Source organism: Gordonia sp. DT30 (assembly GCF_049844915.1).
Lineage (GTDB): Bacteria > Actinomycetota > Actinomycetes > Mycobacteriales > Mycobacteriaceae > Gordonia.
Map to the genome: position 1 here is coordinate 1 of NZ_JBNCLY010000003.1, position 57,671 is coordinate 57,671.

General features: G+C 66.4%; 49 protein-coding genes and 2 tRNA genes (1 of these 51 running past the window's edge). 25 read left to right on the forward strand and 26 right to left on the reverse strand.

Annotation, left to right across the window (positions count from 1 at the left end; genetic code table 11):
* Nucleotides 1-196: 196 nt before the first annotated feature.
* The 9 genes from ACLQ3C_RS03705 (at nucleotide 197) to ACLQ3C_RS03745 (ending at nucleotide 12,432) form a co-directional block, all read left to right on the forward strand.
* Nucleotides 197-712 carry a hypothetical protein gene (locus ACLQ3C_RS03705; protein ID WP_425703558.1) on the forward strand — a complete coding sequence of 172 codons (516 nt, stop codon included), beginning with the start codon at nucleotides 197-199 and terminating at the stop codon, nucleotides 710-712.
* Between the two features lie 305 nt (nucleotides 713-1,017).
* Nucleotides 1,018-1,386 carry a hypothetical protein gene (locus tag ACLQ3C_RS03710; protein WP_425703560.1) on the forward strand — a complete coding sequence of 123 codons (369 nt, stop codon included), beginning with the start codon at nucleotides 1,018-1,020 and terminating at the stop codon, nucleotides 1,384-1,386.
* Between the two features lie 695 nt (nucleotides 1,387-2,081).
* Complete coding sequence (locus tag ACLQ3C_RS03715; RefSeq protein ID WP_425703562.1) at nucleotides 2,082-2,507, forward strand: hypothetical protein; 426 nt, start codon at nucleotides 2,082-2,084, stop codon at nucleotides 2,505-2,507.
* Between the two features lie 153 nt (nucleotides 2,508-2,660).
* Nucleotides 2,661-3,386 (forward strand): hypothetical protein, encoded by a 726-nt coding sequence (locus ACLQ3C_RS03720; RefSeq protein ID WP_425703564.1) that lies wholly within the window; start codon nucleotides 2,661-2,663, stop codon nucleotides 3,384-3,386.
* Nucleotides 3,387-3,537: 151 nt separating this feature from the next.
* Nucleotides 3,538-4,455, forward strand: coding sequence for a YfaP family protein (locus ACLQ3C_RS03725; RefSeq protein WP_425703566.1), 918 nt, complete (start codon nucleotides 3,538-3,540; stop codon nucleotides 4,453-4,455).
* Between the two features lie 173 nt (nucleotides 4,456-4,628).
* Complete coding sequence (locus ACLQ3C_RS03730) at nucleotides 4,629-7,286, forward strand: protein kinase domain-containing protein (RefSeq protein WP_425703568.1); 2,658 nt, start codon at nucleotides 4,629-4,631, stop codon at nucleotides 7,284-7,286.
* 34 nt (nucleotides 7,287-7,320) lie between these two features.
* A complete protein-coding gene (locus tag ACLQ3C_RS03735; RefSeq protein WP_425703569.1) occupies nucleotides 7,321-9,375 on the forward strand; it encodes a protein kinase domain-containing protein in 2,055 nt (684 codons plus the stop codon).
* 226 nt (nucleotides 9,376-9,601) lie between these two features.
* Nucleotides 9,602-9,730 (forward strand): hypothetical protein, encoded by a 129-nt coding sequence (locus tag ACLQ3C_RS03740; RefSeq protein ID WP_425703570.1) that lies wholly within the window; start codon nucleotides 9,602-9,604, stop codon nucleotides 9,728-9,730.
* A gap of 98 nt (nucleotides 9,731-9,828) precedes the next feature.
* Nucleotides 9,829-12,432 carry an acyltransferase family protein gene (locus ACLQ3C_RS03745; protein WP_425703571.1) on the forward strand — a complete coding sequence of 868 codons (2,604 nt, stop codon included), beginning with the start codon at nucleotides 9,829-9,831 and terminating at the stop codon, nucleotides 12,430-12,432.
* Between the two features lie 47 nt (nucleotides 12,433-12,479).
* On the opposite strand, the gene ACLQ3C_RS03750 is transcribed toward ACLQ3C_RS03745, so the two are convergent.
* From ACLQ3C_RS03750 to ACLQ3C_RS03765, 4 genes are all read right to left on the reverse strand, one after another.
* Nucleotides 12,480-13,382: an SGNH/GDSL hydrolase family protein gene (locus ACLQ3C_RS03750; RefSeq protein ID WP_425703572.1), complete on the reverse strand. Its 903-nt coding sequence runs from the start codon at nucleotides 13,380-13,382 to the stop codon at nucleotides 12,480-12,482.
* Nucleotides 13,383-13,511: 129 nt separating this feature from the next.
* Entirely contained in the window at nucleotides 13,512-13,994 is a 483-nt protein-coding gene (locus ACLQ3C_RS03755; RefSeq protein WP_425703573.1) for a redoxin domain-containing protein, read from the reverse strand.
* Entirely contained in the window at nucleotides 13,991-14,428 is a 438-nt protein-coding gene (locus tag ACLQ3C_RS03760; RefSeq protein WP_425703574.1) for a DUF3052 domain-containing protein, read from the reverse strand. The genes ACLQ3C_RS03755 and ACLQ3C_RS03760 overlap by 4 nt, the downstream gene beginning before the upstream one ends.
* A 183-nt stretch (nucleotides 14,429-14,611) precedes the next feature.
* The gene (locus ACLQ3C_RS03765; RefSeq protein ID WP_425703576.1) at nucleotides 14,612-15,265 is read right to left on the reverse strand and encodes a hypothetical protein; all 654 of its coding nucleotides are present in this window, start codon (nucleotides 15,263-15,265) and stop codon (nucleotides 14,612-14,614) included.
* A gap of 184 nt (nucleotides 15,266-15,449) precedes the next feature.
* On the opposite strand from ACLQ3C_RS03765, the gene aceE reads away from it, so the two are divergent.
* The 6 genes from aceE (at nucleotide 15,450) to ACLQ3C_RS03795 (ending at nucleotide 24,007) form a co-directional block, all read left to right on the forward strand.
* Nucleotides 15,450-18,299 carry a pyruvate dehydrogenase (acetyl-transferring), homodimeric type gene (aceE, locus tag ACLQ3C_RS03770; RefSeq protein WP_425703971.1) on the forward strand — a complete coding sequence of 950 codons (2,850 nt, stop codon included), beginning with the start codon at nucleotides 15,450-15,452 and terminating at the stop codon, nucleotides 18,297-18,299.
* Between the two features lie 146 nt (nucleotides 18,300-18,445).
* Nucleotides 18,446-19,720 carry a PucR family transcriptional regulator gene (locus ACLQ3C_RS03775; RefSeq protein WP_425703578.1) on the forward strand — a complete coding sequence of 425 codons (1,275 nt, stop codon included), beginning with the start codon at nucleotides 18,446-18,448 and terminating at the stop codon, nucleotides 19,718-19,720.
* Between the two features lie 195 nt (nucleotides 19,721-19,915).
* Nucleotides 19,916-20,824: an ACP S-malonyltransferase gene (locus tag ACLQ3C_RS03780; protein ID WP_425703580.1), complete on the forward strand. Its 909-nt coding sequence runs from the start codon at nucleotides 19,916-19,918 to the stop codon at nucleotides 20,822-20,824.
* 132 nt (nucleotides 20,825-20,956) lie between these two features.
* Entirely contained in the window at nucleotides 20,957-21,262 is a 306-nt protein-coding gene (acpM, locus tag ACLQ3C_RS03785; protein WP_425703582.1) for a meromycolate extension acyl carrier protein AcpM, read from the forward strand.
* On the forward strand, nucleotides 21,259-22,530 hold the full coding sequence (locus tag ACLQ3C_RS03790) for a KasA/KasB family beta-ketoacyl-ACP synthase (protein WP_425703584.1): 1,272 nt from the start codon (nucleotides 21,259-21,261) through the stop codon (nucleotides 22,528-22,530). Before acpM ends, ACLQ3C_RS03790 begins: the two co-directional genes overlap by 4 nt.
* A gap of 25 nt (nucleotides 22,531-22,555) precedes the next feature.
* A complete protein-coding gene (locus ACLQ3C_RS03795) occupies nucleotides 22,556-24,007 on the forward strand; it encodes an acyl-CoA carboxylase subunit beta (protein WP_425703586.1) in 1,452 nt (483 codons plus the stop codon).
* 226 nt (nucleotides 24,008-24,233) lie between these two features.
* Here ACLQ3C_RS03795 and ACLQ3C_RS03800 read toward each other — a convergent pair whose 3' ends face one another.
* The 5 genes from ACLQ3C_RS03800 to ACLQ3C_RS03820 all read right to left on the reverse strand — a co-directional run bounded on the left by ACLQ3C_RS03800 (nucleotide 24,234) and on the right by ACLQ3C_RS03820 (nucleotide 29,571).
* A complete protein-coding gene (locus ACLQ3C_RS03800; RefSeq protein ID WP_425703588.1) occupies nucleotides 24,234-24,752 on the reverse strand; it encodes a DUF3145 domain-containing protein in 519 nt (172 codons plus the stop codon).
* 156 nt (nucleotides 24,753-24,908) lie between these two features.
* Nucleotides 24,909-25,724, reverse strand: a complete 816-nt coding sequence (locus ACLQ3C_RS03805) for a serine hydrolase domain-containing protein (RefSeq protein ID WP_425703590.1) — start codon at nucleotides 25,722-25,724, stop codon at nucleotides 24,909-24,911.
* A gap of 57 nt (nucleotides 25,725-25,781) precedes the next feature.
* Nucleotides 25,782-26,912, reverse strand: a complete 1,131-nt coding sequence (locus tag ACLQ3C_RS03810; RefSeq protein ID WP_425703592.1) for an NDMA-dependent alcohol dehydrogenase — start codon at nucleotides 26,910-26,912, stop codon at nucleotides 25,782-25,784.
* A gap of 193 nt (nucleotides 26,913-27,105) precedes the next feature.
* Nucleotides 27,106-28,710, reverse strand: a complete 1,605-nt coding sequence (gene fadD5, locus ACLQ3C_RS03815) for a fatty-acid--CoA ligase FadD5 (protein WP_425703594.1) — start codon at nucleotides 28,708-28,710, stop codon at nucleotides 27,106-27,108.
* Nucleotides 28,711-28,725: 15 nt separating this feature from the next.
* Nucleotides 28,726-29,571, reverse strand: coding sequence for an enoyl-CoA hydratase-related protein (locus tag ACLQ3C_RS03820; RefSeq protein WP_425703596.1), 846 nt, complete (start codon nucleotides 29,569-29,571; stop codon nucleotides 28,726-28,728).
* 189 nt (nucleotides 29,572-29,760) lie between these two features.
* On the opposite strand from ACLQ3C_RS03820, the gene ACLQ3C_RS03825 reads away from it, so the two are divergent.
* Nucleotides 29,761-30,939 (forward strand): TetR/AcrR family transcriptional regulator, encoded by a 1,179-nt coding sequence (locus ACLQ3C_RS03825; protein ID WP_425703598.1) that lies wholly within the window; start codon nucleotides 29,761-29,763, stop codon nucleotides 30,937-30,939.
* On the opposite strand, the gene ACLQ3C_RS03830 is transcribed toward ACLQ3C_RS03825, so the two are convergent.
* The gene (locus ACLQ3C_RS03830) at nucleotides 30,929-31,822 is read right to left on the reverse strand and encodes a hypothetical protein (protein ID WP_425703600.1); all 894 of its coding nucleotides are present in this window, start codon (nucleotides 31,820-31,822) and stop codon (nucleotides 30,929-30,931) included. The two genes, ACLQ3C_RS03825 and ACLQ3C_RS03830, sit on opposite strands and share 11 nt — an antisense overlap.
* A 114-nt stretch (nucleotides 31,823-31,936) precedes the next feature.
* Between ACLQ3C_RS03830 and ACLQ3C_RS03835 the strand changes: the two genes are divergently transcribed.
* Entirely contained in the window at nucleotides 31,937-33,076 is a 1,140-nt protein-coding gene (locus tag ACLQ3C_RS03835) for an acyl-CoA dehydrogenase family protein (protein ID WP_425703972.1), read from the forward strand.
* The gene (locus ACLQ3C_RS03840) at nucleotides 33,033-33,785 is read left to right on the forward strand and encodes a GntR family transcriptional regulator (RefSeq protein ID WP_425703602.1); all 753 of its coding nucleotides are present in this window, start codon (nucleotides 33,033-33,035) and stop codon (nucleotides 33,783-33,785) included. Before ACLQ3C_RS03835 ends, ACLQ3C_RS03840 begins: the two co-directional genes overlap by 44 nt.
* A 21-nt stretch (nucleotides 33,786-33,806) precedes the next feature.
* Here the strand turns inward: ACLQ3C_RS03840 and ACLQ3C_RS03845 are convergent, their stop codons facing one another.
* Nucleotides 33,807-34,232 (reverse strand): pyridoxamine 5'-phosphate oxidase family protein, encoded by a 426-nt coding sequence (locus ACLQ3C_RS03845; RefSeq protein WP_425703604.1) that lies wholly within the window; start codon nucleotides 34,230-34,232, stop codon nucleotides 33,807-33,809.
* A 532-nt stretch (nucleotides 34,233-34,764) separates the two neighbouring features.
* Nucleotides 34,765-34,935, reverse strand: coding sequence for a hypothetical protein (locus ACLQ3C_RS03850; protein ID WP_425703606.1), 171 nt, complete (start codon nucleotides 34,933-34,935; stop codon nucleotides 34,765-34,767).
* 140 nt (nucleotides 34,936-35,075) lie between these two features.
* On the opposite strand from ACLQ3C_RS03850, the gene ACLQ3C_RS03855 reads away from it, so the two are divergent.
* Nucleotides 35,076-35,405, forward strand: a complete 330-nt coding sequence (locus ACLQ3C_RS03855; RefSeq protein WP_425703607.1) for a hypothetical protein — start codon at nucleotides 35,076-35,078, stop codon at nucleotides 35,403-35,405.
* Between the two features lie 803 nt (nucleotides 35,406-36,208).
* On the opposite strand, the gene ACLQ3C_RS03860 is transcribed toward ACLQ3C_RS03855, so the two are convergent.
* A tRNA-Asn gene (locus ACLQ3C_RS03860) sits at nucleotides 36,209-36,281 on the reverse strand.
* A 183-nt stretch (nucleotides 36,282-36,464) separates the two neighbouring features.
* Between ACLQ3C_RS03860 and ACLQ3C_RS03865 the strand changes: the two genes are divergently transcribed.
* Nucleotides 36,465-36,538 (forward strand) — tRNA-Ile (locus tag ACLQ3C_RS03865).
* A 221-nt stretch (nucleotides 36,539-36,759) separates the two neighbouring features.
* On the opposite strand, the gene ACLQ3C_RS03870 is transcribed toward ACLQ3C_RS03865, so the two are convergent.
* From ACLQ3C_RS03870 to ACLQ3C_RS03885, 4 genes are all read right to left on the reverse strand, one after another.
* Nucleotides 36,760-37,881 carry a linear amide C-N hydrolase gene (locus ACLQ3C_RS03870; RefSeq protein ID WP_425703608.1) on the reverse strand — a complete coding sequence of 374 codons (1,122 nt, stop codon included), beginning with the start codon at nucleotides 37,879-37,881 and terminating at the stop codon, nucleotides 36,760-36,762.
* 256 nt (nucleotides 37,882-38,137) lie between these two features.
* Nucleotides 38,138-39,562, reverse strand: a complete 1,425-nt coding sequence (locus ACLQ3C_RS03875) for a wax ester/triacylglycerol synthase domain-containing protein (protein ID WP_425703610.1) — start codon at nucleotides 39,560-39,562, stop codon at nucleotides 38,138-38,140.
* Nucleotides 39,559-41,046, reverse strand: a complete 1,488-nt coding sequence (locus ACLQ3C_RS03880; RefSeq protein WP_425703612.1) for an HAD-IB family hydrolase — start codon at nucleotides 41,044-41,046, stop codon at nucleotides 39,559-39,561. Before ACLQ3C_RS03880 ends, ACLQ3C_RS03875 begins: the two co-directional genes overlap by 4 nt.
* Nucleotides 41,043-43,334: a glycerol-3-phosphate 1-O-acyltransferase gene (locus ACLQ3C_RS03885; RefSeq protein ID WP_425703614.1), complete on the reverse strand. Its 2,292-nt coding sequence runs from the start codon at nucleotides 43,332-43,334 to the stop codon at nucleotides 41,043-41,045. Before ACLQ3C_RS03885 ends, ACLQ3C_RS03880 begins: the two co-directional genes overlap by 4 nt.
* Nucleotides 43,335-43,814: 480 nt before the next feature.
* On the opposite strand from ACLQ3C_RS03885, the gene ACLQ3C_RS03890 reads away from it, so the two are divergent.
* Together ACLQ3C_RS03890 and ACLQ3C_RS03895 are read left to right on the forward strand one after the other, a co-directional pair.
* Nucleotides 43,815-44,198: a TA system antitoxin ParD family protein gene (locus ACLQ3C_RS03890; protein ID WP_425703616.1), complete on the forward strand. Its 384-nt coding sequence runs from the start codon at nucleotides 43,815-43,817 to the stop codon at nucleotides 44,196-44,198.
* On the forward strand, nucleotides 44,195-44,779 hold the full coding sequence (locus ACLQ3C_RS03895; RefSeq protein ID WP_425703618.1) for an AAA family ATPase: 585 nt from the start codon (nucleotides 44,195-44,197) through the stop codon (nucleotides 44,777-44,779). The genes ACLQ3C_RS03890 and ACLQ3C_RS03895 overlap by 4 nt, the downstream gene beginning before the upstream one ends.
* Before the next feature lie 305 nt (nucleotides 44,780-45,084).
* On the opposite strand, the gene dnaG is transcribed toward ACLQ3C_RS03895, so the two are convergent.
* Nucleotides 45,085-46,998, reverse strand: coding sequence for a DNA primase (gene dnaG / locus ACLQ3C_RS03900; RefSeq protein WP_425703620.1), 1,914 nt, complete (start codon nucleotides 46,996-46,998; stop codon nucleotides 45,085-45,087).
* Nucleotides 46,999-47,126: 128 nt separating this feature from the next.
* Between dnaG and ACLQ3C_RS03905 the strand changes: the two genes are divergently transcribed.
* Nucleotides 47,127-49,391 (forward strand): glycoside hydrolase family 3 C-terminal domain-containing protein, encoded by a 2,265-nt coding sequence (locus ACLQ3C_RS03905; protein ID WP_425703622.1) that lies wholly within the window; start codon nucleotides 47,127-47,129, stop codon nucleotides 49,389-49,391.
* Nucleotides 49,392-49,439: 48 nt separating this feature from the next.
* Here the strand turns inward: ACLQ3C_RS03905 and ACLQ3C_RS03910 are convergent, their stop codons facing one another.
* The 3 genes from ACLQ3C_RS03910 to ACLQ3C_RS03920 all read right to left on the reverse strand — a co-directional run bounded on the left by ACLQ3C_RS03910 (nucleotide 49,440) and on the right by ACLQ3C_RS03920 (nucleotide 52,738).
* Nucleotides 49,440-50,747, reverse strand: coding sequence for a deoxyguanosinetriphosphate triphosphohydrolase (locus ACLQ3C_RS03910; RefSeq protein WP_425703624.1), 1,308 nt, complete (start codon nucleotides 50,745-50,747; stop codon nucleotides 49,440-49,442).
* The gene (locus tag ACLQ3C_RS03915; RefSeq protein WP_425703973.1) at nucleotides 50,740-51,219 is read right to left on the reverse strand and encodes a cold-shock protein; all 480 of its coding nucleotides are present in this window, start codon (nucleotides 51,217-51,219) and stop codon (nucleotides 50,740-50,742) included. Before ACLQ3C_RS03915 ends, ACLQ3C_RS03910 begins: the two co-directional genes overlap by 8 nt.
* Nucleotides 51,220-51,337: 118 nt before the next feature.
* Nucleotides 51,338-52,738: a glycine--tRNA ligase gene (locus tag ACLQ3C_RS03920; RefSeq protein ID WP_425703626.1), complete on the reverse strand. Its 1,401-nt coding sequence runs from the start codon at nucleotides 52,736-52,738 to the stop codon at nucleotides 51,338-51,340.
* Between the two features lie 187 nt (nucleotides 52,739-52,925).
* Here ACLQ3C_RS03920 and ACLQ3C_RS03925 point away from each other — a divergent pair, with 187 nt between their 5' ends.
* Nucleotides 52,926-53,318 carry an ArsR/SmtB family transcription factor gene (locus ACLQ3C_RS03925; protein ID WP_425703628.1) on the forward strand — a complete coding sequence of 131 codons (393 nt, stop codon included), beginning with the start codon at nucleotides 52,926-52,928 and terminating at the stop codon, nucleotides 53,316-53,318.
* Nucleotides 53,315-53,737 carry a Fur family transcriptional regulator gene (locus ACLQ3C_RS03930; protein ID WP_425703630.1) on the forward strand — a complete coding sequence of 141 codons (423 nt, stop codon included), beginning with the start codon at nucleotides 53,315-53,317 and terminating at the stop codon, nucleotides 53,735-53,737. Before ACLQ3C_RS03925 ends, ACLQ3C_RS03930 begins: the two co-directional genes overlap by 4 nt.
* Nucleotides 53,738-53,762: 25 nt before the next feature.
* On the opposite strand, the gene ACLQ3C_RS03935 is transcribed toward ACLQ3C_RS03930, so the two are convergent.
* The 5 genes in view from ACLQ3C_RS03935 to era are tightly spaced (at most 53 nt apart) and all read right to left on the reverse strand, a layout consistent with a single transcriptional unit that may run on beyond the window.
* Nucleotides 53,763-54,173 (reverse strand): hypothetical protein, encoded by a 411-nt coding sequence (locus ACLQ3C_RS03935; RefSeq protein WP_425703632.1) that lies wholly within the window; start codon nucleotides 54,171-54,173, stop codon nucleotides 53,763-53,765.
* Nucleotides 54,170-54,991: an isoprenyl transferase gene (locus ACLQ3C_RS03940; protein ID WP_425703634.1), complete on the reverse strand. Its 822-nt coding sequence runs from the start codon at nucleotides 54,989-54,991 to the stop codon at nucleotides 54,170-54,172. The genes ACLQ3C_RS03935 and ACLQ3C_RS03940 overlap by 4 nt, the downstream gene beginning before the upstream one ends.
* Entirely contained in the window at nucleotides 54,972-55,763 is a 792-nt protein-coding gene (gene recO, locus ACLQ3C_RS03945) for a DNA repair protein RecO (protein ID WP_425703635.1), read from the reverse strand. The genes ACLQ3C_RS03940 and recO overlap by 20 nt, the downstream gene beginning before the upstream one ends.
* Nucleotides 55,764-55,816: 53 nt before the next feature.
* Nucleotides 55,817-57,316 carry a YhgE/Pip domain-containing protein gene (locus ACLQ3C_RS03950; RefSeq protein ID WP_425703637.1) on the reverse strand — a complete coding sequence of 500 codons (1,500 nt, stop codon included), beginning with the start codon at nucleotides 57,314-57,316 and terminating at the stop codon, nucleotides 55,817-55,819.
* Nucleotides 57,317-57,336: 20 nt separating this feature from the next.
* On the reverse strand, nucleotides 57,337-57,671 hold the final stretch of the coding sequence (gene era, locus ACLQ3C_RS03955; RefSeq protein ID WP_425703639.1) for a GTPase Era. Its footprint extends 577 nt past the window's final position; 335 of the gene's 912 nt are visible here — the last part of the coding sequence; its start codon lies off the right edge, out of view; its stop codon occupies nucleotides 57,337-57,339.

A 57,671-nucleotide genomic window follows, 5' to 3' on the forward strand; every position in this document is an offset into this window, starting at 1 on the left:
CCGGCTGGTCCTGGAATCCGAACCCCGGCGCATGACACACCAAACACGCCGAGCGCGAACACTTCTCACAGCATCAACACTCACGATACTGATACTCGCGCTCGCCGCATGCACAACACCCAACACCACGCCAACTCCCCCAGCATCGCCTTCGGTCTACGCACCACCGTGGTTTGTGCACTTTACTATGAACTGGATGCCAACTCCGGCAATCGATCTCACGAGTTCCGACGCTACCTTCATCCGCGCTGTTCGCGACTCAATCTACATCGCGCAGGTATCTTCGGCAGGCACTGCAGCCGCCTACCCTGGTTTCACTCACGCTACGGCACTACACCATTCGCCTCCCCCTCTGGACTCCGACGACCCGAAATCACCGTTGCCCACGAGCAGGGAGACGCACGCCATCGTCGCGTTCGAAGTTGACGGAAGCATCGCGACAGCCACAATCTGCGACACCGGCCCCGGCTGGAGCGGCGAAGTCCTCACCTACCGGCGCACCGGAACACCGCCGCCGACCAACCAGCACGGCCCACACTGGTATCCCATCCACAACGTCTTCGGCGACTGGCAAATCCTCAACGACACTCAACCCGATTTCAACCAACCGCCCAGCCTCGCCGTACGCCAATGCGCCGCCGCCCACATCCCCGAACCAGTCAGCCCACCCAACAGCCCCGGCTGGTCCTGGGAACCGAACCCCGGCACATGACACATCAAACCCGCTCAGCGCGAACTTTTCTCACGGCATCAGCGCTCACGATGCTGATACTCGCGCTCGCCGCGTGCACAACACCCAACACCACGCCAACTCCGTCGGCATCTCCTTCGACCTATGCGCCTCCGTGGTTTCTGCACATCACTATGTATTGGGTTCCCACCCCCGCACTGGATCTCATGAGCCCCGACGCCACTTTCATCCGAGCCGTATCTGAATCCAACGGGATAGCATGGCTTAGCGCAGCTCACGCCGCAGTGGCATTTCCCGGCTACGTTCACGCTACCGAACTACACCCCATGGAATTCCAACCGACCGAGGATCCGAAGTTCGCCCGCCCGATAGCTCGAAGCTCCCGGTTCGTCGGCTCCTTCCACAGTGACGGGATTACGGCAACAGCCACGATTTGTGAAACTGGTCCCGGCTGGACCGGCGAAGTCCTCACCTACCGGCGCACCGGGGCCCCGCCACCGGCCAACCAGCACGGCCAACACTGGTACCCCATCCACAACGTCTTCGGCGACTGGCAAGTCCTCAACGACATCGAATCCGATTTCAACCAACCGCCCAGTCTCGCCGTACGCCAATGCGCATCCGCGCACATCCCCGAACAAACCAACGCACCCAACAGTCCCGGCTGGTCCTGGAATCCGAATCCCGGCACATGAAACATCAAACCCGCTCAGCGCGAACTTTTCTCAGGGCATCAGCGCTCACGATGCTGATACTCGCGCTCGCCGCATGCACAACAGCCAACACCACGCCAACTCCCTCAGCATCGCCTTCGGCATACGCACCACCGTGGTTCCTTCACCTCACCACCGAATGGATCCCCACGACCGCAATTGATCTCACGAGCCCTGACGCAACGTTTATCCGGGCCGTGTACGAGTCAGAGTCGATCGCTCAGCTCAGCGCTACGCACGCCGCGGCCGGCTATCCCGGATATGTTCAGGCCACCGAATTGCACCCTCCGGCATTCGGGCTGGGTGAAGACCCCACCCACCCGTACCCACCTGGCCGGACTTCGGTATTCATTATCGCGTTCCATACTGAAGGGGCCGTTGCCAGCGCTACAATTTGCCAACCCGGCCCCGACGTCAGCGGCGAAGTGCTCACCTATCGGCGCACCGGGACCTCGCCGCCGGCCAACCAGCACGGCCCACACTGGTACCCCATCCATGACGTCTTCGGCGACTGGAAGGTCCTCAACGAAACCCGTCCCGACTTCAACCAACCACCTGGCACCGCAGCACGCCAATGCGCTGCCGCTCACATCCCCAAGCCAACGAACCCACCCAACAGCCCCGGCTGGTCCTGGAATCCGAACCCCGGCGCGTGAGTTCCGGCGAAAGGTACACCTATGCCCGATATCTCGGCTTTTCCAGCTCACATCCAAGCCGTTCTGCGGGGTGATGGCAGCGACACCAACCATCAGCCGCCGTCCAGCTCCGGGCCAAGAGCGCCCTCGGCACCGATACCGCCGGGGATGGGTGGCGACCGAGAGTACCGACCGTCGATATCACACCGCACGTCGATCCCGCGAAACGATTCGGAAGATACCGTCACCGAGGGATACGAACGCTGGGTCCGTGACAAGCAAGCGCGAAGAGAAGAGTACGAACGTCGCGTCTCCGATTCGCTCGATGAATGGTGGCAGAGCCACACGACATTTGTGCTTGTCCCCGATCGCATCGCACAGGCCATCCGCCGCGAGGTCGAGGAGTCATTCCTGAAAGAACTCAAAGACTGGGCCCGACAGCACCCAGAAGTTCCGCGAGAACCATGACCGCGACATTTGACTCGGTGCCGCCGAATCGTAGCGGTCCGCGGCCGCTCCCGACGAGCCGACGCCCGACTTCGCGAGTTCTGCTGCCGCACGAAGTCGACCTTCCGCCGGATGCGGATGCTCACGGTGCTTCGCATTGGAAAGACTGCCGACATGAACGAATCGGAAGCGGTCGTCGGTGCACACGAGGATCGTCCGAGTCGAGAATGTGGCGGGATATCGATGGCCAGGTGCCGGGCACGTCGTCGACGAGGTGACCTACCGGACCTCCGGCTTCGTGGCACCTGTTCCGGCGCCTGCACAGCCGCACGCGCATCCCGAACCGGACACGTCGCCGCCGCAATGCGGCACCATGGGCTGATAACGATCCTCCAGCCCGACATCGTCGACGCCACGCTCGCCCGCTACGCGGACGCTCTGGGCGACAGCGCACCGGTGTACCGCAACCATGTGCTGCGCGGCCTGAACTATCAGGCGCTCCTTCTGGGCCATGAGCCACCGGCCGAGTCCGTACTGGCGTGGGTTGTCCATGATCTCGGTGTCTGGACCGCCGAGACCTTCGACTATCTGGATCCGTCCGCGCGCCTCGCCGACGATCTCACCGCCGACTTCGCCGCGACCGACCTGGACGCGGTGCACCGGATGGTGCTCGAACACCACAAGGTGCGCAGCCATCCCGACCGCCTCACCGACACCTTTCGGCGCGCCGATCTCGTCGATGTCAGCAAGGGTCTGATCCGCCATGGGATCACCCGCGACGATGTCCGCGGGATCGTCGAGACGTTTCCCTATCTCGGCTTCCACCGCTGGCTCGCCAAGGGCCTGTCCGGGTATGCCGCAAAGCATCCCGCGGCCCCCGCGCCGATGCTGCGGTGGTAGCCGGGCGCGCCGCGACATCGCGTAACAGCCAGGGATGACCCGGTCGAGGCGTCCGCCGATCGACTGACCCCGACGTGCGAATTTCCGACACGGACGCACTACATCGGTTGATCTCTCGCGGATCATCTCTCAGGTCGCTTTAATCAACTGCATGCCTTCCGCAGACAGACGTACGCACCGGACGCGGACCGCGCGCGTCATCATCGCCGTTCTGACCGTGATCGTCGGGCTGTCCACGGCGTGTTCGGTCAGCGGCACACCGGTCGCCGCAGGGCCCGCCATCGACGGCTTCGTCACGGGTGTCACCGCCATCAACAATCCTGGTGGCTCGTCATCGGCCGTGTCGGGGACCCTCGCGGCCGGGCAGTCTGCGGGCCCGACGCTACATCTGCCCGACAATGTCACCGCGGTCAACGGCGGCAGCGTCCTGCAGAGCACCCAGTCATCTGCGCCGATCACCACGATGCGAATCGCGTTGGAAGGCAAGCATAATGGTCATCCGACCGGCGCCCCGGCCCCTGGATACACCGAGTTGAAGTTCGGATCGGCGACGTCGAACGCCTCGGTGGTGATGACCCTCGCGCAGCAGCTGCCGTCGGAGGACTTTGCCTTCTACTTTGCCGGTGTCGATGCCTCCGGCGTCCAGGGACCGATGATCCGGCAAGAAGTGAAGGCACTCAAGGTGGGGACGGGCGCGGTCCAGGTCACCGCGTCATGGGATGTCGACAGCGATCTCGACTTGATCCTCGTCGAGCCGTCCGGCGACAAGATCTACTTCAACAACAAGACATCATCGGCCGGCGGCGAGCTCGACCTCGACTCCAACGCCGACTGCGACATCGATGGCAAGCGAAACGAGAACATCACCTATCCACGGGCTGAGCCCGGCACCTACACCGCCTACGTGAATCTCTACTCGTCCTGTGGGACACCGGCCACAAACTACGTCGTCACGGTGAGCGTCGGCGGCCAGCAGCCCCAGACATTCACCGGCACGTTCACTGGTGCAGGTGTCCACACCGCCGATACCAGCCAGATTCGTCAGGTCACCGCCTTCCAGGTGACGTAGAGCCGCGCCTGTCGGCGGCCACGTCGACCCCTCGTCCGCGCCCGCCGACACCCCCGGCGCACCCGGCCGCGACACCCCTGCCTGCATCAGATGAACGACGGGATCGCAGGTCGACGATTCCAGTTGGGTATCGTCATCCCGGAATCGCGAATGGAACATCGAGGGGGAACTGCTTGAACGCGACCAATGCGGGGGTGATCGCCGGCCGTCACCTGATCGGTCCCATTCGTTCAGACGCACTCGGCCAGATGTTCATCGCCGACCCGTCGGTATCCACCCACTCTGCGTCGAGCCCCGCTGTTTCCGGCCGACGCGAGCTGATGCGGGTGCTGTCCGTCGATCCGAGCTCGCCGGAGTTCCAGAGCCGCTTCGCCGCCGGGGTTCGCACGCTGCAAGGACTTGTCCATCCGGGACTGACCGGATTGATGGACTCCGGCATCGAGTCCGGCCGCCCGTGGTTCACCAGCCGGTATGTCCACGGCCGCGTGCTGACCGGCCAACGCCGTTCGGACGCCGACGCGATGGCGATCATCGGCCAGATCGCCGACGCCCTCGACCACGCGCACCGACGTGGCGTCGTCCACGGCGATCTCGGCCCCGCGGAAGTCCTGCTCGCCACCGACGTCGAACCGAACGCTCCGGGAACAACGGTCGTCCTGGACGTGGGCACGATCGCCCTCACCGGGCGCCCGACGCTGAACCCACTCTCGGGCACCGCCGAATACACCGCCCCCGAGATCATCGCCGGTCAACCCGCCCGCCCCGCCTCCGATCAGTACGCACTCGCCTGCCTGCTATTCCAACTCCTCACCAGCACAACACCGTTCGCGGATGCCGTACCGCAACAGACGATCACGGGGCATCTCCACCGGCCGGCGCCGCCGATCAGTGCGTACCGGCCGGACCTCGCCGCGCTCGACGTCGCCTTCGGGCACGCCCTCGACAAGGACCCGGCACGCCGCTACCCCGACTGCCGGGCGTTCGTGGGGACGGTGGCGACCCTGCGTGCCCGCGCGACCGCCGCGCAGTCACGGCCGGTCGCCCCCGCGCCGGCATCATCGCTGCGCGGACGCGCGGCCGCACCGGTGGAGCCGCCTACCCAGGCCCCAGAACCGGCGCCTGTCCGGCAAGCCCCCGTCCAGCAGGCCCCTGTACAGCAGTTGGGAATCCCCGGCGAGACGCCGCCGCCGACATCGTCACATCCGGTCCCACCGCCAGTGGATGCTCCGCAATCCGAAGCCGCGCAAGCCGAACCCGCGCGATCCGCGTCCGGGCAACCCGTTTCCGGGCAACCACAGCCCACCCACCCAGAGGCGCCTCGTCCGGACGCGGCCGCTTCACCGGCCCCGCCGACGCTGGTTCCGTCCGATATCGGTTCCTCTGATACCGGTTCGCCTGATATCGGTTCCCCCGCCCTCGATTCCCCTCAGACACTGTTGCCGGAGGCCTTCTCCGGCGCCTCCACCAGCGTGTATGCACCTCAAGGCAACTCCGCGTCGACACACCCGCACACCGGCACCCAGCCACTTTTCGCGCCCGGCGAGAGCACCTCGACGCCCGAACCGCCGCCCCGGCACACCGGTCCGTCGGGCACCGACGGACCACCGCCGACGGCCCCAGACGGATCTTCGCGGTCCCGCGGCCCCTGGCGCCGTCGCGGGATCTACGCCGGCCTCTCCCTGGTCGCAGCGGTGGTGATCGCGGCCATCGCGGTCGCGGCCACCTGGTTCGTCGTCGACCGCGACTCCACCCTGGCGCAGGTCACCACCTCGACGATGTCCACCGGCCACGGCACCACCTGCGCCATTCGCCAGTCGGCGGCGTACTGCTGGGGTTCGAACGCCGACGGCGCGCTCGGCAACGGCACGACGACGGACTCCAACACGCCGGTCAAGATCAACGGACTGAACAAGGTGACGAGCATCGCCGTCGGGTGGACGTCGGCGTGCGCGATCGCCGACGGTTCGTTGTACTGCTGGGGCAACAACGCCCAGGGACAGCTCGGCGACGGCACCACCCAGAATCGCCCTGCGCCCACCAAGGTCGCGAATCTGCACAACGTGACGTCGGTGGCCATCGGCGCAGACGTCAAACTCTCCGGCGAGGCCGTCGAGTCGGACTCCACCTCGTGCGCGGTGGCCGACGGCGGCGCGTACTGCTGGGGCGCGAACACGCGCGGACAGCTCGGCGACGGCACCACCGACAGCCGCCCGGTCCCGACCAAGGTGAAACACCTCGACGACGTGGTCTCCCTGACCACCGACTCGGCGCAGACCTGTGCGCTCACCGGCGCCGGCGATGTCTACTGCTGGGGTGCGAACAATCGCGGACAGCTCGCGGACGGCACGACCGTCGACCAGAAGACCCCGGTGCGCGTCGGCGGCCTGTCGAAGGTGACCGACCTCGCCACCGCCGTGAACAGTACGTGCGCGGTCAGTGACGGCAGCCTCTATTGCTGGGGCAACAACACCTACGGGCAGACCGGTGGTGCCGACCGCCGGACGACGCGAGCGCCTACTCAGGTGACCGGGCTGAGCAACGTCAGCCGCGTCTCGATGGGCTCGCAGACGACCTGCGCGGTGGCCGACGGCGCCGTCAACTGCTGGGGAAACAACTCGGCGAACGTGGCCGGACCCGATCCGCGCGGGTATTTCAGCACGCCCACCAAGATCGCCGGGATCACCGGAACGGCCTCCGCGGTCGCCACCGACGCGGCGGTGGCCTGCGCCCAGACCGGCAGCAAGATCTATTGCTGGGGCACCAACCGTGACGGTGAACTCGGCATCGGGTCCGACGCCTTTGTGCAGACACCGACGGAGGTCACGTTTTGACGGCCGGTACCAGGCGAACCGATAGGGGGCACTAGTGGCACAGCTCGAACAGGGCAGTACGTTCGCCGGATACCAGGTTCTGGCCAAACTCGGTGCCGGCGGCATGGGGCAGGTCTACCTGGTCGAACATCCGCACCTGCTGCGTCGTGAGGCGCTCAAGGTCATCTCGGTCACCGCGGCCGACAACGCCGAGTTCCAGCAGCGTTTCACCAACGAGGCGCGCACCGTCGCCTCACTGAACCATGCCGGCATCGTCGCGATCCATCACTACGGCGTCGAAGGCGACTCGCCGTGGTTCACCATGACCTACCTCGACGGCAGCGATCTCACCGCCGGCGGCCTCACCGATGCCGAGGTCGGACAGATCGCCCTTCGCACGGGCGAAGCACTCGACTACGCGCACCGGCATCAGGTGATCCACCGCGACATCAAGCCCGCGAACATCATTGTCACGCGGGAGGCCGACGGATCGATCGACCAGGTCGTCCTGCTCGATTTCGGTATCGCCAAACTGGCCGACTCGACGTCGATGACCGCCACCCACGCGTTCATCGGCACGCTCGCCTACGCCGCGCCCGAGGTCATCGACGGTCAACCTGCCGGTCCGATGAGCGACCAGTACGCGCTGGCGTGCAGCATGTACGAACTGCTCACTGGCGTAGCACCTTTCGATGCTCCCACGCCGTCGGCGATGATGGCCGCACTGTTGTCGAAGCCGGCACCGCCGATCAGTTCACGTCGCCCGGACCTGGCAGCCCTCGATCCGGTTTTCGAGCGAGCCCTCGCCAAGGACCCGACGCAGCGCTTCGGTGACTGCCAATCCTTCGCCCGGGCACTTGCCGCCGTACTGACCACCTCGACCGGCGGGCCCCAATCGGCGATCGTCCCGCTGGCTACGACCGCTCCCCTCGGTGGCGGGCAGCCGCCGGTCGACGCCGACGCCCGCACCGTCGAATCGCGGCGGCGCAGATCGCGTCTGGGCGCCATCCTGGTGTCGGCTGTCGCGGCGATCGTCGTCGCCGTCGTCGCGGTCGCCGCGACGTGGTGGACGGTCGGGCGATCGGAACCGGTCCCGGCCGCGGCCACCGCCCCCACGTTCACCGACGTGAGTGTGGCCGTCTCTGCCGCCTGCACGGTACGCAACCGGCTGGCCTACTGCTGGGGCGAGAACGACAACGGGCAACTCGGCGACGGAACCACCACCAATCGGACCGCCCCGGTGAAGGTCGCCGGCCTCACCGATGTGACCGCGGTTTCGACCGGCGGCAGCGGGACCTGCGCAGTGGCCGCGGGTAAGGCCTACTGCTGGGGAACGCTCGACAAGATCACGACACCCAAGGAGATTCCCGGTCTGAGTAATGTCACCGACATCGCCACCAACTCCTACACCACGTGCGCGATCGCGGACAGTTTTCTCTACTGCTGGGGTTCGAACAGTGAAGGCCAGCTCGGCGACGGGACCAACTCTGCACGCACCGCGCCGACCAAGATCGAGTCGCTGTCGTCGGTGACCGACGTGTCGGTCGCCGACGAAGCGACATGCGCCATCGCCGACAGCACCGCCTACTGCTGGGGAAAGAACGCGAGCGGCCAACTCGGTGACGGGACCACCACCGGCCGCCTGACCCCGGTCGAGGTGAAGAACATCAACTATGTGTCGCCGATCAGCACCGGAGGATTGTGGGGCGACGGCTCCACGTGTGCGCGGCGCGCCGACGACTCTGCCTACTGCTGGGGCGACAACGGCTCCGGCCAGATCGGTGACGGAACGACCACCAACCGGCTATTGCCGAAGAAGATCCTGACCGATGTCGACACCATCGCCACCAATGGCGGGGCGACGTGCGCCATCACGACCGCCCGCACCCTGAAGTGCTGGGGCGACAATCGCAAGGACTATCTCGACCAACCAACACCGACCGACGTTCGGGGCGTCGACGACGTCACCGCGGTGAGTGTGTGGAGCGGTAACACCTGCGCCATTGCACACGATCAGCTCTATTGTTGGGGATCCAACTTCGACGGCCAGGTGGGGGATGGCACCACCGACACCAGACCGGCTCCGACCCAGGTGAACTTCCCGACCTGAGTCGACGGTCGCGGTTCATCGCGGTGGTTGCGATCGCAATGAATTCTTTTGCGGCGCATGCCATCTTCGCGAATCGGTCATCGTTCGTCCGACCAGAGGACACGACGGTCGGTCGTTCTGGAAACGTCGGCGCGCACCGCTACACTGAGCGCCTGGTGCCCCCTTCGGCACAACCGACATCGCTGCCATGTCACCTCCGCACCCGACTGAAACGCTCACCTGCTGTATGCCACGCATCTTCCCCAGCCCGCCGGCCCGGCTCCCCGAACTCGACGGCCCCGCGCTCGAGGGCATCTGCATGCTCACCGTCGATCTCGTCGTGCGCAGTTCGACAGTCCGGCAGGTGCACGCGTGATGGCACGAATGCGAACCTGGCGCACCCGTCGACACCCGTCGGTCTCGACCCACAACCGGCCGAGCACGATGCCCGCGGCGCGTTCGCATCCGCCGGCAGTGAACTCATCCCCGATGGCCGGACTGGCGCCGATCGGAGTCGTGCACCGCCCCGGCACCGAGCCGGTGTACGCGTTGCCGATGCCGCCGCGTACCGCACCGTCCGAGTCCGACACGGTCGAGATCACAGCCGCCCCCGACGACGACACCGTCGAGATCGAGCGGCCCAGCACCGACAGCGCTCCCGACGACGCCGACACCGAAGAGCCGAACGCCGTCGTCGATGCCGACAGCACCGACACCGACACCGACACCGACACCGACACCGACGAAATCGACACCTCCGACACGGACACCGTCGAGCTCGCGGCCGATCCGGACCACGCAGACCCGGGCGACGCCGACCCGGACCACGCAGACCCGGGCGACGCCGACCCGGACAGCGCCGACCCGGACCAGGCCGACTCCGAGACCGGGCCGGCGACCGAGGCCTCCGCGACCCCGAATCTCCGGCACCGCCGGACCGCCTCGATCGCCGCCACCAACACCGACACAGCTGCGGAGCCCGCCAGATCCGACGCCGACTCCGGCGGTGGCCAGCAGCCGAGGAAGGCGGCAGCCCGTCCGCCTGGCCCGTTGTCGCCGGCCCGGACGATCATGCCGGTCTGGACGATCGCTCGGCCCGCCGCGCGCCCGACCACCCGGGTCCTCCGTCCCGTGGTGGCGGCCACCCAAGCTGCGATGATCGGCACCGCACCGTCGGTGCAGCCCGCGAAGACCGCGCCCGGCCGCATCCGCCGCAGCCTCGCCCTCGACGGCGTACGCGGGATCGCCGTGCTGGCCGTGGTCGTCTATCACTTCTTCGGCAACGCGGTCCGCGGCGGGTATCTCGGTGTCGACATCTTCTTCGTGCTCTCGGGCTTCCTGATCACCTCGCTGCTGGTCCGCGAGTACGGGGCAAAGAACCACATCTCACTGTCCCGGTTCTGGGTTCGCCGGGCGCGTCGCATCCTGCCGGCCGCGTTGACGGTGCTGATCGTCACCACCGCCGTCGCCGGCCTGATCGGCGGCGACACCGCGGTGCAACTGGTCAATCAGTTCCTCGGTTCGGCCTTCTTCGTCAACAACTGGGTTCAGATCGCCCAGTCGCACAGCTACTTCGCCGACACGTCGCCGCAGATCACCATGCACTACTGGTCACTCGCGATCGAGGAGCAGTTCTATGTCGTGTGGCCGCTGCTGTTCCTCGGCGCGCTGTGGGTGGCGCGGCGACTGTCGTCGGGGGCGCGTACCCAGATGCGGATCATCGCGACGGTCGCGGCGCTGCTGGCCGCGGGGTCGGTGGCCGCAATGGTCGCACTCTATGATCCCGCCCGCGACCCCAGCCGGGTGTATTTCGGTTCCGACACCCACAGTTTCGGCCTGCTCGTCGGCGTCACGCTGGCACTGGTCCTCACCGCACCGGCGCCCGATGCCCCCGACTCCTGGCCGCGACGCGTGTCACCGCGCACCGCAGAGATCCTCGGCAAGACAGTCGCGCCGCTCACCTTCACGGGTCTGATCGCACTGATCTTCTTCCTTCCCGACACCTCGGCGTTGACCTATCAGGGCGGCCTGCTCGTCGCGTGTCTGCTCACCGCGTGCGTGGTTCACACCGCGGTTGCCGAGACCGGCCCGGTCGCGGCTCTGCTCCGGGTGCAGACCTTGCGCTATCTGGGCGAGCGCTCCTTCAGCCTCTACCTCTGGCATTGGCCGATCGTCCTGTTCCTGCGGGCCTGGCTGCAGGGCGGCCACGATGCCGCGCGCTCGTCGTCGTGGCCGGATTGGACGGTCGGCTTGTTTGCCGCCGTGCTCACCCTCGGTGTGTCCGAGCTGTCCTACCGTTACATCGAGACGCCGTTCCGCCGCAAGGGCTTCCGCGGCGTGCTGCGCTCGCTGGGGACGACCGAACGCCTCGGTGTCCCGGCCGCGGTCCTGGTGGGTTGCCTGGTCGTCGCCTTGTTCGCCGGTTCCGCGTTGGGCCGAAGCCCCGAGAAGACCGCGCTCGAACAGCAGCTCGACCACCTCGCCGACCTTCAGCGGCAGGCCAACGCGCACCCGCCGGCCGCCACACCACCGCCTCGGCCGGCGCCCGCCGACGTCCCGGCCCTGCCACTGGGCCGCGACATCACCGGCGTCGGTGATTCGGTGATGCTCGCCTCCTCCCCCGCACTTCAGGCGCGGTTCCCGGGTATCTACATCGACGCACAGGTGTCACGGCACTACACCGGCGGCGAGGGCGTGATCGAGAACTTGCGATCCGCCGGCACGCTGCGCAAATTCGTGGTGTTGGGCTTCGGCACCAACGGGCAGGCCTTCGACGGTCAACTCGACCGCATCCTCTCCGAGATCGGACCGGGCCACAAGATCGTGCTGCTCGTGCCGTACGGACCGGTCGACGGCATCCCGCAGGCCGCGCAGCAGGTGTTGCAGTACGCGCCGAGGCACCCGGACGTGTTCCTGGCGCCGTGGTGTCAGGCGGCCGCTGCCCATCCGGAGAATCTGGGCCCCGACGGAGTACACCCGATGGGCCCCGGCACCTGGATGTACGCCGACGCGGTGACCACAGGTCTGCGGCAGGCTGTCACCGGCAAACGGGACAACACCATCACCTGCCCGAACTGAGCGACCGGAGGACGTGCCGGTACCGCTGAAGCCCGGTCACGCGACGTTCAGCCGACGACCCACCGTGTCGCCGGGGTCGCGCCCGCACCGGGCGGGAAGGCGGCGGCGAGAGCATCGGCAAAGCGGCGATTGCGGTCGGCGGTACCCGCTGCGGTGTAGTGGATACCGTCGGTGAACTCGCCCGGCTGCGCCGCGGCAGCCCAGTCGACGACCGCCAGGTTGGGGTAGCGGACGGTTGCGTTGCGCAGTGCCGTGTTGAACGCGGCCATCGCCGCGGAGCCGAAGGCCCGATTGCTCGGATTGGACGAGGCCACTGTCGGCCACAACACCGGCTGCCCGCCGAGCTGCTTCATGATCCGGTCGATGCGCTCGTCGGCGCCGACGGAACTGCCGGTCGCGATGGCGCCGGCGTCGTTGACGCCCATGGCGATGACCCAGCAACCGTGTTTGCCTGCCGCGAGTTGCGCGCCGACAGCGTGCTCGGCGTCGAGGGACGGGCCATCGACGATCGCGCGGCTGGCGAGCGCGTCGAGGGTGAAGTTCGCGGCACCGACTCGGCGGTACTGGGCACTGGCGGTATCGGTGGGCGCGGGCACCGCGGCGGCGTCGTCGGCGCGCACCGAGGTGGAGTCACCCACTTGGATGACCGAGGTGCATCGCGACGATCCCGGGTTGGTGCCCGTCTGCGGAAGCGTCAGATTGCCTATCTGGTCGAGTACGTCGGGCAGGCCGAGATCTGCCGACGAGTTCGGCACGCCGGACTGGGGTAACGCCGTGACGATGCCGTTGAGACTGTCGATCGCCGACGGCAGGTCGGTGGGCGGCGCAGCAGCGCAATGACCGGCACCGGCGAAGGCCAGCGCACCGCCGGCCACCATGCCGACCCCGATACGCCGGATACGGCCACGAGTGCATATGCGGGTGAGCTGAGACAGCGAAAAGTTGACCACAATGATCACACTGAACTACACCAGTCACTTCTGTCGCAACTGGTGGCGTGCAACAACTTGATCAAGGTCGATGCATCAACGCCGCGAGACACTGCCCGGTTCCCTGCTTGACCGAGTCTCGCCCCAAGGTCAGACCGCCGCGAGGGCTCGGTCCCAGAGTTCCGCCGACCGCGCCTCGCCTGGGCCGACGACGTCGGCGAAGGCGATGTGTCCGTCGGTGTCGACGAGGAAGGTGCCGCGATCGGCATAGCCGCGGCTCTCGCTGAACACGCCATACGAGCGCGCGGTCGCGCCGTGCGGCCAGAAGTCCGAGAGGATCGGGAACAAGAAGCCCTGGGCCGACGACCAGACCTTGTGCGTCGGCGGCGGACCGACCGACACGGCGATGGTCTGGACGTCGTCATTGACGAAGCGCGGCAGCTGGTCGCGGATATAGCCGAGCTCACCCTGACATGTGCCGGTGAACGCGAGCGGGAAGAAGACGATGAGCACTTTGCGATCTTCGGAGAGCAAGCGCGACAACGAGACCCGTTGATTGTTTTGGTCCCGCAGCTCGAAATCCGGTGCGCCGGCGCCGATTCGGGGTCCGACCGCGACGTCGGGTGCGCTCATGGCCGTTTGCCGGTGCGCAATTTCGGTTGCACCAGACGCGCACCCGACCAGTCACCGAGACTCACCACATTGGTCTGGGTCAGCCCCGCCGTGGGCGCGGCCTCGGCGATCTCACTCGGATCGACATAACCCGGACTACCCGTCTTGGGCGAGAGGACCCAGATGTATCCATCGTCGGCGAGCGGTCCGATCGCATCCATCAACCGGTCCACGAGGTCGCCATCGTCGTCACGCCACCAGAGCACCGCGACATCGACGACGTCATCGGCGTCTTCGTCGAGCATCTCGGCGTCGATGACGTCCTCGATGTCGGCACGCAGGTCATCGTCGGTGTCCTCGTCCCAACCCAGTTCCTGGACCACCATGCCGGGTCCGAAACCGAGCTTCTGTGCACTGCTGCCATCGGAGCCATTGCTCCCTGAGGCGGCTACCACCGCGCGAGACCTCCCAAGTCGAATACTGTTCGCCGTGTCGGCTGTCGAAAACCAGCCGGTCTTCGGACCGGCTATTGGGACAGCGTAATGCACGCCATGACCCCGCACCGACAGGAATCGGCCATCAGAGACCTCCAGTCGGTCGAAATGGGCACCGGCCGGGGCGATCGGCGACGGCCCGTACTACCCGGGCACCGGCGCCGTGGCAGTGGTCGAGGCCAGGCCCGGAGGCGTGGGCAGGTAGGTCGCGCACGCCGCGAGCACAGCCTGTTTGTCTTGGGTCCAGGTGTCGGCGAGCGGGTTCAGACCGGCCCGTTCGCGTCGGCCGATCGCTTCGCCGAGCCGGGCGGAACTATCGAGGAAGGCGTTCACCGGATCGGTCACTGCGGCCGGTACGGAAGGGTTTGTCTTTGCCCGGATCTGGTCCACCCCGGCGATCAGGCTCGCTCGCGCCCGTTCATCGAGGTCTCCGACCCGGTCGTAAGACTGCACCTCGTTGAGGCGGTCGACGAAGGTGTTGTAACCGTGCACCATCACCACCATCGACGACATCGCCTGCCGGCACAGCGCCAGTGTGAGTTCGTGGCGGCCGGCCGCGGCCGACGCGGACTGTTCGGCGCGATACTGCGAGACCTGCGCCGAATCGGCACTCCCCGACCCCGCCACCGTCGTCGAACAGCCGCCGACGATCATCACCACGGCACACATCGCCGCGACACTCATCGCCGGGGAACGCACCGTCCGGGCCGGCGCGCCGGACGGTCCGGCCGGCTCGCCGCCTCGCCGCACACGGCACAGTCGCCCCGACGTCGGCGGACATGCCGATGCACGCGTCACTCGCTACTCCCTAATCGCCGCGTTCCCTACTCGGCGGTAATCACATTCGGAACGCTACCGCAGGTCAGGCACCACGCGTCGAATCGGAGCACCCCCGGTGCCAACGTCGGCAACATGGGGCACGATGTGAGGTGGGTCCGTGAGCGAGCACACCATTGCCGCCGATGGGCTCTCGTGTCATCGCATGCCGGGCAGCACCCCCGCCCGGCCCGATAGAGGAGTAGGCATCACCGTGACCGAACCGGCAGAGACCAAGGGCGTCAGCACCACTGACGGCACACCCGACACCATCCCCGGAACCCGCGTGCGGGTCATCCGTGAGGGCGTCGCGTCCTATCTGCCCGACATCGACCCCGACGAGACCGGCGAATGGCTGGAGAGCTTCGACAATCTCGTCGAACATGCCGGGCCCGCCCGCGCGCGCTACCTGATGCTGCGGTTACTCGAGCGTGCCGGCGAGAAGCATGTCGCCATCCCGGCTCTGACGTCGACCGACTACGTCAACACCATCCCCACCGAACTCGAACCGTGGTTCCCCGGCGACGAGGGGGTCGAGCGCACCTTCCGCCAGTTCATCCGCTGGAACGCCGCGATAATGGTCCACCGGGCCCAGCGTCCCGGGGTAGGGGTCGGCGGCCACATCTCGACCTATGCCTCGTCGGCGTCCCTCTACGAGGTCGGCTTCAACCATTTCTTTCGCGGTATCGATCATCCCGGCGGCGGCGACCAGATCTTCATCCAGGGCCACGCTTCGCCGGGCATCTACGCCCGCGCGTTTCTGGAAGGACGGATCAGCACCGAGCGCATGGACGGGTTCCGGCAGGAGCACAGCCACGCCGGCGAGGGTGGTGGGCTGCCGTCGTATCCGCATCCACGGCTGATGCCCGACTTCTGGCAGTTCCCCACCGTATCGATGGGCCTGGGCCCGATGAATGCGGTCTATCAGGCGCGATTCAACCACTACCTGCACGACCGCGGCCTCAAGGACACCTCCGATCAACACGTGTGGGCGTTCCTCGGTGACGGTGAGATGGACGAGACCGAGTCGCGTGGCTTCGCCTCGGTCGCCGCGACCGAGGGCCTGGACAATCTGACCTTTGTCATCAACTGCAACCTGCAGCGCCTCGACGGGCCGGTCCGCGGCAACGGCAAGATCATCCAGGAGCTCGAGTCGTTCTTCCGCGGTGCGGGCTGGAACGTCATCAAGGTGGTCTGGGGCCGGGAGTGGGACGCCCTGCTGCAGGCCGACAAGGACGGCGCTCTGGTGAATCTGATGAACACCACCAACGACGGTGACTACCAGACCTACAAGGCCAACGACGGGGCCTTCGTGCGGGAGTACTTCTTCAATCGCGACCCCCGCACCAAGGATCTCGTCCGGGATATGACCGATGCCCAGATCTGGAACCTCAAGCGCGGCGGGCACGACTACCGCAAGATCCATGCCGCCTATGCCGCGGCGATGGCACACAAGGGCCAGCCGACGGTCATCCTGGCCAAGACCATCAAGGGCTACACCCTCGGCAAGCACTTCGAAGGCCGCAACGCCACGCACCAGATGAAGAAGCTCACCCTCGACGACCTCAAGGCATTCCGCGATTCCACGCGCGTCCCGATCAGCGACGCGCAACTCGAGGAGAATCCCTACCTGCCGCCCTATTACCACCCGGGGCTGGATTCACCGGAGATCGAGTACATGCTCGACCGCCGCCGCAATCTCGGCGGGTTCCTGCCGGTGCGCCGCACCAGGGCCAAGGTGCTCAAGCCGGATGTGAGCAACGCACTCAAGACGGCCGCCAAGGGGTCGGGCAAACAGCAGGTCGCCACCACGATGGCACTGGTGCGGATCTTCAAGGATCTCTTGCGCGACAAGGAGATCGGTCACCGTATCGTGCCGATCATCCCCGACGAGGCACGCACGTTCGGGATGGACTCGTGGTTCCCGACCCTCAAGATCTACAACCGCAACGGCCAGCTCTACACCTCCGTGGACGCCGACCTGATGCTCGCCTACAAGGAGAGCAGCGAGGGCCAGATCCTGCACGAGGGCATCAACGAGGCGGGCTCGACCGCGTCCTTCACCGCGGTCGGCACCTCGTATGCCACCCATGACGAGCCGATGATCCCGCTCTACATCTTCTATTCGATGTTCGGATTCCAGCGCACCGGCGACAGCTTCTGGGCCGCAGCCGATCAGATGACCCGCGGATTCGCCATCGGCGCCACCGCCGGACGCACCACCCTGACCGGCGAAGGACTGCAGCATGCCGACGGGCACTCGCCACTTCTCGCAGCAACCAATCCCGCGGTCGTGGCCTACGATCCGGCGTTCGCCTACGAGCTCGGGCACATCATCGCCGATGGTCTCCGGCGGATGTATGGGGAGACTCCGGAGAACATCTTCTACTACCTCACCGTCTACAACGAGCCGATCAGTCAGCCGGCACAACCCGACGATCTCGACATCGAGGGCGTGTGCAAGGGCATCTACCGGTTCCGCCCGGCGCCGCAGGGCAAGGAGTTCCCGGCCAACATCCTTGTTTCCGGCATCACCATGTCCGACGCGCTGCGCGCACAGGAATTGCTGGCCGACGAGTGGAATGTCGGCGCGGCCGTCTACTCGGTGACCTCATGGAGCGAACTCGCCCGCGACGGCATCGCGATCGATCGTGCCACGGTACGTGACCCGGCCGGTGAGGCCGGTCAGCCGTACCTGACGACAGTCCTCGCCGAGAGCTCCGGGCCCTTCGTCGCGGTCAGCGACTACCTTCGGGGTGTCCCCGAGCAGGTCCGCGCCTACGTGCCGGGCACCTACCTGACGCTGGGCACAGACGGTTTCGGCTTCTCCGATACCCGCCCGGCCGCACGGCGGGTGTTCAACATCGACGCCGAGTCGATCGTCGTCGGCGTCCTGGTGGCATTGGCCCGTGACGGCCACCTCGACTCGTCGGTGGCTGCGGCCGCGGCCACCAAGTACCGGATCACCGATGTCGCCGCCGCCGAGGTGTCCTACGCCGACACCGGCAGCGCGTAGCGGCTCCCGCGCTCTCCGTACTCTCCGTCGTCACTCTCCGTCGTCACTCTCCGTCGTCACTCTCCGTCGTCGTGGCGGTCCCCCTCGTCCGGGGTGACCACCACGATCGGTCGGGCCCCACCGGACGCGACGCCTACATTGAGTACATGTCCGAGCAACGGGTCAATCAGCCGCCGCCGGCGCCGAGTGATGTCTTCGGCGAGCGTGGTGCGCACGTACCGGCGCCTGCCACCGTCCACGATGCGCTCCCCGACACCCTGCTGCGCCGCGTCAAGCAATACAGCGGCCGGCTGGCCACCGAAGCCGTCCACTCGATGCAGGATCAGCTCCCGTACTTCGCCGACCTCGACGCCGCGCAACGGGCGAGCGTCCAGCTCGTCGTACAGACCGCGGTCGTCAACTTCGTCGAGTGGATTCAGGACCCCGAGGGCAACGTCAAATTCACCGTCCAGGCCTTCCAGGTCGTCCCCCAGGACCTCGCCCGCCGCATCACCCTGCTGCAGACCGTCGAGATGGTCCGGGTCGCCATGGAGTTCTTCGAGAAGTGGTTGCCCCTGCTGGCCCGCAACGACGCCCAACTCCGCGCATTGACCGAGTCGGTATTGCGCTACGGACGTGAGATCGGATTCGCGGCGGCCGCCATCTACGCCTCGGCCGCCGAGTCCCGTGGTGCCTGGGATTCCCGGCTCGAGGCGCTCGTCGTCGACGCGGTGGTGCGCGGTGACACCGGCCCGCAGTTGCTCTCCCGCGCGGCGGCGCTGAACTGGGACTCCGACGCCCCGGCCACCGTCATCGTCGGGGCACCACCGCCCGAACAGAACGTGTCGGTGCCGCTGGCGATCCACAACACCGCCAAACGCTATGACAGAGCGGCTCTTTCAGTAGTGCAGGGCACGTTGCTGGTGACCATCGTCAGTGGGCCGATCGCAGTCTCCGACCCTTTCGGCAGCGCCTTGTTCACCCATTTCGCCGACGGGCCGGTCGTCATCGGCCCGACCATGCCCAATCTCGGTACCGCGCACGCCAGCGCGACCGAGGCCATGGCCGGGATAAGCGCGGTCGTCGGTTGGCCGGGCGCTCCGCGGCCGGTACACAGCCTCGAGTTGCTGCCGGAGCGGGCTCTCAACGGCGATTCGTCGGCAACCGCAACCCTGATCGACACGCTCGTGCGCCCACTCGCGGCCGGCGGCTCGACCCTCAACACGACGCTCGAGGCCTACCTCGACTGCGGTGGCTCGGTGGAGGCCTGCGCGCGCGAACTGTATATCCATCCAAATACTGTCCGGTACAGACTGAAGAAAATTGCAGAAGCCACAGGACGTGATCCAACTAACTCTCGTGACGGGTACGTCTTACGAATCGCCGCGACAGTCGGCAGATTGACACACTTCCGGCACGAATCGACAACCTCCGCCACATGAGAACCATCCGCCCCACTGTCGTTTAAGTGTTTCCGCTGGCAGACGCCATTTGGACACGTTTCTGTAACGAATCTCAGAGTGATGACGATGCGGGACCGACAAAAGGCACCTTTGTGGGAACCCCACAAACCAACGCGATGAGGTTCATCGACCTCGACACCGACATGCCGGGCCGAAACGGTGTTCTCTGGTCACGTGCTATCGATGCTTGCGCCCGGTCAGGGCTCACAAACGGCCGGCATGTTGATTCCGTGGCTGGAACTTCCCGGCGTCCGCGATCAGCTGGCGACGTGGTCGAAGCTGATCCAACTCGACCTCGAGCGGCTCGGCACCACCGCCACCGCCGAGGAGATCACCGACACCGCGGTGACCCAGCCCCTCGTCGTCGCCGGGGCCCTGCTGGCCTTCGACGAATACCTCAAAAGCGGCGAGCTGCCCGACGACGCGGTCATCGCCGGCCACTCGGTCGGCGAACTCGCCGCCGCCGCGATCACCGGGATCATCACGGCCGACGAGGCGCTGCGGCTCGCGGCGATCCGCGGTTCGGAGATGGCCAAGGCATGCGCATTGGAGGCCACCACGATGGCCGCAGTGCTCGGCGGTGACGAAACACAGGTGCTCGCGCGCCTCGACGAGCTCGCGCTCGTGCCCGCCAACCGCAATGCCACCGGTCAGATCGTCGCGGCCGGCCCCGTGGCCGCCATCGACGAACTGATCGCGAACCCGCCGGAGAAGGCGCGCACCCGCAAACTCGCGGTCGCCGGCGCCTTCCACACCCGCTACATGGCCCCGGCGCAAGAGGCCGTCGCCGAGGCCGCCTCACAGATCACCCCCGCCGATCCCAGCCGCACGCTGCTGTCCAACTCCGACGGCCAACCCGTCGCCGGTGGCGCCGACGCGCTGGCCAAGGTGGTCGCCCAGGTGACGAGCCCGGTCCGCTGGGATCTGTGCTCGGCATATCTGCGTGACAACGGCGTCACCGCCCTCGTCGAGCTGCCACCGGCCGGAGCGCTCGCGGGTATCGCCAAGCGCGAACTCAAGGGCACCCCGACCGTCGCGTGGAAGACACCCGACCAGATCGAGAAGGTCATCGAACTTGGATAACGGTCGCGTCTTGACGCGACCACCGGAAATTCGGCACCAGCCGGATGTCCAAGCACCCGTGACGCTTTCGCGTCACGAGGTAGCTCCGGAAATCACCGATCACCGCGAATTAATCAGAAGGGAACCACCCACGTGGCTGCCACCCAGGAACAACTCATTGCCGGCATCGCCGAGATCATCGAGGAAGTCACCGGCATCGAGCCGTCCGAGGTGACGATGGAGAAGTCATTCGTCGATGACCTCGACATCGACTCCCTGTCGATGGTCGAGATCGCCGTGCAGGTCGAGGACAAGTACGGCGTCAAGGTCCCCGACGAGGACCTCGCCGCGCTGCGCACCGTCGGCGACACGGTCCGCTACGTCCAGAAGCTCGAGGCCGAGAACCCCGAAGCCGCCGCCGCCATCCAGGCGCAGATCGAGGCAGACCAGAACTCGTGAGCTCGCCGTCCCTCCGCGAATATTCCACGCTGGGCGGGAACTTCCCGAGCGTGGTGGTCACCTCCATGGTGGCCACCACCTCCCTTGGCGTTGACCTCGACGCAACCTGGCAGGGACTCCTCGACGGCAAGACCGGCATTCGGGAGCTGACCGACGACTTCGTCACCAAGTACGGCGAACTGCCGTGCCGTGTCGGTGGTCGCCTGCTCGCCGACCCGGCCGACGAGGTGACCCGCGTCGAAGCGCGTCGCATGGCCTACGTCGAACGGATCGCCCACGTCATGAGCAAGCGCCTGTGGGCGCAGGCCGGCGAGCCCGAAGTCGATCCCGAGCGGCTCGCCGTCGTGCTCGGCACCGGGCAAGGTGGCGGCGACGCGATGGTCGACGCCGTCAAGGCGATCGAGAGTTCCGGCAACTACCGCAAGGTGTCACCGCTCGCCGTGTCGATGGCGATGCCCAACGGCCCGGCCGCAGTAGTCGGACTCAACGTCGGCGCGCGTGCCGGCGTGATCACCCCGGTCTCGGCGTGCTCGTCGGGTGCCGAGGCCATCGCGCATGCATGGCGGCACATCGTCATGGGCGATGCCGACATGGTGGTCACCGGCGGTGTCGAAGGACATATCGATGCGATCCCGATCGCTGCGTTCTCGATGATGCGTGCCATGAGCACCCGCAACGACGATCCCGCGGCGGCCTCACGACCGTTCGACAAAGATCGTGACGGCTTCGTCTTCGGAGAAGCGGCCGCGATGCTGATCCTCGAACGTGAGGAGCACGCCAAGGCGCGCGGTGCACACATCCACGCCCGCGTTCTCGGTGCCGGAATCACCTCGGACGGCTTCCATCTCGTGGCCCCCGACCCCAGTGGTCAGGGCAACGCGCGGGCCATGGCCCGGGCCATCCAGACCGCCGGACTGACGAAGCAGGACATCACCCACGTCAACGCGCACGCCACCTCGACTCCCATCGGCGACACCGCCGAAGCGGTCGGGATCAAGGCTGCGGTCGGCGATCACGCGGCGGTGTACGCACCCAAGTCGGCGCTCGGACATTCCATCGGCGCGGTCGGGGCGCTCGAATCGGTGCTGACGATCAAGAGCGTCGAAGAGAGCATCATCCCGCCGACACTCAACCTGGAGAACCAGGACCCCGAGTGCGAGATCGAAGTGGTCCACGGCCAGGCCCGGCGTGGGCAGATCGATTACGCGCTGAACAATTCGTTCGGCTTCGGTGGGCACAACGTGGCGCTCGCCTTCGGTCGCTACTGAATACACCCGACACCAGGAGACAGCGATGACCACATTGGCCCCCATCACCGGCCGTGAAGAATCGGTTGATCCACGAGATCCGCTGTTGCGGTTGACCAACTTCTTCGACGAGGGCTCCTTATCGCTGCTGCACGCCCGGGATACCTCGGGCGTGCAGGCCGCGATCGGAGAGGTCAACGGCGTTCGCACCGTCTCCTATTGCACCGATGGCACCGTGATGGGCGGTGCCATGGGTGTCGTCGGATGTGCCCACATCGTCAACGCGATCGACACCGCAATCACCGAAGAGGCGCCGGTCGTGGGTATCTGGCACTCCGGCGGCGCGCGCCTCGCCGAAGGCGTCGAAGCCCTACATGCCGTCGGCGGGGTCTTCGAGGCGATGGTGCGTGCCTCCGGCTACGTCCCACAAATTTCGGTGGTCGTAGGCTTCGCGGCCGGTGGTGCGGCATACGGGCCGGCCCTCACCGACGTCGTGATCATGGCCCCGGCCGGACGCATCTTCGTCACCGGCCCCGACGTCGTACGCAGTGTCACCGGCGAAGACGTCGACATGGAGTCCCTCGGCGGGCCCCTCACCCACGGCAAGAAGTCCGGCGTCAGCCATATCACCGCCGACTCCGAGGCCGACGCCTACTGGCGCGCCCGTCGCCTCGTCTCGACATTCACCACACCGGGACAGTTCGACCGCGCCCAAGCCGCCGCCGGCGACACCGACCTCAAGGCACTGCTGCCCGAATCCAACCGCCGGGCCTACGACGTCCACCCCGTCGTGACCGGCCTCCTCGACACCCAGCTGGGCGCCGATGGCGAGTCCGAGATCTCGACTTTCGAAGAGCTCCAGGCCAAGTGGGCACCGAACATCGTCACCGGCTTCGGCCGGCTGGCCGGCCACAGTGTCGGCGTCATCGCCAACAACCCGCTGCGCATGGGCGGATGCCTCAACTCCGAAAGCGCCGAGAAAGCGGCCCGCTTCGTCCGGCTCTGTGATGCCTTCGGCGTCCCGCTGGTCGTGATCACCGACGTACCCGGCTACCTGCCCGGCGTCGGCCAGGAATGGAACGGCGTCGTACGCCGTGGCGCAAAGTTGCTGCACGCCTTCGCCGAATGCACCGTCCCCCGCGTCACCCTCGTCACCCGCAAGATCTATGGCGGCGCCTACATCGCGATGAACTCCCGCGCACTCGGAGCCACCGCCGTATTCGCCTGGCCTGGTTCAGAAGTCGCCGTCATGGGCGCCAAAGCCGCAGTCGGCATCCTACACAAGAAGGCCCTCGCCTCCGCCTCCGAAGACGAGCGCGAGGCACTACACGATCGCCTGGCCGCCGAGCACGAAACCCTTGCCGGCGGCGTGGGACGCGCCCAGTCCATCGGAGTCGTCGACGAGATCATCGACCCCGCAAAAACCCGCAGCATCATCACCGACGCCCTCGCTGCAGCACCGGCCCGGCGGGGTCGGCACAAAAACATACCCCTTTAATCTGCGCCGGCTCCGCCGTCGCGGGCCACCGCGCTAACACCCGCGTCTTCCCTCCTCATCACATCGTCGCTACGCTCCTCGCTCCTCGTCAGTCCAGACACGGGACGCGCGGCGGCCGTTGTGGGCTCGCGTCGTCGCTACGCTCCTCGCTGATTTGGTCCGGCTTTCCGCACGACGCGAACCGGCCCCGACGGTTTCGTCGGGGCCGGTTTCGTTGTGGGTCGCGCTAGCCGACGCGCTGCTGCAACCAGGTGACCTCTGCGCCGTAGCCACCCATGCGGTAGGCCTCGAGCGCGTTGTCCCACGCGGTGCCGAGTGCGGATTCGATCTCCCCGGCCAGCCCGGCGCTGTCGGGCTGGGACTCGATCATCGCGCGCAACTGCGTCTCGCCGACGATGACGTCGCCGTTGGCGCTCATCGAACCGCGCCACAGACCCAATCCAGGTACATAGCAGAAGCGTTCGCCGTCCACGCCCTCACTGGCGTTCTCGGTCACCTCGAAGCGCAACGCCGACCACTCGCGCAGCGCCGTCACCAGGCGAGCACCGGTCCCGACCGGCCCTGCCCAGTCGACAGTGGCACGCTGCATCCCCGGATCGGCATCCTGTGCCGACCATTTCAGGTTCGCGCGTGCATTCAGGGTCGACGACAGAGCCCACTCCACATGCGGGCACAGCGCCACCGGCGCCGAGTGGATGTACACCACTCCTGTTGTCACGTCCGCAAACTGATTCAGGTTGCGCACCTTGGTCACCTCCGGTTGTCGACGAGGAACGTCTTCCCCAACACACCTCGCAACACCGGATATCACATTGCTGTCAACGATTGTGCCCTATGAGGCATGTGTTGCGCTAGTTTCTGGAGTGCTTTTCTGAAGCGAGAGTGACACCGGAGAAGGTGGTCAGCGCTCGCGCAGTTCGTCCACCACCGCGTCATTGAACTCGCTCCACAACGGTTTGGCCCAGGCCCCGAAGGTACGGTCGGTGAGCACGACACATGCGGCGTCGAGCACCGGATCCACCCACAGGAATGTTCCCGACTGACCGAAGTGCCCGAACGTGCCCGGCGAGTTCTGTGTCCCGGTCCAGTGCGGGGACTTGTGGGCGCGTAACTCGAAACCCAGGCCCCAGTCGTTGGGACGGTGTTTGCCGTAGCCGGGAACGAATCCGTCGAGCCCCGGATACCACACCTGCCTCGCCCGATCGACTGTCGCCGGCGAGAGCACCGTGGGCGCCAGGAGGTCGCCGGCGAACACCGCCAGATCGGTGACGTTCGATCGCGCACCGTGTCCGGCCGGACCGTCCAGCACGGTCGCGCGCAATCCCAACGGTTGACAGACCCCTTCGCGCAGGTAGTCGGCAAACGGAATACCGGCGGCCTGCTCGACCGCCTCGGCCGCGACCTCGAATCCGGCGCTCGAGTAGATGCGCCGCGTGCCGGGCGCCGCCTCGACGTCGCGGGTGCCGAAGGCGAGTCCCGAGGCGTGCGAAAGCAAATGGGCCACCGTCGCACCCGGCGGCCCCGCCGCGGCATCCAGCGTGATCGCCCCTTCCTCGACCGCAACCAGAATCGCCTCGGCGACCAAGAGTTTGGTCACCGAGGCGAGTTCGAAGACGCGGTCGGTGTCGCCGTGTTCGGCGACCACCCGACCACCGGTCATCAGCGCGGCCGACACATTGTCGACGGGCCACTGTGCAAGTGCATCGAAGACAGACACACGACGCAGACTACGCGGCGCCCCTCGATCCGCGGTCTGGGCTTGACCGGTGTTCGATCAGTGATCCTCGTCGGTGTACCGGATGACGCCGCGGATGTTCTTGCCGTCGAGCATGTCCTGGTATCCCTGGTTGATCTGGTCCAGGCGATACTGCCGGGTGATCATGTCGTCGATGTTCAGCTTGCCGGTCCGGTACATCGACAGCAACAGCGGAATGTCGAGCTTGGGGTTCGCGCCACCGAAGATGGTGCCCTGTAAGTTCTTCTGCAGCAGCGTCAGCATCGAGAGATTCAGCGTCACCTGGTTCTCGAGCATGTTGCCCATCCCGGTGAGCACACAGGTGCCCGCCTTCGCGGTGATGCCCATCCACGTGTCGACATCGCTGCCGTGTACCTCGCCGACGGTCACGATCACCTTGTGGCACATGTGTCCGTGGGTGATCTCGGCGATCGTCGGCGCGGCTTCCTCGATCGACGCGAACGCCCTGGTCGCGCCGAACTTCATTGCCTGCTCACGTTTCCACTCGACCGGATCGATCGCGAAGACGTTGCGCGCTCCGGCGATCACCGCACCCTGCAGTGCGGCGGTCCCGACACCGCCGACCCCCACGATCGCAACGTCCTGGCCCGGACGGACATCGCCACTGCGCGTCGACGATCCGTAGCCGGTGGGGATACCGCATCCCACCAGCGCCGCGACCTCGAACGGGATGTCGTCGTCGATCTTGACCGCCGACGCCTCGTGCACCACCATGTACGGCGAGAATGTGCCGAGCAGCGTCATCGGATAGACGTTCTCCCCCGCCTCGGTGTGGACACGGAAGGTGTTGTCGGAGACGGCTTCTCCTTGCAGAAGCATCGCCCCCATATCGCATAGGTTGGCCTGCCCGGCCTTGCACGACGGACACTTGCCACACGACGGGATGAAGGACAACACCACGTGATCGCCGACCGCGAAGTCGGTGACGCCCTCGCCGAGCTGCTCGACGACGCCGGCTCCCTCATGCCCGCCGAGGATCGGGAATCCGGCCATCGGGATACCGCCGGTCATCAGATGATGATCCGAGTGGCACATGCCGGCGGCTTCCATCCTGATCTTGATCTCATGAGCCCGGGGATCGCCGATCTCGATCTCCTCGATCTCCCACGGCTTGTTGAGCTCGCGCAGCAGCGCACCCTTGGTCTTCACCTTGAACCTCCACTTTTGCCGGCCGGCGTGGCCCGTCCGATCGCGCCTCACCGCGACGCAGATCGGTGGTCCACACCTGCAGAAATCCGGGACATGACACCGCCACACCCTCGTCCAGAATTGTAACGTGTTTCAGTTTTGAATTGTAACGTGTTTCAGTTTTTGGTCGGGTCCATGCGCCCAGTGCGCCGCCTCACCGGGCCAGCCCGGCGTCCTTGCTTCCGTAGGCCGAACGCAACGTCGGCTTGACGACCTTGCCACCGGCATTGCGGGGCAATTCGTCGACGATGACGAGCTCCTTCGGATGCTTGAAGCGGGCCAGATTCTCGTTCAGATACAACTCGAGTTCGGCGAGGGTGAGATCGTCGACGCCGGCGGCGAGCACCACGACGGCCACCGGCACCTCTCCCCACTTCTCATGCGCGCGGCCGATGACCGCGGCCTCGGTGATCTTCTCGTGCCCGTAGAGCACGTTCTCCACCTCGGCGCAGTAGATGTTCTCGCCGCCGGAGATGATCATGTCCTTGGCGCGATCGACGACGTAGAGGAAGCCCTCCTCATCCTGGCGCACCAGATCACCGGAGTGGAACCAGCCACCGCGGAAGGCATCCGCCGTTCCCTGTGGGTTTCGCCAGTAGCCGATCATCAGATTCGGACCGCGGTACACGATCTCGCCCACCTCCCCCGGCGCGATGTCGTTCATCTCGGGATCGACCACCCGAGCGGTGACCGCGGGCACGACCTTGCCGATCGATCCGAGCTTGCGCAGTGCGTCGGCGCCTTCGAGCACGCAGGTGATCGGTGACATCTCCGTCTGCCCGAACACCGCGACATTCACTGCGTCCGGGAAGGTCTCGTTCATCGCGCGCAGCACCGTGTCCGACGCCGGCGCCGCCCCCCAGCTGATGACCCGCAACCTGAGATCGCGGGGCCGAGCCTGCTGTGCGGCACACACCGCCTGCCATTGGGCAGGCACCAGGAAGATCGATGTGGTGCCCTCCCGCTCGAGGGTGTCGAGCATGTCGTCGGCGTCGAAGGCCCCGAGCGGATGGATGACCGAGAGCGCACCCATGTAGAACAGTGGCGCCATCGCGCCGAGCCCGGCGATGTGGAAAAGCGGTGCCACACACGACCCCACGTCATCGGGACGGGTATGCAACGCCTGTAGGCAGGTGACGGCCTGCGCCTGGATGTTCTGGTGGGTGAGCATGGCGCCCTTGGGCTTTCCGGTGGTTCCCGAGGTGTACATGATGAGTGCCACCGACTCCTCGGACACATCGATCTCCGGCAGATCCGTCGAGTCCTCGGCGAGCAGCGTCTCGAAGTCGACATGCCCGGCGTTACCGGTCTCCCCGACGACGACGGTCAGCTCGATCGCACCGGTGGCCGCGCTCACCGCATCGGCCAGGGGCGCCAGCAACGACTCGGTCACGATGACCTTCGCCCCGGAATCGTTGACCAGGAATGCGATCTCGGCCGGACTCATCCGGACGTTGACCGGGACCGCGATGGCGCCGATCAGGTTCGCACCCAGGACCGCCTCGACATATTCTGAGCGGTTCAGCAGGAGCATCAGCACGCGGTCGCCCTCGGTGACCCCGCGCCGACTCAGCGCGGCGGCGAAGGCGGCGATGCGCTCGTCGAGTTGCCTCCACGTGGTGACCTTGCCCAGAAACTTCAATGCGGGCGCATCGGGGCTCATGAACCCGTGGCGGCGTATCTGGTTGTTCCAGTGATTGCGACGGGACCGCACCGGTTCGGTGGTGAGGTCGTGAGAGTTGTCGAGCGTGGCGGTCATCTGACGAAATTCTCCTTATTTCCCAGCGTGGTTGGTGAAGGCGGCCAGCGCGGCCCGGAAGTGGCGGGATTGCAACAACTCGGCCTGTCCCCCGAGTTCTCGTGCGAGTGCGGGTTCGAATCCCGGCATGGTGTGCGCGTCGAGGGCGGCCTTGGTCAGGCGCACCGCCGCCGGCGACAGGTGCGCCAGTTTGGCGACCGCTGCGTCGACCCGCTCGTCGAGTACACGTCGTTCCTCGACCACCTCGTTGATCAAGCCGGCATCGAATGCCGCAGCAGCCCACAACTTTTCGCCGAGGAGGGTCATCGCATTGGCCCGCACACGCCCGATCGCTGCGGCCACCAGCATCGATGCGCCGCCATCAGGCATCAAGCCGATGTTGATGAACGCGAGCAAGAAGTACGACCGGGCAGTGGCGTAGATCAGGTCGGCCCCGAGGGCGAGGGACGCGCCGATACCGGCGGCTGCGCCGTCGACCGAGGCGATCACCGGTACCGGGACCGCCCGCAGCGCTCGCGCCAGGTCCGATCCGGCCGCGATGATCCCGTGTGCCCGATCCGGGTCGAGCCCGTCGAGTCCGCCGCCGTGCGCGATGGAGGTGATGTCGGCGCCGGTACTGAAACTTCCGCCCGCACCGTCGATCACGACGACCCGAACGTTCTCATCAGCACTCCACCGGCGCAACGCGTCGGCGATGGCCTGATTCGCTGCGGCGTCGAGCGCGTTCATCCGTTCGGGCCTGGAGATGACCAGCCGGGCCACGCCGCGATCGTCGAGCGAGGTCACCACGCCCGAACCTGCGGCGAAGCCCGAGTTGCTCGGCACGTCCGTCCCGACATCGACGGCGCTGTTCTCGGTCACGGTTCTCCTACCTCCCCGACGCCGAACCACACCCCAGGGTTCGCTGGCGCCCACCGTACACCACCATGAGACGTGGATCACGAGAATGCGGATTAACATATATGATCCGTACAAGCCCAGCTGCCAGGCTTTTTGCCCAAATCCCGGTCTTGCCGACTGCGAATAGAACATCCGGATACGCTGTTGCTCGTGACCATCCGGAGCTCGCCTCGGCGACGCCCGATCGCGCGTCGCCGGCATCTGGTCGAGGTTGCAGCGCGCGCCTTCAGCGATGGCGGCTATCACGCGGTGCGCCTCGACGACATCGCCGAGACCGCCGGAGTCTCCGCACCCGCGCTCTATCGTCACTTTCCGAACAAATATGCCCTGTTCGCCGAGGCGACGGCGACACTGGCGACCCGACTGGCGGCCGCCACCGCAGCCGTCGAGGCCGACGAACCCCGGACGGAGTTGCGCGCACTGCTCTCGGCCATCGCGGCAACCGCCATCGAGAATCGCCGCACCGGCGGTCTGTATCGCTGGGAGTCGCGCTATCTGACCGGACCCGACGCCGAGCACGTGCGGACCGTGGTCATCGCGCAGCATCGCCGGCTGCGGTCGACGATCATGCGGTGCCGAACCGAGCTGGAGCGCACCGATGCCGACCTGCTCGCCGCGGCCATGACCAGCGTCGTCGCGAGCCCGGCCACCCACCGGGTGTCATTGCCGCCGCGGGAGGTACAGACGTTGCTGTGCGATGCCGCGATGAGTCTGCTCGAACCGGACCTGGCCCAGACGGGGAACGGACCTCCGGCATCGATCCCGGGTCTCGCACCGGCAGCCAAGCGCGAGTTGATCCTGTCGCAGTCGATCGACTTGTTTGCCGCGCGCGGTTTTCACGACGTGACCATCGACGACATCGGCCAGGCTGCCGGGATACCCCCGTCCGGGGTATATCGGCACTTCCCGAGCAAGGCCGCGATTCTCGAAGCCGCGTTCTGGCGGGCCTCCGATCGCACCGCGGCCTCCGTCGCCGACGCGCTGGCGACGTCGCACACACCGCCGGACGCGGTCGGCGAGATGGTGCGGCGCTACGTCGCATTATGTTGCTCGGCAAGCGAATTGATCACCGTGTATCTGTCGGAGACGGGCCACCTCAAGGCGAGTACACGCACTGCACTGAGCCGCAGACAACGTCTGACCGTCGAAGAGTGGGCCACCTGGCTCGGTCGGGCACGGCCCGAATTGAGCGCCACCCACGCCCGCTTCCTCGTCCACGCCCTGTTGGCGGTGGCCGCCGACCTCGTCCGTATCACTCCCCTGCCCGATCCGGCGCGCATCGAGGCGATCGGACGGCGGATTCTGCTGGGCGCCGACTTCAGTCGATGACGTCGAGCTTGGCCAGCAGCCAACGCCCGTTCTGCTTGGTCAAGGTCACCAGCACCCGTGACTGGTACGGAATCCCCTGGGGCACTTGGTTGGCGACCTCCGTAGAGGTGATCGTCTGGTCCAGGCTGATGAGCACCTTGGCATTCGCGTCGCTCATCGACTCGATGCCGGCGTGGTCGGCGACGGCCTTCGACACCCCTTTGGCGCTGGCATTGCCCGTGCGGGCATCATGCGAGGACGTGAGGAAACCCTTGAAGAATTCCGGTGTGGAGACCGCCCGAACCCGGGAATCGAGGTCGCCATAGTTCGTCGAATCGTAGGTGGCCACGGTCGCGGCAGAGCGTTTGGCCACCTCGATGACCTCCCGGCGGTCATTCTCCGATGGCCCCGACTGCGCGGCATTGTCGGTCTGGCCCAATTGATACGCCAGCACGCCGGTCGCCACTCCGAGGCCGATGACCAGCGCCACCAACACCGCCACGAGGGCGAACAGCCGGCGACTGCCGGCGATCTGCAGCCTGCGACGTGAACGCCCCGTTGAGCTCGGGGGCGTCGAGTCATCGATCTTGCGTGGGATCCGATCCGGATCCGACGAACGGACGGCTTTGCGGTCTGCGTCGGCACGCAGCCGTTCACGTTCACGCCGGTTCGCCGCGAGGAAGTCGTCGCCGTCCAGCGGTGTCATATCAGGACCCGACTCGGCAACGCCACCCCGCGCGGCTGCGTCCGGCTTCTCACCGGGATCATCGTCGGCGTGACCATCTGAGGTGTACCCGTCTGACGGGTGCTCGTCCAGGGTGTGTTCGTCCAGGGTGTGGTCGTCCGGAGTGTCCGACCGGGACTCTCGCGCTCGCCGAGAACTCGGCGCGACTGACTTGGGCATGGCCACCAATGTAGCTGCACCGTTGTGGCGGTCGTCACCCCCGTGTCATATACGATATATGATGTGCGCGTACCGTTCCGCGCAGACATCAGCTCACCGAGAGGCACCGAACCCGTGATCAGCTTTACCGAGGAACAGACCGCGTTCGCCGCGGCCGTCGCCGACTTCTGTCGCCGCGAGGCCGGTACTCGCGAACAACGCGACGCATTGACCGACGGCGGTGCGGAGTTGCATTCACAAGAGCTCTACCGAAAGATGGCCGCACTCGGCTGGACCGGACTGCTGGTACCCGAAGAGTATGGCGGCGCCGGGGCCGGCAACGTCGAGATGTGCATCCTGCTCGAGGAGGCGATGCGAGCGATGGCGCCCATCGGCGGCATCGGCCCGACCCTGATCACTGCGGCCGCATATCAGAAGTTCGCCGACGAACAGACGAAAAAGCAGGTCTTGACCGGTGTCGTCGACGGTGACTCACTGTCGATCTCGATGTCGGAGCCCGAGGCGGGCTCGGATGTGGCGAATCTGTCGTGTCGCGCGGAGAAGGTCGACGGCGGCTGGATCATCAACGGCCAGAAGACATGGTGTTCCAACGCGCACTTCGCCACGTCGATCCTGCTGATCGCGCGTACCGAGAAGACCGACAAGAAGCATGAGGGCCTCACCCAGTTCCACATCCCGGCCGACACCCCGGGGCTGAAGATCCAGGGCATCGACACCCTCGGCGGCCGGGAGGTCAACGACCTCTACTTCACCGATGTCCGCGTGCCCGACTCCGCGGTCGTCGGCCAGGTCGGCAATGGCTGGAAGCAGTTGATGGCGGGACTCAACACCGAGCGGCTGATCTTGGCGGCGATGCAGCTCGGCGTCGCCGAACGCTCCTTCGCCGACACGTTGCAGTTCATCACCGAGCGCAAACAGTTCGGAAGGCCGATCGGCACGTTCCAGGCACTGCGGCATCGCATGGCCGATCTGGCCACCGAGATCGAATGCACCAAACTGTTGGTGTATTCGGTTGCCGCGCAGGCCGATGCGCACCCGGACAAGCTGCTGCCACGGGAGGCCTCGATGGCCAAGCTGAAGGCCACCGAGACATCGAAGCGGATGACGATCGACGCGATGCAGATGATGGGTGGTTACGGGTACGCCACGGAGTTCGACGCGGAGCGTCTCATGCGCGGCGCGATCATCTCGACGGTCTACGGTGGCACGAATGAAATCCAGCGCGACATCATCGGCAAGACCTACGGGCTCTGACAACCCGGGTGGGCGCGCGGACACCAATGCGGCGCCCACCCGGTTACGCCGGCGTCCGCAACTGTCGGAGGAGGTCGCCGCGCACCTGCGGCACCTGATCATGACGGCCGATTTCCGGCCGGGCGAGTACATCCGACTCGACGAGACCGCCGAGCGGCTCGGCGTCAGCGTCACGCCGGTGCGTGAGGCGCTGCTGACCCTGCGTGGCGAGGGCATGGTCAGCGTCGAACCGCACCGTGGATACCGGGTGAGCGAGCTCGACCGCATCGACGTCGACGACCTGTTCTGGCTGCAGGGCGAGATCGCGGTGAAGCTCGCCCTGCGTACCGCCGAGGTCATCACCGCCGGGCAACTCGCCGACCTCGAATGGTGCAACCAGAAGTTGCGCACCACCGTGGCAGCCGGTGACACCGAGGCGGTCATCGACGCCGAGTTCGAATTCCATCGCAGGCACAACGTGATCGCCGCGGGCAAGAAGCTCGCGTGGTTTTTGCTGTCGGCGGCGCGCTACACCCCCACGCAGCTCTACGCGTCCGACCCCGACTGGGGCGCGGTGGCCGTCGACAGCCACGATCGCCTGATCGCGGCGTACCGTTCCGCCGACCGCGACGCGGTGACCGCGCAGACGCGCAGGCAGTTCATCGACGGAGCCGCCCGGCTCGCCAAACACCTTGAGCAGACGGGTATCTGGGATGACAACCCGAGTTGACTCCGGATGTGGGGACTGCCCTCAGACGCTGCCGAGATCGGCGGAGAGCCACTGCTCGGGCCGCACCGTGACGCGCGATTGCGCACCGTGGTCGCCCGACGCGAACTCGACATATCCGGCCACCTTGTCGGCCGGGAGATAGCGCGCGGCCATCTCGGCGAGCTCGTCGCCGGTGCCCGGTGCGGTGGCGACCACCGGCCCGGAGATCGCCACGTACCGGATCGACGGTTCGAGACGCTCCGCCATCAGTGAGCACCGGCCGGCCGCGGTGAGCAGCTTCATCTTTCGCGACCCGGTTCCGGTCAGAAACCACAGATCGCCGCCGGGCTGATACTGATACCAGATCGGCACCACCAGCGGCGCCCGATCGGAGCCGGCCTCGATCGAGAGCGCCCCGATGTGCGGTTCGGCCAAAAAGCTCTGTCGTTCCTCGATACTCAGTGCCATGGCCACAAGCCTAGGTTTCAACCCGAATCTGCGGGACGTGATCGGAGCTCTGAAATGTCACCGGTGAGGAACTCTCATACAGGAGAGAACAGGAATCGAACCCGCCAGGGACCACCGAAGGCCTGTCGTACAGCCCCGGACATGGTCATGGGAAATTTGGCGGACAACGGCTAGTACTCGGACCGTGGTTTACGCGGTATCTCGGGCGGCACACCTGGCTCATGGTCGTGCGGGCCGACTGACAATACAACGACCACGCCTCCGTCCGCGTTGCTGTCGTCGGCCCATTGCCAGTACATGCGCTACGCGTTCGGTGTGGCGTTCACGTAAGAGTTCCAGATGTCGCGCCCTCCTGGGCCCTTCAAGTGCTCCATCTTGTGCGTTTGAAACCCGGGGTGGGTCGGGCCCACGTCACGCATCATCTTGATGCACTTCTTCATTTTCTTAAACTTCGATTCAAGCCAGACGGTGCTGCTCGCCTCTCGCACCCACTGGTCGAACGACTCCGCAAAGCGGACCTCGCGAGGTTTCGTCACTCGTCAAACAGCCAGTCGGACGACGTGGTCTTCCCCTCGACGACCTCGTTGAGTGCCCGCCGCGTTTGCTCGTAGAGCTGTTTGTTCTCAAGAATCGCGCGCTCGGATTCGTGTAATGCCGACATCGGAACAAGCCGGATGGAGCCGTCCGACTCGGTGATTCGCACGTACTTCTGGTGCGGCTAGCCGGCCGGGATGTGCAACTCTGAAGACTCGTCGGACTCAATGATCTGAGAATCGCTCTCATAGCTGATCGCGGCGGTCATTGCACAAGTATGCACACTGCTTGATTGCGTCGCCAGACAACGTGATCGATTCTTGGTGGAACAGGGGATCAACGGACTTCTGTGGACACAGCTACCCGCATCGAGCCATCGGGCTGACCTTCCGGCGCGTCGAGACCCCTCGAGGCGCCGGAAGCACCAACAGTGGAGGCCCGGAACAGCAAAACCCGCCCACCGACGAGGAGCTGCCCATCGCCGTAGCCGCGCTCCCCTGGAGCCGCAGCCAGCTGGTGATCCCCGCCGCCGCCGTGGGCGGCCGGTTCGGCGAGCTGACCGCCTTCCCCCGCAAGCGCTTCATCGTGAACGACGACGACGCACTCATCTTCGCTTCGCCACCTGAGTGCCATCGATGATCTCGAGCAGCTGCCGTTCACCGACGCCGCGAGAACCGGCCCGCTTCCCCGCAGCAGCTTCACCTGGCACTGAGTCCAGGCGCACAAGCTTGCGAATCATCCTGACCTGCAACTGCATTCGCTGCGCCACTACTACTGCACCCGCTACGCCCAGCTCTCCGTCGCGTCAATGACCGAGGTCATTGCACGGCTCGGGCACGTCTCGGTACAAACCGCGATGTGCGACCACCACGCCGGTGCCCGGGCGGACGAGCTGGCCCAGCGCGCCGCCAGGTGAACGCTGCGTCCGGCGTCAATCGTCCATCGACCTGCCCATCCACTCGTCAGGAATTCTCCGGATCACGGCTGTGCGCTTCTTCTTCGCTGGCTCGATCGCCGACACCTGCGCGGTGAACTCTGCGATCCACTCGTTCTCGAACTGGTATAGCAGCTGCGCGGTGGTGTGCTCGACGCGAACCGGTCTCCGCCTGAGTTCGTCCCCCGGGCACAGGGCGCTGGCTAGGAATCGCGGTCGACACCTTTGCCTAGCACGGCTTCTATCGCCTTGTCCTCGGAAAGGAACCGATGTCCGGTCAGTCTGAGCGCCTTCGCGAAAGCGTCTATAGGCGTATACGTCGGCGCCGTTGAAGTGCACCCCGCGATCGCGTCGGGCGTCGGCGGACCGATCTCGACGACCTCGATCTTCCTGTTCTCGATGAGTATGGACCAGCGCATCCAAGCGCGTAACTGTCAGAACATGCAGCCGAGCACCACGGGATGCTTCAGAAAGCAGAAAACCCGCTGTCACCAGCGGGTTTGTGCTGCTCCCCCAACTGGACTCGAACCAGTAACCGTTCGATTAACAGTCGAATGCTCTGCCAATTGAGCTATGGGGGATTGCTCGTTCGGTGCGTCCGCCGCCCACCGGGGTGGCATCAGAACCGAACGCTGACTCTAGCGCATGGATCGCGGAAAGGACAAAACGCCAGTTCGTGTGTTCCCGTGCCGTACGGGCCGGTCGGGGCGACGGGTCGCCGCGGCCGTCGGGTATTCTCGCTGCTCGGGCATCCCATGCCCGCTGGGGCGGTAGCTCAGTCGGTTAGAGCCGCGGACTCATAATCCGTAGGTCGCGGGTTCGAGCCCCGCCCGCCCCACCGAATGTGTCCCTACCAGCACACGTCCCCGGGACCCCACAGCACGTGGCCTGGTTCCTGCGTCCGCACCGGCACCCGACCCGCTCGAGCCTAACCGCTACTCGGCGAAGACCATTCGGCGTCGATGACGGTGGCTCCCACCCTGCGGGCCGCGTGGACGAGGACCGGCCCCGAATCCTCTCGCCAGGACTCGGGGCCGGTAGCTCAAGCTCGGCGCACCGCTACTCCGCGTCGACGAATGCGGTCAGCTTTGCCTCCACATAATCCTGGATCTTGTTCTCGTGCGCCTCGGCCGTGGCCTTGACACCGGCGAGCTCCTTGGTCGATTTCGCCACGACCTCACCGATGAGCTTGGCCTGCTCGATGGAGACGATGTGGAACTTGTGGTTCTTCTTGAACTGCTTGTGCACCTCACCGGCGATACCGCCCTCCAGGGCGAGCTTGCTCAGGAGATCCAGCTTCGCCTCGCCGGAGCCTTCGGAGAAGTCGAGATCCTCGAGATCCACCCACACGGTGTTGGGCCGTGTGGTCGATTCGAATGCGTAGCGAAGGTTGGTCAGGTCGATGACAACCTGCCACAGCGTCTGCGAGGCATCCGGCTTGCCCGGCTCAGGGTTACGGAAGGGCTGAGCACAGTTGCGGATGATGCTCAGCATTGCTGCCATCGCCTGCACCTGCGAGGTCGGCTCCGGCTGCACACCAACGTAATACAGTGCACGCGCAAAACGGTCACTGGCCAGGCAGGTGCCGGGGAGCGGGTCGTCACCGCCGAGGCCCTGGAACTTCTTGGCCAATTCGAGCTGCTGGTCGTACGTCGGCGAATTCGTCATCACCAGGTAGTCGCGGCTGTGGTAGATCTCCACCTTGCCGTCGATGTACTCGAGGATCGCCGAGTCGCCGCCGGCGTCCTCGATGGCGAGGTGAAGCGCCGGCTTGCTGTGACCGGTCGGATCGGCCATCGGGATGACCTGGGGCTGGTGCTTCTCCGTCCACGCGACGGCCTCGGCCACTGTCTCGAAGTTGTCCAGGTAATACTGCAGCCACACCGACATCGCCAGCTGCGGCCGGGAATCGTCGGGGGTTCCGTAATCTGATTCCGCCAGCCACAGGAGGTGTGCGGCCAGCCCCCGCTCATTGAGACCATCGGTGGACAGGATGTCGTACACACCCGCGATGACACTGCCGTACTTGGCGGTCCATTCGAGCTTGCCGGCGACACGGTCATCGCGCTTGATGCCGCGCGGAAGCTTCCACAGGTTGGTGTGGAGGTCCTGATGGAAGTCCATGTTCCGGCCGACGATGACCGATCCGTTGGCGTCCGGCCACATGACACGAGTGCACATACTTTGGTGTCTCTTTCACTAGAAGCGAGGGAGGTCGAGCGTGGGGCGCCGCTGTTCACGACGTCCCGCCGAGCAGATAGTCCTTCCGGGCTCAGGCTAATCATCGCGGGGATCGCAAAGGCCTGAACTCACGCGAATCGGGACCAAAGGGCACAAGAATGCACCTATCAGGGCACAACATTGGACTCGACGCAGCCCCGAATGCGGCAGGGTCAGTACCTTTCATGACCCGGACCCGCTCGAGTACGCGGCACTTCTAGACCACGTGCGTCATCGTGGCGGGAGTACCGGACCCGGACAACGCGAGTACCTCGTCGAAGCCCGCGACGATACTCTCGGCAAAAATTTCCGGCTCGATGATCGATGCTGCGTCGAAATTGATTCCGAGGCAGGCGATACCGTTGTGGGTGATCATCGTCGCCATCACCGCGCATCCGGGTAACGGACCGAACGGATACATGCGTTCGACCTTGGCCCCTGCGACGTAGGTGTCCCATGGGATGCCCGGGACGTTGCTTGCCTGCAGGTCATTTTGACTTGTCGCGCCGCTGAATTGCCCCAGCAGCTTCCCGGGAATCCAGGCGAGGACCGGTCCCATCGTGTTGAACACGTCGACGGCGGGTTCGGTGCGTGCGGCCCGTACCTGTTCACGGATGGTCAGAACGCGCTCGAACGGATCGGCGATACCGACCGGTCCCGCCAGTCGGCCGACCGCGATCCGATTCCCGCCTTCAGGATCCTCAGGGCGGCGCACCGAGATCGGGATCGCCACCGGGACGGCATCGACCGGGCGGCCCATCTGTTCGTGGTAGATCCGGAACCCGCCGATCAGGCCACCGAGATACACGTCGTTGACCGAAGCCCCGATCGCCGCGCCGGCCGTGCGCAGATCGGCGAACGCGACATCGAAGGCAGCGAAGCGCCGCGACAGACTGCGCTGTGCCAGCAGCGGCGAACCAGGCGGACTCACCAGGCCCGCCACCCGGGGCACCGACCGGCCGTACCGCAGCACTTTACTCAGCGCCCGCTTCGGGTCGGTCAGTGCACGGGCTCCGCTGAGCAGGACGTCGACCCGGTGGGGCACACGTTGCACCTCCTCCCCGATCTGCCGGCACAACACCTCGAGCCCGGAGACCTCGACCGGCGCCGGTTCGGGCGGTTGCGGCTTGTCGGGCTTGGGCTCGCGTGACGTCGAATGCAGTTGTGCCAGTGCCACGATCGCGCCGAGTCCGTCGGTGAGGGCGTGGTGCCCCTTGAGGAAGTAGGCCGCCTTCCCGTCCGGTAACCCGTCGATCAGGTATCCCTCCCACGGCGGCCGGGCCGGATCGAGTGCCGACATCGCCAATTGCTCACATGTCGAGAACAGTTCGCGCATGGAGCCGTCGCCGGCGAGACGCAGCCGCCGAACGTGATAGTGCAGGTCGAATTCGGGGTCGATCGCCCAGCTCGGGGTACCGGTGCCCAATGGTGAATCGATCACACGCTGCCGGAACCGGGGCGCCATCCGACTCCCCCATTCATGCGCGGCGAGAAGCCGATCCCAGTCGGGCGCACAGTCATAGATCTCGAGCATGCAGATGGTGCCCCGTAGCCGGCGGTCGCTGTCCCCGCGCCACATCACGGTATCCACCGGACTCATGTGGGGTTCGGTGGCCCAGTCGAGCGGACGATCCGCACTCATCCGATCGCCCCCTCGTCCGGCGTGTCCGATGCATCATCGCCGTGATCGACCGGCCAGTCGGCCAGGGCGGACACGAACATCTGCCGCACTTGTTCGGCGTGTTCGCCGACCCGCTCGGCCGTCCACGCCGACGTGTCAACCGGATCGAGAACCTTGACCTCCACCACGCCCGGCTTGATCAATTGCGCACCGCGCCACATCAATTCACCGGTGTTGCGTAGCACGACCGGAACGACGGGCACCCCGGACTGCATGGCGATGTGGAACGGCCCCTTCTTGAATCGTCCGATACGCGGTGTCGCCGAACGTGTTCCCTCTGGAGCAACCACGAGCGACGCGCCGTCGTCGCGCACCTTGGCCACCACCGGCATCAGCTGCTCGATCGCCTTGTCCGAGTCGGCGCGGTCGATGAACACCAGCCCGGCCGCATCGAGGATCTGTCCGAAGATCGGTAGCTGCCGGATCTCCTTCTTGGCAACCCCGGTCGCGTTCGAGCGCACCAGATGGATCATCACCGGCAGATCCAGTTTGGATTGGTGGTTGAAGACGAAAATGCATGGGCGAGACGAGGTCAGGTGCTCGGCACCACTGAGCACATCGACGCGCACCCCGGCCAGCGCGAGCCCGATGTCGACTCCCCCGGACATCGCCGCCTGCATCATCGACTCACTCCGGCCCCGACGCAACAGACCACCGAGCGCACCCGCGGCCGCCGAGGTGAGGAACGTCCCATAGAACGCGCCGGTACGCACGGCCATCTCGATCTCGTTGTGGGCCGGATTGCGCAGGTCGAGGATCGGCCAGCCACGGGCCTCGGCCTCGGTCCGCAGGTTGCGCTTGGGCGACACCGCCACCGGGTGGCCCACCGACTCGAGATATGGGATGTCCTCGTTGCCGTCGCTGTAGGCGAACGACCCGTCGAGATCCATGTCGTGTTCGCGCGCGAGCCGCCGCACGGCTGCCGCCTTGCCCGGCCCCCACAGCGGCCGTCCGATGTACCGGCCGGTCACCACGCCATCGACCACCTCGACGTCGGTCGCCAGCGCATGGTCGGCATCGATCGCCCGGGCAATCGGGGCGATCTGGAATCGGGTCGCCGACGACGCGACGACGATCCGGTGGCCCATCGCCCGGTGTGCCCGCAGGATCTGCCACATCTGCGGCCGCAGTCGCGCCGCTGTCTCGTGGGTGAAGAGATGATCGCCGAGGTCGAGTAGTTCCTGATAGGTCTTACCCGCGAACGTCGGCCGGGTGGCATCGAGAACCTCGGCGTAATCCTGTTCGGATTCGACCCCGCGCAACCCGATGAGGAGGAAATCGGCGAGCTCACCGAGGCCGAACTCCATGCTGCGAACCCGGGCACGCATGATCGCGGCCGCCGAGAACCCTTCGATCAGCGTGCCGTCGTAGTCGAAGAACGCACCGATCTGTTTGCCACGCCCGGCCGCACCGATCGCGGCAACTCGTTCGGCGAGCGCACTCACCGCATGACCCCGGTCTGCTCGGCCTCGATCGCGGCGATCTTGTCGAGGCGTTCGCGCATCTCGTCCACCTCGTCGAGCCACTTCCGACGGGCCACGGCGAGGTCACGCCCGTCGGACGTGATCAGTCCGCGGTTGTCGGCGAGGCGGTAGGCGGCGTCGTAGAGCTCCGTGGACACCGATTCCTTGCAGCGGACCACCTCCTGCAGTACCAGTTGCCGCCCCAACCCGAGGCAATCGGCGAGTACCTCGTCCTTGGCGACCGCCGCCTGACCGACCGGTGCTGATCCGAGCGCCACCAGCCGTTGCGCGACGACGAGTTGTGCGTCGAAGAAGGGTTGCAGGGTGCGCCGCGCGAACAACGCCCCCGACGTCGAGAGCAGCGTCTGATGTATCCATTCGGGTGTCGGGGGGGTCTGCCGCCACTCCGGTGCGATCAGGTCGAGTTCGGCAGCGAGACGGTGGAAGTACACGTCCTTGGCCGGAAAGAAGAACTCGAACTTCAGCAGGTCACGGATACGCAGTGCCTCTTGCTGGGAGGCGGTGAGCATCGCATCGACATCCGCCGTCAGATCACCGCGGTCGGCGGCCAGCATCGCCACTTCGACGATGGCGCGACCGACGAAATGATGCAGCGCCCCGTTGCGGTAGTAGGCCGCGATCGCGTGATTGCCGGGCGCTATCGACCACACGGTGTCGGTGCCACCGTCGTACCGCGTGAGTACGTCGGCGACGGCCAGTTCGCGCAGCGTCGAAAGCAGTCCCAGACCCCTACACAACTGTGGGTCGGGCCCGGGCAGGCCACGGCGCTCGATGTAGTCGAGCAGCGGCGCCAGGATGTGCTCGATCTCGCCGGCCGTATACGCCCGGTCGCCGGCACCCAGCAAGGCAAACCCGGCCAGCGAGGTCGCCGAAATCGGTGTGGCGGCGTTGATCTCGTCCATCACCCGAAACGCGATCTTGTCCAATGCGGCGGGATCGTCGCCGCCCTCGGCCATGGCCGCACGCAGTGAGAACGGAGTGCCGAAGCGCACCCGCGCCTCACCGAGGTGCGTGCGTTGGGCCTTCGCATATTTCAGCAACCAGGTGACATCCTCGGGCTTCTTCGTGCCGCCGGCCGACTCGCGCGCCATCGCCGCGATCTCCTGGAGCTGGTCATAGACGATGGAGGTCGGCACCACCATCATGTCGGCATCGTCGAGTTGCCCGATGGCGTCGACGACATAGGACAGCAATCCGAGTTTCGGCGGACGCAACTTACCGGTCCGGCTGCGGCCGCCCTCGATGTACCACTCGAGGTTGAACCGCTTCTCGACGATGAACGAGAGATACGACCGCATGGCGAACTTGTAGACCGGATCGCCGCCGAACTTGCGACGGATGAAGATGAGTCCCGCGCGGCGGGCAACCGGGGTGATCGGCCACAACGCGAGATTGTTGCCACCGAGTACCAGATTCGGCGGAAAGTCATGGCTGCGAAGAACTTCCGAAAGAACCAGGGTATCGACATAGGAACGGTGCGACGGCAGGAAGATCAAGCCGTGACTCTTGTTGAGGGTACGCAGCCGACCGAGCGTGTCGAGGTCGACCGAGACCGTCCATGCCCGCTGATAAAGGGCACGGAAGGTCGAGGAGAACACGTCGCCCATCAATCGGCTCTGGGTGGCCACGAAGTCCGACATCTTGTCGGTCGTCTCCTGCATCACCGCCGCGATCGGACGGCCGAGTTCGGCCGCGAGTTTGGCGGCGTTCTCGCGAAAGCGTGCCGACGATCCGATCTGCTCGGCGACCAGACGGGGCACCTTGTACCGGTCACCGACGAGCTGGCGTTCGGCACGCTCGGCCGACAACGACGCCTGGACACCGACGAATGCCGCGAACGACTCCCCCTGCGCCGACGACTGCTCGTGGCGGCGATACAGGTCTGCGACGGTGGCCGGCTCACCGGCCACCACACGCACCCGATCAGGACTTCGCCGCTGGATCGCCTTCTGCCGGAACGCCGGCGGCCGGCGCGGGTTCGACAGCACCAAGACGTCGGCCACCGAGACGCGCCGCTCCCCCTTGCGCACCGGCGGCAGCCACACCACCCGCGCAGGTATCAGAGTCGTGTCCGGATCGACGGTCGCCACATCGATCTCGTCGAGGCTCCGCGTCGACGCGTCGGGATGGGTCGTCTGCGCCCACTGCGCCACCACCTGCCACTCACACGCGGTACGTACCTCCGCGAGCACGATATCTGTCACCGGCGATCCGCCCTTCTCACTCGTCGCGACCATCACGTCGGACATCGGCCATTGTGACTCACCACATACTGTGCGATCAGCCGAATGCGCCGACCCGCGGCGAGGCCGACGGGTCCTATGGCCCGTCTTTCCCGGCCAAGGTCCCGATCTGGGCCGATCAGCACTCGATGATCGCGCGCCCGGCGTAGCGTTGCGGCCATGAACGCAATGTGGGTGATGCCGGTCATCGCACTGGTTGCTTCCGTGATCATCGGGATCGGATTCGCCATGGGATTTCCCGGCAAGAAGGACTGATCTGTCCATCGTGTTGAGCCCGGCCCGCCGACCACCGCGGGCCGGGCTCAACCCGTTCGGGTACCGGTCGCCGGAGTCGGCACGTACACGGGCGGCAGCGTGGCGACGTAGATCGACGACCAGCGCGTCATCACCACCGTAGCAGTCTGCTACGGTGGTGTGGTAGCAGTCTGCTACACACTGATGGCCCACGCAGTATCGGTGGGTGGGCGCACAAGACAGGAGGCCGTCATGGCCGATGGGACCGCAGACAAGGTGACCCGCTTCTCGGCTGCACTCGTCGATGCCGCCGGCGCGGAGGGCGCGCGCGAACACCGTTCGGCACGTCAGCAACTCGAACACTGGGCACGTGTGGGCCGCGGGGTCTCGCTGCGCACGAGCGCGGCCCGTCGCCGTGTGGAGTCGGCACTGACCGGTAGCCTGCCGATCGGCGATCTCACCCCTGAGGAATCGGTGGTCTTCGATGCCGAGGTCGAGGCCCTTCTCGAGGAGCGACTGGCAATGACAGATATCGTCGCAGAGCGTGCAGCGCAAGGGTTTTCCTCGGTCGCCGTCGGCGACGACGGACGCATGGTCGAGTACCGGGCCGATGGGACCACGGTCGTCCTGGAGTGAGTCCGCGCCTCGACCTGGTCGTCGGATGCAATGGGGCGGGCAAGACGACCCTCGTCGAACATCACCTCCTGCCCCTGCTCCACACACCGTTCGTCAATGCCGACGAAATCGCCCGCCGGCGTTGGCCTTCGGAGCCCGAGGAGCATTCCTATGAGGCCGCGCGGGTGGCCGCCCGCACCCGCTCGACCCTTATCGGACTCGGCCGATCCTTCATCGCCGAGACGGTCTTTTCCCATCCATCGAAGCTCGAGCTGATCGACGAGGCGCACGACCACGGCTTCCGGGTGACCCTGCACGTGGTGATGGTGCCCGAAGAGTATGCCGTACAACGAGTCCGACTACGCGTGACCAGTGGCGGCCACCGCGTCCCCGAGGACAAGATCCGGACCCGCTACCACCGGCTGTGGCCGCTGATCGCACAGGCGATCCCCCGATGCGATCAGGCCGCCGTCTACGACAACCACGCGCGGCGGACCCGGGTCGTGGCGCGATTCGTCGACGGCACCCCCGAAACCCCGCCGCGATGGCCCGTCTGGACGCCGGCGCCACTGACGTCGACATGGGCGTCGGCACCCGGGTGAGAGACCCGGTGAGGCACGCCACGACGGCCACCGGCAGTGATACGTGCGCGCTCACTGCCCGATCGGCCAGGTGCAGCCCCATACTTTGGGGAATCGCACCGATGTGATGGGAGCCAAATCATGGCAGAGAGCAGGCAACACATCTGGGGACGACCGCGTGCAGTTCCCGACCGATGCTCGGGCGTCCACACCTACGCCGGCGGCTGTCGGTACAACGCCGACGACCCCCACCGACCGCGGTATCCGGCCGAACTGCGGCCGGGAGTCAGGCCCGAGGCCGCCTGAGAAAGCACGGGACCGGCAATTCAGCCGACCCCGGCACTCGGGTCGACGGCCTGCTCGAGGAGGCTGCGCCGATACGCCTCGAGCGCCACGAGATCGCCGAACACCGCGTTGTACCCGTCGGGGTCCTCGCTGGGCGCCATCCGCCGCAGTCGGGACTTGATGTCGGCGATCTGCGCACCGACCCACACCTCCTGCAACCGGGCCAACACGCTGTTGACGTAGCGCGGGACGTTGTCCTCGGTCACCGACATCGGTTCCACCGCCAGCTCGGTGACCAACGGAGAGAGCACCGGATCGTCGACCTGGTGGTTCACCGCGTCGACCCACTGAGCACTCGCCATCCCCGATGACGTGCCACCGAGGTCGGACATCGCCTGACGTAGCCGCGCATACGCCGGCTCGGTGAAGCATTCGGCCGGCAGCGAATCGAAGACCGTCCCCGCGATGCCCGGACATTGAAGCGCCGACTTGAGCGCCTCGCGTTGCGCCCACAGGCGTGGATCATCAGGGCGTGGCCGGCCAGAACCGGGCTGCTTGGCGGCCTCCGGACGATCCCGCCGCAACTGGCGGCTCGGAGCCGATGCCCGGCCCGAGGTCCGGGCATGGCGGGCGCCCTCTTCGCGAACGCGGGCGAGCACCTGGGCCACCTCGTCCCACCCCACCCAGCCGGCGAGTTGGCGCGCGTACTCGTCGCGCAATGCAACGTCTTTGATGCGGGCCACCACGGGCACCGCCTCCCGAAGCGCGTGCACACGCCCCTCGGCGGTATCGAGGTCGTAGGTCGCGATGAGGGTCTTGATCGCAAACTCGAACATCGGGGTGCGCCGGGCGATCAGATCGCGGACCGCGGCGTCGCCCCGTTCCTGACGCAGTTCACACGGGTCCATCCCGTCGGGCGCGATCGCGACGAATGTCTGACCGGCAACCGACTGCTCACCTTCGAAAGCCTTGAGCGCCGCCGCTTTTCCGGCATCGTCACCGTCGAAGGTGTAGATCACCTCGCCACGGAAGTACGAGTCGTCCATCATCAGCCGCCGCACCAGCGCGAGGTGATCCTCACCGAAGGCGGTTCCACACGCCGCGACGGCGGTGGTCACACCGGACAAGTGCATCGCCATCACGTCGGTATAGCCCTCGACGATGACCACCTGATGACCTTTGGCGATACTCTTCTTCGCCAGATCCAGACCGAAGAGCACCTGAGACTTCTTGTACAACATGGTTTCCGGCGTGTTCATGTACTTGCCGAGGTTGTCGTCGTCGAAGAGTTTGCGGGCCCCGAAGCCGATGATGTCGCCGCCGAGATTGCGGATCGGCCACAGCAGCCGCCGATGGAAACGATCGATGGGTCCCTTACGACCCTCCTTGGACAGACCGGCTTCGGTGAGTTCGGCGAACTCGAAGCCTTGGGCAAGCAGGTGTTTGGTCATCGTGTCCCACCCGGCGGGGGCGTATCCGCAGCCGAACTGTGCGGCGGCGGCCGCATCGAAGTTGCGTTCGGTCAGGTAGTCGCGAGCGATCTGCGCCTCGGGCGAACGCAACTGTTCGACGTAGAACTTGTGCGCGGCGGCATTGGCAGCGGCGAGGCGGGCACGGGTCCCGCGGTCGCGTGCCACGCTCGGTCCGCCGCCCTCGTAGTGGATCTGATAGCCGATCCGGTCGGCGAGCTGTTCGACCGCCTCGACGAAGCCGACGTGCTCCTGCTTCTGCAAGAAGCTGTAGACATCGCCGCCCTCCCCACAGCCGAAGCAGTGAAAATGCCCATGCAGCGGGCGGACATGAAACGACGGGGTCTTCTCGTCATGAAAGGGACACAAGCCCTTGAGCCGGTCCGAACCGGCCTGCTTGAGTGCCACGTAATCGCCGATGATCTCCTCGATGCGGGTCTGTTCACGGATAGCCGTGATGTCGCGATCGGGAATTCGGCCTGCCACTTCGACCAGTGTAGTGATCACGATGGTGTCCGGCTCGCGCGGTTCGGCCCCGGCCCGGTGAGCGGTACGGTCGAGCTGATCGGTATCAGGCCGGATCACCGCCCGGCGACGACGGAACAGGAGTCCGCATGGCACAGGAATCATCCCCGTTCACCCCCACTCCGTTCACAACCGACGAGCAGGCCCGGCTGACCAGCGGCCGCGACTTCTGGACCACCGAGGCGATCGGCGACCTGTCGCCGATCATGCTCACCGACGGCCCCCACGGTCTGCGTAAACAGACCGGCGGCACCGATGCCCTGGGCATCTCGGGCAGCGTCGCGGCGACATGCTTCCCGCCGGCCGCCGGACTGGCCCAGACCTGGAGTCCGGCGCTGGCCCAGCGGGTCGGTGCCGCCATCGGCGACGAGGCGCGCGGCCAGAGGGTCTCGGTGGTCCTCGGTCCGGGCATCAATCTCAAGAGGTCGGTACGCGGTGGCCGCAACTTCGAGTTCTTCTCCGAGGACCCGTACCTGACCGCCCAGCTCGGCGGAGCCTGGGTACGGGGCTTGCAGAGCCGCGGCGTAGGCGCATCGCTGAAGCACTTCGCGGCCAACAACCAGGAGACCGACCGGATGCGCGTCAGCGCCGACGTCGACGAGCGCACCCTGCACGAGCTGTACCTGCGCGCGTTCCGTGCGATCGTGACACGTGAGCAGCCGTGGACGGTGATGTGCTCCTACAACCGGATCAACGGTGTACACACCGCGCAGCACCGTGAGTTGCTCACCGAGACCCTGCGCGAGCGTTGGGGTTTCGACGGAGCAGTCGTCAGCGACTGGGGTGCGGTGGTGGATCGCGTTCGGTCGGTGGCCGCCGGACTCGACCTGACGATGCCCTCCCCGGGCACCGCCGCCGACGCCGAGGTCGCCGCCGCGGCGTCCGACGGCCGGCTCGACCCGAGCACACTGGCAGCCGCCGCAGACCGGGTCGCCACACTCGTCCGCACGGCCACCTCGCACGCACCGGCCACCGACGAGAGCCCCGACCTCGACGCCCACCACCAGCTGGCGCGGGAGGCGGCCGGCCAGGCAATCGTGTTGCTGCGCAATGACGACGACGTGCTGCCGCTCTCGGCGTCGACTGACCTCGGCGTCATCGGTCGCCTCGCCACGCAGCCGCGCTATCAGGGTGGCGGCTCGTCACACGTGAACGCGACGCGGGTGGACGTGCCACTCGACGAGATCCGTGCGCGTGCCGACGGATCGGTGGGCTTCGCGCCCGGCTACCTGGTCGGCGACACCGGTGCCGATCCGGGCGAGGTCCTTCTCGGCGAGGCGCTCGATCTGGCCCGCAACTCGTCGACGGTGGTGCTGTTCCTCGGCCTCGCCGATCAGCAGGAGTCCGAGGGCTTCGACCGCGACGACATCGACCTGCCCGCCGACCAGATCGCACTCGCCGAGGCCGTCGTTGCCGCCAATCCGCGCACGGTGATCGTTCTCGCACACGGCGGGGTGCTGGCACTGTCACCGCTGACCGCTCCGGCGATCCTCGACGGCGCACTCCTCGGCCAGGGGGTCGGCGCCGCCGTCGCCGACGTACTGTTCGGGCAGGTGAATCCCTCGGGCCGACTGGCCGAGACGATTCCGCTGCGCATCGAGGACACCTCCGACTACCTGTCCTTCCCCGGCGAGTCGGGCCATGTGACCTACGGCGAGGGACTGTTCATCGGCTACCGCTGGTATGACTCACGCAACCTGCCGGTCGCCTTCCCATTCGGACATGGCTTGTCCTACACGACTTTCGAGTACCGAGATCTGGATGTCCACGCGAACGACGACGGCGGCATCGACATCGCGGTGACGGTCGCCAACACCGGCGAGCGGGCCGGTCGCGAGGTGATACAGGTCTACGCGGGCCCCACCAAGCGGCGCGAGGCCAAATCCGTCGCGACCGGCCCGGTCCGGGAACTCAAGGCGTTCACCGACGTCGACCTCGATCCTGGGCAGTCGCGCCGCGCGGATCTCACCATCTCCGCCGACGATCTGGCCTGCTGGGATCTGCGGACACACGCTTTCGTCGTCTCGTCCGGATGTTATGCGGTGTCGGTGGGTGCCTCGAGTCGAGACCTGCGTGGCACCGTCGAGGTCGACATCGTCGGCAACGAGCCGACCCTGCCACTCACCGAGGACTCGAGCATCGCCGAGGTGCTCGCCGACCCCGTCGCCGCCGAGGGGATGGCGCCGATCATCGCCGGGCTGACGGGCGGATCCGATTCCGGTCCCGATTCTGGCATCGACATCGCGGCGATGATGGGCTCGGTTCCGGTGGGCCGCATCGTCGACTTCTCCGCCGGCGCACTGTCGCGAGAATCCCTGCAGGGCATCCTGGATCGGGCCAACGCCGCGCACTGACCTGCGGGACGTCGGCACTGACCACACAGCGCCGGCGGCGGCGGCGGTTCAGCCCAGATGCGCCTGCGCGCCCGAATTGTGCTTGTCGGTACGTTCGAGCCGGCCTTCGGTCATCGAGGCGATCTGATCGACGATCACCCGCTTGCGGGCCGCATCATCGGTGGCCTGTTGCCAACTGGGCACGAAAACCGGATCGAGGCCGCCCGGCGCCGCGGCGATGAGCCAGTCACCCACCCGGTGAATCCGCTCGCGCTGGCGGGCTTGATGGGCTTTGTGCCGGACGTCGGAGAAGATGAACCGCAGCGCAAGCGTTTTCAGGATCGCCACCTCGGCGGCGATCAGTGGCGGCACCAACAGGTCGGCGTCGTAACGCGACAGCGACCGGCCCCCCACCACCGCGCGGGTACCGGTGATGGCCGCCGACGCGAATCGGCCGATGAGTTCGCTGGTGAGTCGTTTCAGTTTGACCGAAGCATCCAGACTACCGTCGAACACGCCGATCGCCCGCACGATCTCCATGCGCGAAAGCCGTTGGGCCGCATCGATGAGCGGCTCCGGCTCGAGGTCCGGGAACTCCTTGATGCCGATGTCGGCGAGCGTACGCTGATCGTCGGGGTCGGCGAGAGACCGCAGGTCGATCCGATTGGCGATGACGCCGTCCTCGAGATCGTGAACCGAGTAGGCGACGTCGTCGGACCAGTCCATCACCTGCGCCTCGATACACTGCCGGTCACCGGGAGCACCCCGGCGCACCCAGTTCAGCGCGGCGGCGTCATCGGCGTACGCACCGAACTTCACCTTCGGCGGGCGGCGCGTCCACGGGTATTTCAGGGTGGCATCGAGCGAGGCCCGGGTCAGGTTGAGCCCGGCGCTGCGGCCCGCGGCGTCGAGCAGCTTCGGCTCCAGCCGCGTCAGGATTCGCAGATTCTGCGCGTTGCCCTCGAAACCTCCGATGTCGGAGGCCAGTTCGTTGAGAGCATGCTCACCGTTGTGCCCGTAGGGCGGATGCCCGATGTCGTGGGCCAGGCCGGCGAGCTCCACCAGATCGGGTTCGCAGCCCAGGCCGATCGCGATACCGCGACCGATCTGGCCGACCTCGAGCGAATGAGTCAATCGGGTACGCGGGATGTCACCCTCCCGGGGGCCGACCACCTGCGTCTTGTCGGCGAGCCGGCGCAGCGCGGCCGAATGCAGCACCCGGGCACGATCACGCGCATACTCGCTGCGGTGATCGGTCCGGGTGCCCGGCAGACTGGCGATCTTGGCGCCCTCGGGCACCACCCGCTCGGTGGCCTCGTCGCCGTAGAACGCGGTCGGCGGAATCCCCGACCGACCGGTGTCGGGACTGCTAGTCAAGCACCCAGCCCCGGGCGACGGCGAATTCGGTGATACGGCTACGGATCGCGACGATCTGCGCGGCGGTGAGTTCGTCGGAGGAGTCGAGCAGAAGCTCCGTCACCTCCTCGGTGAATGCGGCCGCGTCCAGCGAGCCGCCACCTTGGCGCGGACGCCGCGGACGGTCCCGGTCCCGATCCCGGTCATGCGAGCGGCCGTGATGGTCGTCGCGGCGGTGCTCGTCGCGGCGCGACGGGCGGCCACCGCCGGATTCGTCGGCCGGTGCGGCGCCGGTCACCGCGACATTGGTCGCCTTGGAACCGCGGTCGGTCTCCTCGACGTCGAAGGAGACCCGGGCGCCCGGCTTCAGCTCGTTCTCGTCGATATCGATGTCATTGATGTGCAAGAACACATCTGCCCCACCAGATTCCGGGGCCAAGAACCCGAATCCCCGATTCGCGTCGTAATGGACGACCTTGCCGTTGACTGCCACGATTCCACTCACTCTCTGCTGATCGCGCCGGTGGGCCCCTTGCCCGGACCGTGCGATGTGATCCCAATTGTGACAGACAACCGCAGGTCAGGCCGAATCGAAATCTCCGGCCACCACCTCACGCGCCGAGCAGTTTGCCTCCCAGATACTCGGCCACCCGGTCGAGGGCGACGCGCTCCTGGCTCATGGAATCGCGTTCCCGGATGGTCACGGCCTGATCATCGAGGGTGTCGAAGTCGACGGTGACGCAGAACGGGGTGCCGATTTCGTCCTGCCGGCGGTAGCGCTTGCCGATGCCCTGCGCGTCGTCGAACTCCACGTTCCAGCTCTTGCGCAACTCCGCGGCGAGGTCCTTGGCCTTCGGTGAGAGCTTCTCGTTGCGTGAGAGCGGCAGCACCGCCACCTTGACCGGGGCCAGTCGCCGATCCAGCCGCAACACCGTGCGGGAATCGGTGCCGCCCTTGGCATTCGGGACCTCTTCTTCGGTGAGCGCGTCACACAGGAAGGCCATCACCGATCGGGTGAGTCCGGCTGCGGGCTCGATGACGTAGGGGGTGTAGCGCTCCCCGGACGCCTGATCGAAGAACGACAGGTCCTCGCCGGAATGCCTGGAATGCGTCGACAGATCGAAGTCGGTGCGGTTGGCCACACCCTCGAGCTCACCCCACGGGTTGCCGGAGAAGCCGAACTTGTACTCCACGTCGACGGTGCGCTTGGAGTAGTGCGAGAGCTTCTCCGCCGCGTGCTCGTAGAGCCGGAGGTTCTCGGGATCGATGCCGAGGTCGACGTACCAGTCGAATCGTCGGTCGATCCAGTATTGGTGCCACGTCTCGTCGTCACCCGGTTTGACGAAGAATTCCATCTCCATCTGCTCGAACTCGCGGGTCCGGAAGATGAAGTTGCCCGGGGTGATCTCGTTACGGAAGCTCTTGCCGATCTGGGCGATACCGAACGGCGGCTTCTTACGCGACGTCGTCATCACGTTCTTGAAGTTCACGAAGATGCCCTGCGCGGTCTCCGGGCGTAGGTAGTGCAGCCCCTCCTCGTCGTCCACCGGGCCGAGGTAGGTCTTCATCAGACCGCTGAATGCCTTTGGCTCGGTCCACTTTCCGGGCTGGCCGGTGTCGGGGTCGTTGATGTCGGCCAGCCCGTTCTCCGGCGGGTGTCCGTGTTTGATCTCGTAGTTCTCGATCAGATGATCGGCGCGGTAGCGCTTGTGGGTGTAGAGCGACTCCACGAGCGGATCGGTGAACACCTCGACGTGGCCGGAGGCCTCCCACACCCGCCGGGGCAGGATCACCGAGGAGTCGAGGCCGACGACGTCATCGCGCGAGGTGACCATCGCACGCCACCACTGCCGCTTGATGTTCTCCTTGAGCTCGACACCCAACGGGCCGTAGTCCCACGCCGAGCGGGTCCCGCCGTAGATCTCACCACTCGGGTAGACAAGACCGCGCCGCTTGGCGAGGTTGACGACGGCTTCGACTTTGGACGGGGCGGCGGCCACGGTGAATCGCACTCCACAGACGTTGGGACGGGTGACTGCGCCGGACACCAGGGGTGACCGGCAACCCTTACAGGGTAGCCGCCGCCGGATGGGGCCAAGAATCCTCTCGCCCGATGGGGCCGAGAATCGCCCACCGCGGAGACGTTCGGCCGGCGGCGTGGCAGATCGCACGCACCAAATGACAACGAATTCCCATAAGATGGTCGGCATGGAGTCCAACCGCCGACCTTGCGACGCCGCCACTGCGCGCGCGGATGCCCAGGCGCGCGAAGCGGCCAGCGATCTGCTGCGTGCTCTCGCCGCACCCACCCGGATCGCGATCGTCCTGTCACTGCAGGAGAGCGCGAAATGCGTACACGAGTTGGTCGGCGACCTCGCGCTGAGTCAACCGCTGGTCAGCCAGCATCTGCGGGTCCTCAAGGACGCCGGGGTGGTTCGGGGACACCGCAACGGCCGCGAGATCATGTACGAGCTCATCGACGATCACCTTGCACACATCGTGACCGACGCACTCGTCCACGCGAACGAGTCGCGCGGCGCGCGTTCGACCGGCACTGCTGCGTCGGGCCCGCAGACCGAGGTGGCCTCATGAGCAAGAGCACCGAGGCGCAGCGTCCGGTCACCGGGGTGCGCGCCACGCGGCAGCGTGCCGCGATCGCCGATGAACTCGCCGCGAGCGACGATTTCCGGTCCGCGCAGGAACTCCACGAGCAACTCAAGGCGCGCGGCGAGTCGATCGGACTGACCACTGTCTATCGGAACCTGCAGGCTTTGTCCCGGTCCGGCCAGATCGACGCCCTGTGGGACGGGTCCGGGGAGACGCGCTACCGGCACTGTTCGTCGGGGCATCATCACCATCTCGTGTGCCGCGACTGCGGCACGACCGTCGAGGTGCAGGCCGACCCGGTCGAGCGGTGGGCGAGCGCGCTCGGCGACGAACACGGCTTCACCGACATCCACCACACCGTCGAGGTGTTCGGCCGGTGCGCGCGATGCCGGGCCGGTCGGTGAGCGCCGTCCGCCGCTGACGCGAACCTCAGCCGCCCACCAGAACGCCGGCCACATCGGCACCGGTCACCAACACCAGGTGCAATACCGTCAGCAGCCCGACGTCCTCGAGTCCGCCGAGCGGAAACGTGTAGTAGAGCAGCACATCGGTGGTCACCCCGTCGGGGTCGCTTCGGCGCAGGCTCCCGAAACTCAGCTTGGCGCCCTGTGTTTCGACGTCGTCGCGCAATTGCGGGGTGTTCGGCAGGTTCAGCGCGATCAGCTGGGTGACGCTGAGGACCTCGAGTTCCTCGGCGAGTTCGACTGCGCGGATCGAGGCACGGGTACGACCGACCCGCACGACGACCGAGTCAGCGTCCGCCTCGACGACGTCACCCACCTCGGCCAGCAATTGCCGCACCCGCGCAATCGAATTCGCATTCGCGCCCGCGGAGCTCACCGGGGTTTGACCCCGCCGAATCGGCGATCGCGTGAGGCGTACTCGACACACGCCGCCCACAGGTCGCGGCGATCGAAGTCCGGAAAGAGCTTCTCCTGGAACACCATCTCGGCATAGGCCGACTGCCACAACAGAAAGTTCGAGATCCGTTGCTCGCCGGACGGACGCAAGAACAGGTCGACGTCAGGCATCTCCGGCTCGTCGAGGTACCGGGCGAAACTCGACTCGGTGATGCGCTCCGGGTCGATCTCGCCGGCAGCGGCGCGGCGAGCGATTTCCTTTGCCGCATCTGCGATCTCGGCACGACCCCCGTAATTGACACACATGGTCAGCGTCATCACGTCGTTGTCCTTGGTGAGTTCCTCGGCGATCTCGAGCTCTTTGATGACGCTGCGCCACAGCCGGGGGCGGCGTCCGGCCCAGCGCACCCGGACACCCATCTCGTGCATCTCGTCGCGTCTGCGCCGGATCACGTCGCGGTTGAAGCCCATGAGGAAGCGGACCTCGTCGGGGCTGCGTGACCAGTTCTCGGTGGAGAAGGCATACGCAGACAGCCAGGTCACGCCGATGTCGATGCATCCGCAGACCGTGTCCATCAGGACTGCCTCGCCACGTTTGTGTCCCTCGGTGCGCGACAAGCCGCGATCGGTGGCCCAGCGCCCGTTCCCGTCCATCACGAGCGCGACGTGCCTGGGTACGAACTCGGCGGGCAAGGCCGGCGGGGTGGCGCCGCTGGGATGCGGATCGGGCGGCCGAACCGGCGTGCGCCGACCGGGCGCGGACTGCTTTTTGGCGGAGTTACCCGGCCGCAGCGCCATCATCGACTCCTCTCACACCCGTCTGGCCCAGCCTATGGGGAGCGGCGCGCTCGATGAGCGGCAGGGTGCGCAGCTGCCGTTCCAGATGCCACTGCAAGTGCGCGGCGGTCAGTCCGCTGGCCTGGCGCCGCAATGAGTCGGAGACGTCCACGGTGTGCTCCCACTGCCCGCGGAACAGCGCGTCCATGAGGTCGAGGACCCCGGGCGACGGGGTCGCGGCCCCCGGCGGACGACAGTGCAGGCACACCGCGCCCCCGGCCGCGACGTGGAACGCCCGGTGCGGGCCGGGCTGAGCGCAGCGGGCGCACAGTTCCAGTGCCGGCATCCATCCGGCGCAGTGCATGGCGCGCAGCAGGAAGGCGTCGAGGATCAGTTGCCGGGGACGACGGTCGCCGGCCAGTGCCTCGAGAGCTCCTACGGTCAGCCGCTGCAGTTGGGTGGCGGGTGCGCGTTCCTCGCCGGCGAGCCGTTCGGCGGTCTCGAGAACCGCGCACGCGGTGGTGTATCGGCCGTAGTCGGCGACGATGGCGTCGGCGAAGGCATGCAGGCTGTGCACCTGCGTGATGACGTCGAGGTTGCGTCCCGGGTAGAGGTGGACGTCGACGTGCGCGAACGGTTCGAGTCGCGCCCCGAACTTGGATCGGGTGCGGCGCACTCCCTTGGCGACCGCGCGCACCAATCCGTGCTCGGCGGTGAGCAGCGTGATGATCCGGTCGGCCTCGCCGAGTTTGTGCTGACGCAGCACGACGGCCTCGTCCCGGTAGAACCTCACCAGGTCATTCTGTCATCGTCGGGCGACAGACATCGACGGTGACACCCGAGACGTCACGAATCGTCCGTCGAGCGCGCCGACGACCCGGCGACGGGCGAGTGATGCGGTGACGGGGTGGTGATGGTCGGCGTCCCGGTCCGGTCCAGGGCCGCGGCGAGCCGTGGTGGTAGCCGCATCCCGCCCGGATAGCGATGCCAGCCCTTGCGGTCGTAGAAAACGGTGCCCGCCCAGCCCAGCAGCGCGCCGATCGCCAGACCGATGATGGTCTGGATGATCGACCGCCCCAGCCCGGCATCCCAGTCGGCGTCGAAGTACAGGATGGCGCGCACCCCCAGATAGACCAGATGCATCGGCTCCACCGCCGCGACCCAGGTGAACAACCGCGGACTCGCCTCCAGCGGCACCGTCCCACCCGATGACGGCAACCCCAGGATGACGAAGAAGACGAGGTTGAGGATCAGCCCCACGTTGCCGAATACCGCCATCATCGAACTCGCCGACACCCCGACCGCAAAGATCACCAGCACCGAGAACGCCCACAGCGTGAAGGCATTGGGCAGGGACGTCCCCACCGCCGTACACACCCCGACGAACAACGCCGACTGGACCATCGCGACCAGGCCCATGATCGTCCATTTGGCAGCCAGCGTGCCCCACCGCGAGATCGCCAGGCGTACCCGGAGCTGATAGAACGGCCCGAACTCGATCGGGGTCTGCCCCAGGATGCCGTCGACGACGATGCTGACCATCATCGCGCCGGTGAAGCCGGCGAGGATCAGCAGCAGCGTGAAGTAGAAGGCGGACAAACCGTTTCCGGACCCGTCGGGCAAGGGCACGGCCTCGACGACGTCGACCTTCACCGGCTGCCACAGCGCGAGCTGAGCGGCGCCGGAGAACGGCACGTTCGCCTTGGCCAGCTGCGCCTGAACCGTATCGGTGAGCTGCTTACCCATCTGCTGGTTCACCTGGTCGGAGACCCGGTCGGCGAAGGTGGTGGTGATCGCGGAGGCGAACGTCCCCGAACCGCGGTTGATGTACACGGTGACGGTGACCGGTTCCGGACGTGCTTGCAGCACCGTCGCCTTCCCCAGCGCGAGAACCGAAGCGGAGAAGTTCGCCCCCAGGGAGACGACGCCGTAGACCTTGGCCGAGTTGAGTTCGTTGAGCGCCGTCACCCGGTCGGTGCGGTGGATGGCGATGCCGTTCTTGCCCGCATTGGCCACGATGCCGTCGGCGACCTGCCTGCCGTAGTCGACATGCGTGGAGGTGCCGTTGCCGTTGTCGAGTGTGCCGCCGCTGTCCTCGTCGACGAGCGCGATCGGGAAGTTGTGGAGGTCCTTCTCCGGGTCGGAGATGGCACCCATGTACAGAGTGGCCATCAGGGACATGACGACGAGCACGAGCAGCAGGGGCAGCAGCCAGAACCGGGGCGAACCCAGTACTTCCGAGATCGTGGCCGTGATGGCCGCATCGCTCTCGGGTTGTTCATGCGCGCCCGAATCGGCGAGTTCGTCGCCGTTGCGCTCGGTCCCCGGTTCCTCGTGCCTGCCCATCGATACCCTCCGGTCGAGCGCTAGAAGCCCATGCGCCGCAATTGTTTCGGATCGCGCTGCCAGTCCTTGGCCACCTTCACGTGCAGATCGAGGTACACCTTGACGCCGAGCAGTGCCTCGATCTGCTGCCGCGCGGTGGTGCCCACCGCCTTGAGTCGGGCGCCCTTGTGACCGATGATGATGCCTTTCTGGCTGTCGCGCTCGACGTAGAGGATCGCATGCACGTCGACCATCGGCGGCTGATCGGGCCCGCGGTCGGATCGCGGGATGATCTCCTCGATCACCACGGCGAGCGAATGCGGCAACTCGTCGTGCACACCCTCGAGGGCGGCCTCCCGGATGAACTCGGCCATGA

Excerpts from the sequence above, each read along its gene's own strand:
- ACLQ3C_RS03725 (WP_425703566.1), top strand. The coding sequence starts at position 3,538 with ATGCCTTCCGCAGACAGACGTACGCACCGGACGCGGACCGCGCGCGTC.
- ACLQ3C_RS03840 (WP_425703602.1), top strand. The coding sequence starts at position 33,033 with ATGAAATCCAGCGCGACATCATCGGCAAGACCTACGGGCTCTGACAAC.
- ACLQ3C_RS03905 (WP_425703622.1), top strand. The coding sequence starts at position 47,127 with ATGGCACAGGAATCATCCCCGTTCACCCCCACTCCGTTCACAACCGAC.
- ACLQ3C_RS03710 (WP_425703560.1), top strand. The coding sequence starts at position 1,018 with ATGGAATTCCAACCGACCGAGGATCCGAAGTTCGCCCGCCCGATAGCT.
- ACLQ3C_RS03930 (WP_425703630.1), top strand. The coding sequence starts at position 53,315 with ATGAGCAAGAGCACCGAGGCGCAGCGTCCGGTCACCGGGGTGCGCGCC.
- ACLQ3C_RS03940 (WP_425703634.1), bottom strand. The coding sequence starts at position 54,991 with ATGGCGCTGCGGCCGGGTAACTCCGCCAAAAAGCAGTCCGCGCCCGGT.
- aceE (WP_425703971.1), top strand. The coding sequence starts at position 15,450 with ATGCCGGGCAGCACCCCCGCCCGGCCCGATAGAGGAGTAGGCATCACC.
- ACLQ3C_RS03845 (WP_425703604.1), bottom strand. The coding sequence starts at position 34,232 with ATGGCACTGAGTATCGAGGAACGACAGAGCTTTTTGGCCGAACCGCAC.
- ACLQ3C_RS03875 (WP_425703610.1), bottom strand. The coding sequence starts at position 39,562 with ATGAGTGCGGATCGTCCGCTCGACTGGGCCACCGAACCCCACATGAGT.
- ACLQ3C_RS03795 (WP_425703586.1), top strand. The coding sequence starts at position 22,556 with ATGACCACATTGGCCCCCATCACCGGCCGTGAAGAATCGGTTGATCCA.
- ACLQ3C_RS03740 (WP_425703570.1), top strand. The coding sequence starts at position 9,602 with ATGCCACGCATCTTCCCCAGCCCGCCGGCCCGGCTCCCCGAACTCGAC.
- ACLQ3C_RS03885 (WP_425703614.1), bottom strand. The coding sequence starts at position 43,334 with ATGTCCGACGTGATGGTCGCGACGAGTGAGAAGGGCGGATCGCCGGTG.
- ACLQ3C_RS03925 (WP_425703628.1), top strand. The coding sequence starts at position 52,926 with ATGGTCGGCATGGAGTCCAACCGCCGACCTTGCGACGCCGCCACTGCG.
- ACLQ3C_RS03890 (WP_425703616.1), top strand. The coding sequence starts at position 43,815 with ATGGCCGATGGGACCGCAGACAAGGTGACCCGCTTCTCGGCTGCACTC.
- ACLQ3C_RS03715 (WP_425703562.1), top strand. The coding sequence starts at position 2,082 with ATGCCCGATATCTCGGCTTTTCCAGCTCACATCCAAGCCGTTCTGCGG.
- ACLQ3C_RS03950 (WP_425703637.1), bottom strand. The coding sequence starts at position 57,316 with ATGGGCAGGCACGAGGAACCGGGGACCGAGCGCAACGGCGACGAACTC.
- ACLQ3C_RS03705 (WP_425703558.1), top strand. The coding sequence starts at position 197 with ATGCCAACTCCGGCAATCGATCTCACGAGTTCCGACGCTACCTTCATC.
- ACLQ3C_RS03775 (WP_425703578.1), top strand. The coding sequence starts at position 18,446 with ATGTCCGAGCAACGGGTCAATCAGCCGCCGCCGGCGCCGAGTGATGTC.
- ACLQ3C_RS03720 (WP_425703564.1), top strand. The coding sequence starts at position 2,661 with ATGAACGAATCGGAAGCGGTCGTCGGTGCACACGAGGATCGTCCGAGT.
- ACLQ3C_RS03870 (WP_425703608.1), bottom strand. The coding sequence starts at position 37,881 with ATGTGCACTCGTGTCATGTGGCCGGACGCCAACGGATCGGTCATCGTC.
- fadD5 (WP_425703594.1), bottom strand. The coding sequence starts at position 28,710 with ATGACCGCCACGCTCGACAACTCTCACGACCTCACCACCGAACCGGTG.
- ACLQ3C_RS03755 (WP_425703573.1), bottom strand. The coding sequence starts at position 13,994 with ATGAGCGCACCCGACGTCGCGGTCGGACCCCGAATCGGCGCCGGCGCA.
- ACLQ3C_RS03830 (WP_425703600.1), bottom strand. The coding sequence starts at position 31,822 with ATGCCCAAGTCAGTCGCGCCGAGTTCTCGGCGAGCGCGAGAGTCCCGG.